The sequence below is a fragment of the Streptomyces sp. NPDC056480 genome (genome assembly GCF_042795405.1).
Lineage (GTDB): Bacteria > Actinomycetota > Actinomycetes > Streptomycetales > Streptomycetaceae > Streptomyces.
On sequence record NZ_JBHTSA010000059.1, the window covers coordinates 1 to 50460 of the forward strand.

At 73.7% G+C, this 50460-nt stretch carries 43 protein-coding genes and 3 tRNA genes; 15 read left to right on the forward strand and 31 right to left on the reverse strand.

Annotation, left to right across the window (positions count from 1 at the left end):
* Nucleotides 1-111: 111 nt before the first annotated feature.
* From ACFQ79_RS24150 to ACFQ79_RS24160, 3 genes are all read right to left on the reverse strand, one after another.
* Complete coding sequence (locus tag ACFQ79_RS24150) at nucleotides 112-1638, reverse strand: cellulose binding domain-containing protein (protein WP_383586771.1); 1527 nt, start codon at nucleotides 1636-1638, stop codon at nucleotides 112-114.
* A 373-nt stretch (nucleotides 1639-2011) separates the two neighbouring features.
* Nucleotides 2012-3421, reverse strand: a complete 1410-nt coding sequence (locus ACFQ79_RS24155) for a sensor histidine kinase (protein ID WP_383586773.1) — start codon at nucleotides 3419-3421, stop codon at nucleotides 2012-2014.
* On the reverse strand, nucleotides 3418-4119 hold the full coding sequence (locus ACFQ79_RS24160) for a response regulator transcription factor (protein WP_383586776.1): 702 nt from the start codon (nucleotides 4117-4119) through the stop codon (nucleotides 3418-3420). The genes ACFQ79_RS24155 and ACFQ79_RS24160 overlap by 4 nt, the downstream gene beginning before the upstream one ends.
* Nucleotides 4120-4197: 78 nt before the next feature.
* On the opposite strand from ACFQ79_RS24160, the gene ACFQ79_RS24165 reads away from it, so the two are divergent.
* Entirely contained in the window at nucleotides 4198-4785 is a 588-nt protein-coding gene (locus ACFQ79_RS24165) for a hypothetical protein (RefSeq protein WP_383586778.1), read from the forward strand.
* Nucleotides 4786-4811: 26 nt separating this feature from the next.
* On the opposite strand, the gene ACFQ79_RS24170 is transcribed toward ACFQ79_RS24165, so the two are convergent.
* Both ACFQ79_RS24170 and ACFQ79_RS24175 read right to left on the reverse strand, forming a co-directional pair.
* The gene (locus ACFQ79_RS24170; protein ID WP_383586780.1) at nucleotides 4812-5678 is read right to left on the reverse strand and encodes a spermidine synthase; all 867 of its coding nucleotides are present in this window, start codon (nucleotides 5676-5678) and stop codon (nucleotides 4812-4814) included.
* 78 nt (nucleotides 5679-5756) lie between these two features.
* Nucleotides 5757-6242 carry a hypothetical protein gene (locus ACFQ79_RS24175; protein ID WP_383586782.1) on the reverse strand — a complete coding sequence of 162 codons (486 nt, stop codon included), beginning with the start codon at nucleotides 6240-6242 and terminating at the stop codon, nucleotides 5757-5759.
* 223 nt (nucleotides 6243-6465) lie between these two features.
* Between ACFQ79_RS24175 and ACFQ79_RS24180 the strand changes: the two genes are divergently transcribed.
* Nucleotides 6466-7752 (forward strand): tetratricopeptide repeat protein, encoded by a 1287-nt coding sequence (locus ACFQ79_RS24180; protein ID WP_383586784.1) that lies wholly within the window; start codon nucleotides 6466-6468, stop codon nucleotides 7750-7752.
* Nucleotides 7753-7818: 66 nt separating this feature from the next.
* Here the strand turns inward: ACFQ79_RS24180 and ACFQ79_RS24185 are convergent, their stop codons facing one another.
* Nucleotides 7819-8412 carry a histidine phosphatase family protein gene (locus ACFQ79_RS24185; protein WP_383586786.1) on the reverse strand — a complete coding sequence of 198 codons (594 nt, stop codon included), beginning with the start codon at nucleotides 8410-8412 and terminating at the stop codon, nucleotides 7819-7821.
* Nucleotides 8413-8557: 145 nt separating this feature from the next.
* Between ACFQ79_RS24185 and ACFQ79_RS24190 the strand changes: the two genes are divergently transcribed.
* From ACFQ79_RS24190 to ACFQ79_RS24220, 7 genes are all read left to right on the forward strand, one after another.
* Nucleotides 8558-9397 carry a phosphatase PAP2 family protein gene (locus tag ACFQ79_RS24190; RefSeq protein WP_383586788.1) on the forward strand — a complete coding sequence of 280 codons (840 nt, stop codon included), beginning with the start codon at nucleotides 8558-8560 and terminating at the stop codon, nucleotides 9395-9397.
* Nucleotides 9330-10460 (forward strand): hypothetical protein, encoded by a 1131-nt coding sequence (locus tag ACFQ79_RS24195; protein ID WP_383586790.1) that lies wholly within the window; start codon nucleotides 9330-9332, stop codon nucleotides 10458-10460. The genes ACFQ79_RS24190 and ACFQ79_RS24195 overlap by 68 nt, the downstream gene beginning before the upstream one ends.
* Nucleotides 10451-12040 (forward strand): hypothetical protein, encoded by a 1590-nt coding sequence (locus tag ACFQ79_RS24200; RefSeq protein WP_383586792.1) that lies wholly within the window; start codon nucleotides 10451-10453, stop codon nucleotides 12038-12040. The genes ACFQ79_RS24195 and ACFQ79_RS24200 overlap by 10 nt, the downstream gene beginning before the upstream one ends.
* Nucleotides 12037-13407, forward strand: a complete 1371-nt coding sequence (locus ACFQ79_RS24205) for an AAA domain-containing protein (protein ID WP_383586794.1) — start codon at nucleotides 12037-12039, stop codon at nucleotides 13405-13407. Before ACFQ79_RS24200 ends, ACFQ79_RS24205 begins: the two co-directional genes overlap by 4 nt.
* A 172-nt stretch (nucleotides 13408-13579) precedes the next feature.
* The gene (locus ACFQ79_RS24210) at nucleotides 13580-13936 is read left to right on the forward strand and encodes a hypothetical protein (protein WP_361853045.1); all 357 of its coding nucleotides are present in this window, start codon (nucleotides 13580-13582) and stop codon (nucleotides 13934-13936) included.
* Between the two features lie 133 nt (nucleotides 13937-14069).
* Nucleotides 14070-14696, forward strand: a complete 627-nt coding sequence (locus ACFQ79_RS24215) for a bifunctional DNA primase/polymerase (protein ID WP_383586797.1) — start codon at nucleotides 14070-14072, stop codon at nucleotides 14694-14696.
* Nucleotides 14687-14760, forward strand: a tRNA-Lys gene (locus ACFQ79_RS24220). The genes ACFQ79_RS24215 and ACFQ79_RS24220 overlap by 10 nt, the downstream gene beginning before the upstream one ends.
* A gap of 69 nt (nucleotides 14761-14829) precedes the next feature.
* On the opposite strand, the gene ACFQ79_RS24225 is transcribed toward ACFQ79_RS24220, so the two are convergent.
* Nucleotides 14830-16110 carry a M6 family metalloprotease domain-containing protein gene (locus tag ACFQ79_RS24225; RefSeq protein ID WP_383586799.1) on the reverse strand — a complete coding sequence of 427 codons (1281 nt, stop codon included), beginning with the start codon at nucleotides 16108-16110 and terminating at the stop codon, nucleotides 14830-14832.
* Between the two features lie 326 nt (nucleotides 16111-16436).
* Between ACFQ79_RS24225 and ACFQ79_RS24230 the strand changes: the two genes are divergently transcribed.
* A complete protein-coding gene (locus tag ACFQ79_RS24230; RefSeq protein WP_383586801.1) occupies nucleotides 16437-18392 on the forward strand; it encodes a putative bifunctional diguanylate cyclase/phosphodiesterase in 1956 nt (651 codons plus the stop codon).
* A gap of 118 nt (nucleotides 18393-18510) precedes the next feature.
* Here the strand turns inward: ACFQ79_RS24230 and ACFQ79_RS24235 are convergent, their stop codons facing one another.
* A complete protein-coding gene (locus ACFQ79_RS24235; RefSeq protein WP_383586803.1) occupies nucleotides 18511-20217 on the reverse strand; it encodes a glycosyl hydrolase family 18 protein in 1707 nt (568 codons plus the stop codon).
* A gap of 297 nt (nucleotides 20218-20514) precedes the next feature.
* Nucleotides 20515-21588, reverse strand: coding sequence for an LLM class flavin-dependent oxidoreductase (locus tag ACFQ79_RS24240; RefSeq protein ID WP_383586805.1), 1074 nt, complete (start codon nucleotides 21586-21588; stop codon nucleotides 20515-20517).
* Between the two features lie 446 nt (nucleotides 21589-22034).
* On the opposite strand from ACFQ79_RS24240, the gene ACFQ79_RS24245 reads away from it, so the two are divergent.
* Both ACFQ79_RS24245 and ACFQ79_RS24250 read left to right on the forward strand, forming a co-directional pair.
* Nucleotides 22035-22793: an IclR family transcriptional regulator gene (locus ACFQ79_RS24245; protein WP_383586807.1), complete on the forward strand. Its 759-nt coding sequence runs from the start codon at nucleotides 22035-22037 to the stop codon at nucleotides 22791-22793.
* 126 nt (nucleotides 22794-22919) lie between these two features.
* Nucleotides 22920-22993: transfer RNA gene (locus tag ACFQ79_RS24250), tRNA-Lys, on the forward strand.
* A gap of 108 nt (nucleotides 22994-23101) precedes the next feature.
* Here ACFQ79_RS24250 and ACFQ79_RS24255 read toward each other — a convergent pair.
* From ACFQ79_RS24255 to ACFQ79_RS24290, 8 genes are all read right to left on the reverse strand, one after another.
* Nucleotides 23102-23764, reverse strand: a complete 663-nt coding sequence (locus tag ACFQ79_RS24255; RefSeq protein ID WP_383586809.1) for a response regulator — start codon at nucleotides 23762-23764, stop codon at nucleotides 23102-23104.
* Entirely contained in the window at nucleotides 23695-24999 is a 1305-nt protein-coding gene (locus tag ACFQ79_RS24260; protein ID WP_383586811.1) for a sensor domain-containing protein, read from the reverse strand. Before ACFQ79_RS24260 ends, ACFQ79_RS24255 begins: the two co-directional genes overlap by 70 nt.
* A gap of 473 nt (nucleotides 25000-25472) precedes the next feature.
* Nucleotides 25473-25985 carry a hypothetical protein gene (locus ACFQ79_RS24265; protein ID WP_383586813.1) on the reverse strand — a complete coding sequence of 171 codons (513 nt, stop codon included), beginning with the start codon at nucleotides 25983-25985 and terminating at the stop codon, nucleotides 25473-25475.
* 20 nt (nucleotides 25986-26005) lie between these two features.
* Nucleotides 26006-27679: an AMP-binding protein gene (locus tag ACFQ79_RS24270; RefSeq protein ID WP_383586815.1), complete on the reverse strand. Its 1674-nt coding sequence runs from the start codon at nucleotides 27677-27679 to the stop codon at nucleotides 26006-26008.
* Between the two features lie 92 nt (nucleotides 27680-27771).
* Nucleotides 27772-28365: a lytic polysaccharide monooxygenase gene (locus tag ACFQ79_RS24275; protein WP_319309538.1), complete on the reverse strand. Its 594-nt coding sequence runs from the start codon at nucleotides 28363-28365 to the stop codon at nucleotides 27772-27774.
* Between the two features lie 128 nt (nucleotides 28366-28493).
* Nucleotides 28494-30125, reverse strand: a complete 1632-nt coding sequence (locus ACFQ79_RS24280) for an SPFH domain-containing protein (RefSeq protein WP_383586817.1) — start codon at nucleotides 30123-30125, stop codon at nucleotides 28494-28496.
* Between the two features lie 220 nt (nucleotides 30126-30345).
* On the reverse strand, nucleotides 30346-30582 hold the full coding sequence (locus ACFQ79_RS24285) for a hypothetical protein (protein WP_383586819.1): 237 nt from the start codon (nucleotides 30580-30582) through the stop codon (nucleotides 30346-30348).
* Nucleotides 30583-31095: 513 nt separating this feature from the next.
* Nucleotides 31096-32520 carry a peptidoglycan-binding protein gene (locus ACFQ79_RS24290; RefSeq protein ID WP_383586821.1) on the reverse strand — a complete coding sequence of 475 codons (1425 nt, stop codon included), beginning with the start codon at nucleotides 32518-32520 and terminating at the stop codon, nucleotides 31096-31098.
* A 184-nt stretch (nucleotides 32521-32704) separates the two neighbouring features.
* On the opposite strand from ACFQ79_RS24290, the gene ACFQ79_RS24295 reads away from it, so the two are divergent.
* Nucleotides 32705-32778 (forward strand) — tRNA-Lys (locus ACFQ79_RS24295).
* Nucleotides 32779-34146: 1368 nt separating this feature from the next.
* Here the strand turns inward: ACFQ79_RS24295 and ACFQ79_RS24300 are convergent.
* From ACFQ79_RS24300 to ACFQ79_RS24360, 13 genes are all read right to left on the reverse strand, one after another.
* The gene (locus ACFQ79_RS24300) at nucleotides 34147-34818 is read right to left on the reverse strand and encodes a class F sortase (RefSeq protein ID WP_383586823.1); all 672 of its coding nucleotides are present in this window, start codon (nucleotides 34816-34818) and stop codon (nucleotides 34147-34149) included.
* A complete protein-coding gene (locus ACFQ79_RS24305) occupies nucleotides 34815-35477 on the reverse strand; it encodes a PT domain-containing protein (protein ID WP_383586825.1) in 663 nt (220 codons plus the stop codon). Before ACFQ79_RS24305 ends, ACFQ79_RS24300 begins: the two co-directional genes overlap by 4 nt.
* A 74-nt stretch (nucleotides 35478-35551) precedes the next feature.
* Complete coding sequence (locus ACFQ79_RS24310) at nucleotides 35552-36331, reverse strand: HAD-IIA family hydrolase (RefSeq protein ID WP_318209977.1); 780 nt, start codon at nucleotides 36329-36331, stop codon at nucleotides 35552-35554.
* Between the two features lie 80 nt (nucleotides 36332-36411).
* A complete protein-coding gene (locus tag ACFQ79_RS24315; protein ID WP_383586851.1) occupies nucleotides 36412-37950 on the reverse strand; it encodes an alkaline phosphatase family protein in 1539 nt (512 codons plus the stop codon).
* A gap of 134 nt (nucleotides 37951-38084) precedes the next feature.
* A complete protein-coding gene (locus ACFQ79_RS24320; RefSeq protein WP_383586827.1) occupies nucleotides 38085-39143 on the reverse strand; it encodes a 2-aminoethylphosphonate ABC transporter substrate-binding protein in 1059 nt (352 codons plus the stop codon).
* A gap of 68 nt (nucleotides 39144-39211) precedes the next feature.
* On the reverse strand, nucleotides 39212-40009 hold the full coding sequence (locus ACFQ79_RS24325; protein ID WP_383586829.1) for an ABC transporter permease: 798 nt from the start codon (nucleotides 40007-40009) through the stop codon (nucleotides 39212-39214).
* Nucleotides 39996-40892 carry a 2-aminoethylphosphonate ABC transporter permease subunit gene (locus ACFQ79_RS24330; RefSeq protein ID WP_383586831.1) on the reverse strand — a complete coding sequence of 299 codons (897 nt, stop codon included), beginning with the start codon at nucleotides 40890-40892 and terminating at the stop codon, nucleotides 39996-39998. Before ACFQ79_RS24330 ends, ACFQ79_RS24325 begins: the two co-directional genes overlap by 14 nt.
* Entirely contained in the window at nucleotides 40882-41937 is a 1056-nt protein-coding gene (locus ACFQ79_RS24335; RefSeq protein WP_383586833.1) for an ABC transporter ATP-binding protein, read from the reverse strand. The genes ACFQ79_RS24330 and ACFQ79_RS24335 overlap by 11 nt, the downstream gene beginning before the upstream one ends.
* A complete protein-coding gene (locus ACFQ79_RS24340; RefSeq protein WP_383586835.1) occupies nucleotides 41934-42680 on the reverse strand; it encodes a phosphonatase-like hydrolase in 747 nt (248 codons plus the stop codon). The genes ACFQ79_RS24335 and ACFQ79_RS24340 overlap by 4 nt, the downstream gene beginning before the upstream one ends.
* A 5-nt stretch (nucleotides 42681-42685) precedes the next feature.
* A complete protein-coding gene (locus ACFQ79_RS24345; protein WP_383586837.1) occupies nucleotides 42686-43807 on the reverse strand; it encodes a TIGR03364 family FAD-dependent oxidoreductase in 1122 nt (373 codons plus the stop codon).
* Nucleotides 43808-43968: 161 nt separating this feature from the next.
* Nucleotides 43969-44736 carry a GntR family transcriptional regulator gene (locus ACFQ79_RS24350; RefSeq protein ID WP_383586839.1) on the reverse strand — a complete coding sequence of 256 codons (768 nt, stop codon included), beginning with the start codon at nucleotides 44734-44736 and terminating at the stop codon, nucleotides 43969-43971.
* A 50-nt stretch (nucleotides 44737-44786) separates the two neighbouring features.
* Nucleotides 44787-45794 (reverse strand): hypothetical protein, encoded by a 1008-nt coding sequence (locus ACFQ79_RS24355; protein ID WP_383586841.1) that lies wholly within the window; start codon nucleotides 45792-45794, stop codon nucleotides 44787-44789.
* 285 nt (nucleotides 45795-46079) lie between these two features.
* Nucleotides 46080-47219 (reverse strand): ROK family protein, encoded by a 1140-nt coding sequence (locus ACFQ79_RS24360; protein ID WP_383586843.1) that lies wholly within the window; start codon nucleotides 47217-47219, stop codon nucleotides 46080-46082.
* 91 nt (nucleotides 47220-47310) lie between these two features.
* On the opposite strand from ACFQ79_RS24360, the gene ACFQ79_RS24365 reads away from it, so the two are divergent.
* Both ACFQ79_RS24365 and ACFQ79_RS24370 read left to right on the forward strand, forming a co-directional pair.
* Complete coding sequence (locus ACFQ79_RS24365; protein WP_383586845.1) at nucleotides 47311-48399, forward strand: Gfo/Idh/MocA family oxidoreductase; 1089 nt, start codon at nucleotides 47311-47313, stop codon at nucleotides 48397-48399.
* A gap of 11 nt (nucleotides 48400-48410) precedes the next feature.
* On the forward strand, nucleotides 48411-48902 hold the full coding sequence (locus ACFQ79_RS24370) for a heme-degrading domain-containing protein (protein ID WP_383586847.1): 492 nt from the start codon (nucleotides 48411-48413) through the stop codon (nucleotides 48900-48902).
* Here ACFQ79_RS24370 and ACFQ79_RS24375 read toward each other — a convergent pair.
* A complete protein-coding gene (locus ACFQ79_RS24375) occupies nucleotides 48874-50403 on the reverse strand; it encodes a choice-of-anchor A family protein (protein ID WP_383586849.1) in 1530 nt (509 codons plus the stop codon). The genes ACFQ79_RS24370 and ACFQ79_RS24375 overlap by 29 nt on opposite strands.
* Between the last annotated feature and the right edge of the window lie 57 nt (nucleotides 50404-50460).

Below are 50460 nucleotides of genomic sequence, written 5' to 3' on the forward strand. Positions count from 1 at the left end.
GGGTGGCTCCGGCCGGGGCGCGCGGTGTGGGGGGCGCGATGGCTCCTGGGGGCGGACCGACGGGTCCGGGGGGGACCGACGGGCCGGGGGGGGGACCGACGGGTCCGGGGGCTACTTGTAGGCGGCGAAGGCCTTCGTGAAGGCCAGCGGCTGCTGGAGGATCGAGGAGCAGGTGGCGTCGGCGCGGTTCACGGCGCCGTCCGCGCACTGCTTGTCCCGGGTCGAGGACCACATCGAGAGCCAGCCGATGCCCTTGGACTTCGCGAAGTCGACGAGCTGGGTGGCGTCGTCGACCTTGAAGACCTCGCTCACGACGTCGTTGACGCCGATCATCGGCGTGACGGCGACGGCCTTCCAGGCGGCCGCGTCGGAGAGCCCGAGGACACCCTTGATCTGCGCCTGGGTCGCGGTCGCGGCCTGGATGGCGTACGTGCCCATGTCGGCGCTGTAGGCCGGTCCGTAGTCCATCGCCATGATGTTGACGGCGTCGATGCGGACCCCGTTGCGCTTGGCGTCGGCGAGCAGGTCGACGCCCGGCTGGGTCAGACCCTCGGGCATGACCGGCAGGGTGAAGGAGACGTTCAGGCCGGGGTGGGACTTCTGGAGCTGGGCGATCGCCTGCGAGCGGCGGGTGTTGGCGGCCGTGTCGGGCAGGGCCGCGCCCTCGACGTCGAAGTCGACCTTGGTCAGCTTGTACTGGTCGATGACCTTCCCGTACGCGGCGGCCAGCGCCGAGGACGAGGAGCAGTTCAGGGCCAGCTCGTGGCCGGCGGCGCCGCCGAAGGAGACCCGGACGTCGCCGCCCTTGGCGCGCAGGGCGCCTATCTGGGCGGCGACCCTGTCGTTCGCCAGGTCGGTGACCCCGCCCCACAGCGGCGCGCAGGAGCCGCCGGAGGTGATGAAGGCGAGGTTGAACTCCTTCACGCCGGTGGCGTCGGCGGTCGCGAGGAGGTCGTACGCCGGGTAGAGCGAGGTGTCGACGTAGGGGGCGTACCTGGCGGCGGTGACGGGCCCGCCGGTCGCGGTCGCCGTGGGGGTGGGGGTGGGGGTGGGGGTGGGGGTGGCCGTGGGCTTCGGGGGCGCCGTGGTGGTGGGGGTGGCGGTCGGCCTGGGGCTGGTGGTGGCCGTGGCGGTCGGCTTCGGGGTCGCGGTGGGGGTGGGGGCGGTCGTGGTGGGGCGGCCGCTGGGGGTGGGGGCGGTGCCTCCGGCGGAGCAGGCCGCCTTGTTGATCAGGCAGTTGGCGGGGTCGCCGGCCTGTCCGGCGGCGGAGGTGACGAAGCCGACGGTGACGGACCGGCCGGGCGCGAGCTGCCTGTTCCAACTGGCGGGCTTCACGGTGACGTGGCTGCCGGAGACGGTGTGCTCGCCGTTCCAGAGGGAGCCGATGGTCGTGCCGGCCGGCAGGTCGAACTCCAGGGTCCAGTCGGACTGGGCGGCGGAGGTCTCGTTGGTGACGACGTACTGCCCGGTGTAGCCACCGGTCCACGAGCTGGTCCTGGTGTACGCGGCGCCGACCGCGGCCGCCTGGGCCGTACCGGTGAGCGCGAACGCGGCACCGCCGACGACCGCGGCGGCGACGACCGCTCCGACGGCCTTGGTCCTGGTGCTCGCCCTGCGCCGGTGCGAACTGGTGCCCATCGCGCGCCTGCCTCTGCGTACTGGGGGGGTGGGGAGGGGGTGCGGCACAGCACGCTAGCGACCGGGAAACGGACAAACCGGCGTCCGGGGACGCGGGCAGGGATCCTTAGGCTCCGCTTAAGGAAGGCATCGGAGCCAGGAAAGGTTGGGGCGCGGCGGACGTGGTCCGGGGGGCGGTCGACGCCAGTCGGGAGCAGCCGACGCCGGTCCGGGGAGAGCCGACGCCAGCCGGGAGCGGCCGACGGCGGTCCGAGGAGGGCCGACGGCGGTCGATGCCGGTCGGGGGTGCGACCGACCGACCCCGACCCCGACCCCGATGCCGGCGCGCATGCGGATGCGGCCGGGCAGCCCGTCCGGGGTGCGGTCGGTGCCGTCAGCCCTCGGCGGCCCTGCGAGTGCCGGTCCCCCCGCGTCGGCGGCGGGCCGGGCGGTGGCCGCGGCGGCCGGTCGCGCCGCCGGTGCGGCGTCCGTCGAGGCCGATCCAGATCCGGACCTCCGTACCCCCGAGCACCGAGTGCCCGATGCGGACGTCGCCGCCGGTGGTCTCCGCCATCCGCCGCACGATGTCCAGGCCGAGGCCCGTGGAGCCGTCCCGGGCCCCGCTGTTGCCGCGGGCGAGCGCGGCCGCCGGGTCGGCGATGCCGGGGCCCGCGTCGGAGACGAGGACGATGACGGCGTCCTCGCCGTTGTGGACGTCGATCGAGAAGGCCGTGCCCTCGGAGGTGTGCCGGAAGACGTTGCCGAGCAACGCGTCGAGCGCGGCGACGAGTTCGGGGCGCGCGACCGGGATGCGGACCGGGCGCTCGACGCCCGCGACGCGGACCCGGCGGCCCTCGTCCTCGGCGAGCGCCGACCAGAACTCCATGCGCTCGCGCACCACTTCGGCCGCGTCGCAGCCCGCGCCGGGCCCGGTCGCCTGGGTCTGCGGCTTCGCGTCCCGGGCGGTCCGGATGATGATGTCGACCTCGCGCTCCAGCTGCTCGACGGCCGCCCGCGTCTGCTCGGCGGCCGGACCCGAGCCCAGCGAGGCCGCATTGAGCCGGAGCACGGTGAGCGGGGTACGGAGCCGGTGGGAGAGGTCGGCGGCCAGCTCCCGCTCGTTGGCGAGGAGTTGGACGACCTGGTCGGCCATCGAGTTGAACGCGACGGCGGCCGACTTGAGTTCGGGCGGCCCCTCCTCGGGGACACGCGCGCCGAGCCGGCCCTCGCCGAGGTCGTGGGCGGCGCCCGCGAGCCGCTGCGCGGGCTGGACCATCCGCACGCCGAGCCGGTCGGCGACGGCGACGGAGCCGACGATCAGGGCGATGCCGACCCCGGCGAGGACCAGCCAGGCGGTGGCGACGCCGTTGGACACCTCGCCCTCGGGGACGAAGAGTTCGACGACGGCGACCTTGCCGCTGCTGAGCGCCGTGGGCTGGAGCAGCGCGAAGCCGCCCGGCACCTCGGCGATGGACGCCCGGCCGAGCCGGCGGGTGGCGGCCAGCTCCTCCTCGCCGGCCCGCCGGGTGCCGATCTCCAGGCCCGGATCGCCGGCCTCGGCGGCCGGCACATGGACGGCGAGCCGCCCGGCGGCCCCGTCCTCGGTGGTGGCGACGGCCTTGTCGAGCTCCTCGCGGTCGGTGGTGATGGCGAGCACGGGGGCCAGACCGGCGGCCCGGCGTTCGGCGTTGGAGAAGGCCCGGTCGCGGGCCATCTCCTTGACGACGAGCCCGAGCGGTACGGCGAAGGCGACGACGACCATGGCGGTGACGGCGAGCGACACCTTGACGAGCGCCCATCTCACGGCTGCGGCTCCTGGGGCGGCTCCAGCTTCACGCCGACTCCGCGCAGGGTGTGCAGATAGCGGGGCCGGGCGGCGGTCTCGCCCAGTTTCCGCCGCAGCCACGACAGATGGACGTCGATGGTCTGGTCGTCCCCGTACGACTGCTGCCACACCTCGGCGAGCAGCTCCTTGCGCGGGACGACGACACCGGGCCGCCCGGCGAGGAAGGCGAGCAGGTCGAACTCGCGCCGGGTCAGATCCAGGGGCGCCCCGTCGAGTTCCGCCTGCCGGCGCAGCGGGTCGACGGTGAGCCCGCCGACCCGGATCACCCGCGGCGGCGGTGCCTCGCCCGCGGCGGACCTGGCCCGGCGCAGGACGGCGGCCATCCGGGCCGAGAGGTGGTCGACCGAGAACGGCTTCACGAGGTAGTCGTCGGCGCCCGCGTGGAGGAGCCGTACGATCTCCGTCTCGTCGTCCCGGGCGGTCGCGATGATCACCGGTACGTCGGTGATCCCGCGCAGCATCTTGAGCGCCTCCGACCCGTCCAGATCGGGCAGTCCGAGGTCCAGGATGACCACGTCGAACCGGAAATGGGCGACCTCGCGCAGCGCCTCCAGAGCCGTACCGACGCTCCGTACCGTGTGGGAGGCCTCGGAGAGCCGGCGGATGAGGGCGGAGCGCACGAACTGGTCGTCCTCGACCACGAGCACACTTGCCATGGGCCGCACCGTACGCCATTCGGGGGAATGTGAGGCAAGGAGCACCCTGCGGTGAGGGCGGGGACGGTGTGGTGCAGTATGGCCCGGATGCGAAGAGGACTCGTTCACGCTCTGGCCTGGTCGCTCGCCACCGGCGCGGCGGTCACGCTCTCCTGGTGGGGAGTGCACACGGTCATGTCCGGGACGGTGTACGACCCCCCGCGCGCGCTGCCCCTCCCGGCCGGCGGCGCCGGTGACCCGGACACGGCCGGCAGCGATCCGCTGTCCTCCTCGACCCGTCGGCCCGAGACCGTCGAGCCCACCGCCGCCGTCACGAGGAGGCCGACGCCGAGCGACGGCCCTTCGGCCCCGGCCACCCCGTCCACCCCGGCCACGACGCCCTCGCGGACGGCGAGTCCGACGACGCAGGCACCGCCGGTCACGACGCCGCCCGCCGACTCGAACGTGAAGACCTACACGGTGGACGGCGGCCGGGTCACCTTCGACCTGGGCGAGAACTCGGCCGAGCTGGTCTCGGCGATCCCCGCCTCCGGCTGGCAGATGCAGGTGTGGAAGCAGACGACCTGGATCCGGGTCACGTTCACGGCGAACGGCCGTGAACTGTCCGTGTTCTGCGTCTGGCACGACACCGCGCCCCGTGTGGAGATCGACGACCGCGCGGTCTGACGAGACACCGCCGGGCGATCGGCCGGTCAGCGGAAGACGGACGCGGGCGGTACGGGTGAGGGCTTGGCGCTCGCGTCGGTGACCGGCACCGCTCCGCCGGCGAAGTCGGCGAGGGCCCGCCCGTGTTCGACCCGGCCCGGGTGCGGGTCGGTGGCGACCCGGCGGGTCAGCTCCGCCACCGGCAGCTCCCGGTCGGAGGCGAGCAGCACCGCGTTGCCGAAGCGGCGGCCGCGCAGCACCGTCGGGTCGGCGGCGAGCGCCAGCTCGGGGAAGACGGCCGCGGCGGTGGCGATCTGGCCGCGGAGGTGCGTCAGCGGCGGGCCGTCGGCCAGGTTCGCGGCGTACCAGCCGTCGGGACGCAGCACCCGCCGTACCTCGCCGAGGAACTCGGTGCTGGTGAGATGCGCCGGGGTGCGGGCCCCGCTGAACACGTCGGCGATGACGAGATCGGCCCAGCCGTCCTGGACCTTGGCGAGTCCGGCGCGGGCGTCGGTGGAGCGGACCCGGATCCGGGCGCCGGCGTCGAGCGGCAGCTCCCGGCGGACGAGCTGCACGAGGAGCCCGTCGAGTTCCACGATCTGCTGCGTGGAGCGGGGCCGGGTCGCGGCGACGTACCGGGCGAGGGTGAAGGCGCCGCCACCGAGGTGGACGACCTGGAGCGGCCGGTTCGGCGGGGCGACGAGGTCGGCGATGTGGCCGAGGCGCCGCTGGTACTCGAAGGCGAGGTGGGCCGGGTCGTCGAGGTCCACGTGGGACTGCGGGGCGCCGTCGATGAGCAGGGTCCAGGCGCGGGGGCGCTCCCGGTCGGGTATGAGTTCGGCGAGCCCGCCGTCGACGGTCTCGACGACGGACGCGGCGGACGCCGCCCGGTCGCGCTGCTTGTTCCTGGCCACGGGCCCATTATCGGGGCATTCGCCCGGGCCCCGCCCGACGGCCCCGGGAGCGCGGCGCCGGGATCTCCGCGGCCGCTCTCAATGGCAGCCGTCCGCCGCCTCGATGAGCCGGGCCGCCTCGCCGAGCGCCTCGCGCAGGACGACGGGATCGGTGACGGGGTCGGTGTCGCCGGGGGGCAGCAGCCAGCCGGCGGGGCGGGGCGCGTCCCCGGCGGGTTCGGGCAGCTCCGGCAGCTCGGGGAGGCGCAGGCCGCGGCCCGAGGTCCGGGTGCACGCGCTCCCGGGCATGTCCCAGGCGGCGGCCGTGCCGGGCGGGACGAGGAAGCCGAGGGTGTCGCAGGTGCCGTCGTGGACGACGGGGCCGACGGCGGGGCCCGCGCCGCGCCGCAGGATGTCGACGGCCTCGAGACCCTGGCGGACCGGCACGGTCACCAGGTCCCAGGGTTCGGCGGGCTGCTGGGCCGCGGCCTGAACCGGACCGCGGTCCTGGGGGGTGGTCAGGGACGCGTGGGCGTCCGGGGCGGGCACGTGGCGCGTGGCCGACTGGGAACCGATCTCCGACATGGGACCCCTCCTCGCTCCTGAGGAGACACGTTCCGTCTCTCCCTTACGGTTCAACGCCCGTGCGCGTCAACGGCTACGGCGCCATGCCGCCGCAAAGGATGGCAGTTCATGGCAGATCACAGGCGAGATATCCGATTTGTAGCCAAACGCTGTGTAGGCATCCGGTCACAGCAGGTACGTTCTTGCCGCCGGACCACCCGGCAGCACAGGAGAGGGCTCGGCCATGGCGATGTCACGGGCAGTTCCCAATCTCGCCTTCCGCCGGCTCCGCGGACAGCACTCGCCGGCGGAGTTCGCCGCGGCGGTCCGCCGGGCGGCGCGGGAGATCGGCGAACAGGTCGCGTGTGACGCCCGCTACATCGGGCGCGTGGAGGCGGGCGAGATCCGTTGCCCCAACTACGCGTACGAGCGGGTCTTCCTGCACATGTTCCCCGGTCTGGGTCTCTCCGACCTGGGCTTCTCCGCGCGGGAGACGGTGCGCGGCCGGCGTCAGCCGGTCGCGGCCGGGGCTCCGGCTCCCGCGGCACTCCCGACCCGGAACGATGAGGAGAGCGACGTGCTGCGTCGCGCATTCATGACGAGCGGCTCCGCCACCCTGGCGGCCGCCTCGCTGGGACTCGGCGGCCCCGCCGTCGCGATCCCCGCCCCCCGCGGCACCCACCGGATCGGCGACGCCGAGGTGCGGGCCGTCGAGGACGCCGTACGGCAGATCCGTCTGCTCGACGACCGGCACGGCGCCGACGGGCTCTACAAGGTCGCCGCCCACCCGCTCCGGGCCGCGTACGCGCTGCTCGACACGGGCACCATGACCCGCCGCTCCACCGAGGACCGGCTGCACGCGGGCGCGGGCGAGCTCTCCCTCTCGGTGGGCTGGCTGGCCCACGACTCGGGCCGGCACGACGACGCCCGCTCGCACTACGCCGAGGCCCTCGCCACCGCGCGCGTGTCGGGGAACGCGGCCCTGGAGGCGCACGCCTTCTGCAACACGTCCTTCCTCGCCCGGGACACCGGCCGGTTCCGCGAGGCGGTGCGGGCGGCGCAGGCGGGCCTGCGGGCGGCGCAGCAGCTGGACTCGGCCCGGCTGCTGTCGCTGCTCTCGCTGCGGGAGGCGGCCGCCTGGGCCGGACTCGGCGACAGGCCGGCCTGCGAGCAGGCCCTCGGCCGTGCCCACGGCTTCTTCGACCGGGGCCCGGCGGACGACGACCCCGAGTGGATGTCGTTCTTCGGGGAGCCGGAGCGGGAGGCCCTGGAGGCCCAGTGCTGGTCGGCCCTGGGCGACTGGGGCCGGGCGGCCCGGCACTCCCACCGGGCCACGGTCCTGCAGAACCCGCACTTCGCGCGGAACCTGGCGCTCTACCGCGCCCATCTCGCCAAGAACCTGGCGCACGCGGGCCGCCCGGACGAGGCCGCGGCCGAGGCGAAGCGGGTGGTGGACTCCCTGGAGGGCATCGCCTCGGCCCGGATCCGCGGAATGCTCGTCGACACCCGCCAGGCCCTCGCCGCGTACTGACCGGCCCCTGACCGGCCGCCTGACCGGCCTCCGCCGGGTGACTCCCGCTCCGGGTGCCGGTGTCGCCTACTCCAGGTGCCCGGTGTCGTTCCAGCGCTCGATCGCGGGGGCGCCGTACGCCCAGCCCAGGACGGACAGGCTCGTCGGGTCGAGGCGGACGCGGGAGGCGAAGGAGACGTCCTCGCCGAGCCAGCGGGCGCCGATCGACCGCAGGATGTGGCCGTGGGCGAAGACCAGGGCGTCACGGTCGGCCGAGCGGGCCCAGTTCACGATCTCGTCGGCGCGGTCCGACAGCTGCTCCAGCGTCTCGCCGTCCGGCACCCCGTCGCGCCAGATGAACCAGCCCGGCCGGATGTCCTGGATCTGCGGCGGGGTCAGCCCCTCGTACGCCCCGTAGTCCCACTCCATCAGCGCGTCCCAGGGCTCCGCCCGCTCGCCGAAACCGGCGATCTCGCAGGTCTCGCTCGCGCGGACCAGGGGACTCGTGCGCACCTCCACGCCGGGCAGTCCCTGCCAGGGGCCGCGGTGGAGACGCTCGCCCAGGAGCTTCGCGCCGCGCCGCCCCTCGTCGAGCAGGGGGATGTCGGTCCTGCCGGTGTGCCGGCCGAGAAGTGACCACTCGGTCTGGCCGTGCCGGGCGAGCAGGATGCGCGGTGCCATGGGAAGGATCTCCAGGGGTTCACGGTGCGGACGTGCCTCCGTCCATCATCGCCCACGTGGATTCGGGGTGACCTCCGGGCAACCCCCGGGCGGCCTCCGGCGTCCCCTCCCCCGGGGCGATCACTGGTTGGGGGGACCTTTTCGTATGCGCAAGCCACGCTGGTGGGCCGAATCGGCGCTGATGGCGGTCGTGTACGCGGCCTATTCGGGAGGGCGGCTGCTCGCCCGGGGCGACGAGGCCTCGGCCGTCGAGCACGGCCTCGCGATCCTGCGCCTGGAACGGCTCTTCGGGATCGACGCCGAGCACCCGCTGAACCGGCTGTTCACGGACGTGCCCGCGCTCGGGATCCCGGCGGACTTCGCGTACGCCTCGCTGCACTACCTCGTCACCCCGGCGGTCCTGATCTGGCTCTTCCGCCGCCGGCCCGCCCACTACCGGGCCGCCCGCACCTGGCTGATGCTCTCCACCCTGCTGGGTCTGGCCGGCTTCACCCTGCTGCCCACCTGCCCGCCCCGGCTGCTCGACCCGGCGTACGGCTTCACCGACACGATGGCGCACTTCAGCGCGTACGGCTGGTGGGGCGGCGAGGCCAGCGCGCCGCGCGGGCTCGGCGGTCTCACGAACCAGTACGCGGCCATGCCGAGCCTCCACGTGGGCTGGGCGCTGTGGTGCGGGGTGATGCTCTGGCGGTACGGGAGGACACCCGTCACGAAGGCGCTCGGGGCCGCGTATCCCCTGGTCACGACGGTGGTCGTGATGGGGACCGCCAACCACTATCTGCTCGACGCGGTCGCCGGCGCGGCCGTGATGGGCGCGGGTCTGCTCCTCACCCCGCACGCGCTGCGGCTCGCCCGGCGACTGCGCGGGACGGCGGAAGCGCCCCCGGTTGTCAGTGCCGGATGCGAGACTTCCACGGGTGAGCGCATCCCTGGACAGCGGTCTGTCCCGACCTCCGCAGACGACGCGACGCGAGCTGCTCGCTGAGCTCCGTGGACCGGCCACCCCGCCGCGTCCGCTGGACGCGCGGGCCCTCGCGGCGCTGGCCGCCAACCCCGGCTGCCGGCGCCGGGCCCTCCTCGACGGCGCGGGGGTCGACAAGTCCGCGCTGGCCGCGAAGCTCGGCTCGCCGGCCCCGTTCGGGCAGTCCCAGTTCGCGATCGTCCGGGGCAACTCCTTCGAGGCGAAGGTCAAGGCGGACGGCGGGCGCGAGCTGCTGCGTCTGATCGGCGTCGAGGATCCGGGCGCGGTGTCCGTGCCCGAGCTCGCGGCCGCGGGACCCGAGGGGCGGGTGGCGCGCACGGCCCTCGCCCTGCGGGAGGCGACCGCGGCGGGGGCGTGGACGCTGCTCGACCATCCGCTGCTCGCCCTGGAGGTGGCCGGTTCTCCGGTGTACCTGGAGCCGGACGCGGTGGTGGTCGGGCCCGACGGCGGGTGGACGGTCGTGGAGATCAAGTCCTTCCCGATGGTCGACGGCGCGGCGGACGCCTCGAAGGTCGGCGCGGCGGCCCGGCAGGCCGCCGTGTACGTCCTCGCGCTCGAACGGGTGGCGGCGGTGACCGAGGGCGCCCGGGTCGCCCAGTCGGTGCTCCTCGTCTGCCCGAAGGACTTCTCCAACCTGCCGACGGCCTCGGTCGTCGACGTGCGCAAGCAGCGGTCGGTCACCCGGCGCCAGCTCGACCGGCTGACCCGGATCGACGAGATCGCGGCGGCCCTGCCGGAGGGCGTCAGCTTCGACGTGGCGGAGCGTTCGGCCGAGGAGCTGACGGCGGCCGTGGAGTGCGTGCCCCACCAGTACGCGCCGGAGTGCCTGGCCGCCTGCGAGCTGGCCTTCCACTGCCGGTCGCGGGCCCGGCAGGCGGACGCGGTGGAGACCCTGGGCCGTTCGGTGCGGGGTGAGCTGGGCGGCCTGACGACGGTCGGCGCGGTCCTCGCGGCGGCGCGGGGCGAGGAGGGCGACCCGGAGGACCCGGCGGTGGCGGCCCTGCGCAGGGCACGGGCCCTGCGCGAGGAGGCCCTGTCGGGAGCGGAGGCCCGCGCATGTCGCTGATCTCCACCCTCGCCCGCATGGAGGCCGTCGAGTCCGGCCGGGCGCAGCCCCTCGCGACCGTCCGGCACCGGCGGGTCTCCGAGCGGCCGCTCGTCCTCGTGCCGCTGACCACGGCCGGCGAGGCGGGCGCCCCGCTGGGCGCGCTCGTCGGCACCGACCCGGCGGAGCCGCGGCTCCTGGTGGTGGCCCAGCCCCGGGACCGGGACCTGCGGTTCGCGTTCCTCGCCGACCTGGCGGAGGAGGTCCTGCCGTACGTCGACTCCTTCACGGAGGCCGTCGAGGCGGCGGAGAAGAGCGAGGTCGATCCCGAGACCGGCAAGAAGGTGAAGGTCGAGGTCGAGCTGTGCGCGGACGCGCCGCAGCTGATCGTGCCGAGCCGGGCGGGCATCGAGTACGTACGGCTGCTCGGGCGGTCGACGCGGTTCCGGCGGACGGCCGAGCAGGACCCCGAGACGCCGTTCCCCGCGCCGCCTCGCGTCCCGCTCCTCGGGCGCTGGCTGACGCACTTCGGCGACCGGGCCCGGGTGCCCGGCTCCTCGCTGCTGCTGTCGGCGACCGATCTCCTCAACCGGCACTGGGCGACCGGACAGTCCTCCCTGGAGGACCAGCACCTGGGTGCGCTGCTCGCGTGGATCGATCCCGCCGACGGTGAGCCGGGCGCCGAGGCGGCGCTGCGGGCCGAGACCGGGCGGGACGCCGAGGGGCGGTTGCTGTGCCCGCCGGCCGGTCCCGCCACCGACCCCGCCTTCGACAACGGACTCCTCGCGCCGGCGATCGAGCGGTACGACCGGGCCCGGCAGGCCGTCGGCGCCGCCGAGGACGGCGAGGCGGCCGAGCGCGGACTCGGCGAACTGCACCGGGCCGAGCGGGAGCTGCGCCGCCTGGTCGCCTCACAGATGAGGCCGACGTGGGACGCGGTCTGGCAGGCGGTCGGCCTGCTGCGGGAGCTGCCGGAGGGGGCCAGGGTCGAGGACCGCTGGACCCGCGACCGCTGGTCCTTCACCGCCCACCGGGACCGGGTCACCGCCGGAGAGCCGCCGCAGCCGCGCCGGGACGACGCCGTGACGGCGGCCCGCAAGCTCGCCGCGCGCGAGCAGGCCCAGGGCCAGCTGGAGGCGCAGGAGGCCCTCGACGATCCGCTGGTGCTCGCCGGGCGGCGGCTGTCGGGCGAGGCGTTCACGGCCGAGGTGGCCGAGGTGACGATGGCCTGGACGGAGTCCAGGCGGCCCGCGCCGCGCCCGCTGCTCACGGTCCGCACCGAGGACCGGCCGCACCTGGGCGAGAAGGTGAAGGTGTACCGCTCGCTCGACGGGAAGCCGCAGTCGGCGGAGTTCGTGCGGTACGAGGAGGACGGGGCGCTGCTGCTGCGCCTCCTCGACCGGATGGGCCGCTCGAAGGAGCCCGCGGAGGGCTCGGTGCCGGAGAAGGGCGAGCGGATCGCCTGGACGCTGTTCGAGCACGACCAGCGGGTCGGGCCGCAGCTGCCGGAGGCGGAGGAGACGCCCTGGACGCACGGCGGTCCGCCTGGGGCCGACGCCGTGGAACCGCCCGACGCCGTGACCTCGGAGGATGTGCTGTGACCGTGTTCGACCTCTCGACGCCGCCCGTCGACGACGCGGCGTCCTTCGATCCCTCGGCCGCCGCGGGCCGGGCGACGGCCGACATCCTCGCGGCCACCCTCCACGGCACCGCGCGCGGTGTCGTCGTGGACTCCCCGCCGGGCGCGGGGAAGTCGACGCTCGTGGTGCGGGCCGCGCTCGAACTGGCCGCGGCCGGACGCCCCCTGATGGTGGTGGCCCAGACGAACGCGCAGGTGGACGACCTGGTGCTGCGGCTCGCCGAGAAGGAGCCGGACCTGGAGGTCGGGCGGCTGCACTCGAACGACAGCGACCCGTACGACAAGGCGCTCGACGACCTGGAGAACGTACGGAAGTCGGCGAAGGCCGGTGAGCTGACCGGGCTGCCGGTGGTCCTCTCCACGGCCGCCAAGTGGGCGCACGTGAAGAACGTCGAGCCGTGGGCGCACGCGATCGTCGACGAGGCGTACCAGATGCGCTCGGACGCGCTGCTCGCCGTGGCGGGGCTCTTCGAGCGGGCGCTGTTCGTGGGCGACCCCGGTCAGCTGGACCCGTTCTCGGTGGTGGGCGCCGAGCAGTGGGCGGGGCTCTCCTACGACCCGTCGGCGAGCGCGGTCTCCACCCTGCTCGCGCACAATCCCGAACTGCCGCAGCACCGGCTGCCGGTGTCCTGGCGGCTGCCCGCCTCGGCGGCGCCGCTGGTCTCGGACGCGTTCTACCCGTTCACGCCGTTCCGCAGCGGCACCGGGCACGGGGACCGGAGGCTGTCCTTCTCGGCCGTGTCGGACGGTTCGGGCCCCGACCGGGTCCTCGACGAGGCGGCGGAGTCGGGCTGGGGCCTGCTCGAACTGCCCGCCCGGCACACCCCCCGCACCGACCCGGAGGCGGTCGGCGCGGTCGCCGTGGTGGTGCGCCGGCTCCTCGACCGGGGCGGCGCCGCGGTCTCGGAGCGCTCGGAGACCGCGGTCCCCCTGACCCCCGACCGGGTCGCGGTCGGCACCGCCCACCGCGACCAGGCGGCGGCGATCCGGGCGGCTCTCGCCGAACTGGGCGTCACGGGCGTGACGGTGGACACCGCGAACCGGCTCCAGGGGCGTGAGTACGACGTGACCGTCGTCCTCCATCCGCTGTCCGGGCGCCCCGACGCGACCGCCTTCCACCTGGAGACGGGCCGGCTGTGCGTCCTCGCGTCCCGGCACCGGCACGCGTGCATCGTGGTCTGCCGGGCGGGTGTCACGGATCTGCTCGACGCGCACCCGTCGACCGAGCCGGTCCAGCTGGGCGTCGCCGTGTCGTTCCCGGACGGCTGGGAGGCGAACCACGCGGTCCTCTCCCACCTGGCGGAACACCGGGTCGCCTGGACGCCCTGAGTTTCCCCGGGCCGGGTGCGGCGCCCGGGTGCGGCCCGGCCCCCGACGCCCTCTTGCGGGGCGCGGGACAATGGAAGACGGCCCGGGGTTCCGGGCCGCCCGTGTGCGGAGAGCCGGTGCGCGACGCGCCGGTGCGTACAGCGTGACCATGAGCGTGAAGAGGAGAGCGACGATGGCGGAACCCGCGGAGCGGAGCGGACAGCGGCGGCTCAGGCCGGCACCGCTGGTCTTCGAGCCTGCCGAGGCGACCGCCGACCCGGAGCATTTCTTCGACCTGGAGTCGATAGACGATCCGCGGGAACTGCTGTCCCGTGCGACGGAGCTGACGCTGGCGTTCCGCGCGGCGACGGACCGGGCGACCGAGTTCCAGGCGATCGCGGCGGCGCAGCTGGCGGATCCGCGCCGGTTCGACCGTCTGACGCCGGCGGACGTCGCCGAGCGGGCGCAGTGGACCGAGGACTACGCCCGGAAGATGATCGAGTTCGGCCGCGACCTGATCAGGACGAACGGCCGGCCTGCGGAGGACTGAGGCTCCGTCGTTCGTGGCCGAAAAGCACGCCTGGCATATGCCGGGGGTGCACGATACTCCTCGCCCTCCCCCTCTGTCCGGATTTCCGTGAACTCTCGGCGACCGGTCTGTGACAGCCGGTAGACCTGGACGCATGACGACGTGGACGCGCGACGAGACCGAGCACGACATCTTCCGGTTCCTCCGGGAGGGCGACGAGGGGCGTCACCAGACCGCCCGGGTGACCGCCGACGGTGCCTCCTGGCTCGCCTCCGCCACCGGGAACCGTGAGGCCGCGCTCACCCGCTGGGAGTCCCGGCCGACCTCCCCGGCCGCGCTGCCCTGCGGGGCCGTCTTCGACGTCGTCAACGTGGACCCGGTCTTCGGGCGCCGCATGCTGGACCGGCTGTGGGAGGAGGGCCCGGGTTCGGGGCCCGTCGCGGTGCACCGGGGCCGGATGATGCTGTTCACCGCGCCGGGCACGGCCCAGCGGCTGCCGGCCCTGCTGGACTGGGAGGAATGGTGCGACGCCGTCCCCCGGCCGCTCTGTCATGGGATCGGGGACGCGGTGACCGTGCCTCCGCTCGTGCCGTCCGGGCCCGCCGGGCCCCGCTGGCTGGTGGCGCCCGACACCCGGAACCCGTGGCTGCCCGGCCCCGAGGTCGTGCTCTGGGCCTGCGTGCGGGCCGTCCGGGCGGCTTCCGCCGTCGACGTGCGGGTATCGATTTTTCCTCCCGCCGATCCGGATGCTAATGTCTACGACGTCAGCAGGCGCCGCTAGCTCAGTTGGTTAGAGCAGCTGACTCTTAATCAGCGGGTCCGGGGTTCGAGTCCCTGGCGGCGCACCGACAGGAGAAGCCCCTCGCGGAAGCGAGGGGCTTCTTCGTGTTCCCGGGCGTTCCGGTTCCGGCCGCTCAGTCGACGGCGGGCGGGGTGATCCTGACCGTCCAGGCGCCCGACCCGGTGCGATCCGTGACCTCCACCCGTACCCCCGTGCCGGGCACGGTGAGCGTCTCGCCCTCCTCCAGCGGGGCGTCCGCGAGCGGCGGGTAGACGGAGCGGTCCCAGCAGGCCTCGGTGCGCGGGTGCGCGTCGACGACCTCGACGGGGCCGTCGCCGGAGGCCGCGGTACCCCGGACCCGGTAGACGAGGACGCCCTCGGTGCAGGTCTCGGCGTTGCTCCCGGCCCTGCCCCGGGCCTCGACCGCGAGGACGCTGTCGGGGCCGGTGCGGACCACGGCGAGCCGGGTGCCGAGGCTGGCGCCGGGTGCGGGCTGGGCGTCGGTCGGTTCCAGGCTCACCATCCGGGGACCGGTCCCCTGCACGCAGGCGATCTGGGCGGTGGAGAGCCAGCCGAGCTTCCACTTGTGCCAGCCGAAGAGGTCCGGGGAGAGCCCGAACTGGCTGCCCATGACGTCCCAGTCACCCACATGGGTGTCCCAGTCGCCCTTGCCGTCCGCCGGACGGTGGTAGAGGTCGGGCAGGTCGAAGACGTGTCCGGTCTCGTGGGCCAGGACGTTCCGGTCGGGCGGATGGCGCTCGAAGACGGTGACGACCCGCTTGATCTCTGTGCCGTCGACCTCCATCGGCTTCTCGAGGTTGACGACCTTGGTCGCGTCGGAGTCCACACCGGGCGCGTCCGGGTCGGCGACCAGGTAGACGATGTCGTACCGGGAGAAGTCGACGCTCGCGTCGGCGGCGCCGATCGCGTCCCGGAGGTAGGCGGCGCGCTGCCCGGCGTCCCAGTCACGCCGTATGTCGTACGCGCTCGACTCCTTCGGCATCGGGGTCCAGACCCGCTGGGGGTGCGGACGCAGGTGGAAGCGCCCGTAGGAGGCGCGGGCGAAGTACTCGCTGGTGGCGGGGAAGTGGTCGGCTGCGAGTTCGGCCGGATCGGTGAGCGGCTCGGCGTCCGGGAACGACAGGAAGATCATGACCGCGTCGAGGGTGCGGTCGGGGCGCGGATACGACCTGTTCCAGGTGTCGAGGCCGAGCGAGTGATGGGCCGCCGTACGGGGCAGGGCGCAGGGACTCGCCGAGGGGGCGCCGACGGCGGGGCCGGCGACGAGCCCGGTGGCGGCCAGGGCGGCGAACGAGGTGAGGGCCGCCGCGCCGGCGCGGAGCCGCGAGCGGTCCACTCCCCCGGGTGGCTGCTGACCCCTCACGTGGACCTCCGGATCGGGAATGCGGGACACTCCACCCACCTTGTGACGGTTTGCGACGTTTCGCACGTTTCCGCTGCCCCGGTCGGGTGAGGGCGCGCCACGCGGTCGACGCGACACGAGCGCGCTTCAGCTCACGGAAAGTCACATTCGGTCACATCGCCATCGACCCGTGTCAGACCCGCGCAGAAACGATCGGGCGGGGTGCGGCGGTGGGCGGTCTCACAGCGGCGGGCACCCCCCGGAGGTGCCCCGAAGCTGGAAGGCTCCCCCGTACGGGCTCTATGATCGGCACACTCTTCCTTGGCCGACCGTCCCGATCACATGTGACCGGCCTGACTGCACTACGGGAGCGAGCGGTGAGCGGAACCCCCGAAGGACCGGTGCACCCAGAGCCGCCGGAGACGCGCGCGGCGGAATCCGCACTCACGGAGCGTCACCCCCGGTACGGCGCCGAGCCGCGCGTCGGCTGCTCCCCCTCCGAACTCCGTGACTACCGCGCCGCGTTCCGCGTCGCCCAGCTCGCGATGGCCGTCATCGACCAGGACGGCGTCGTCGTCGTGGCCAACGACTCCTTCGGCACCCTCATCGGGGCCGAGCCGGAGGCGCTCCGGGAGCAGGCCGCCGCCGACCTCGTCGACCTCGCGTCCGACGGGCGCACCTGGCACGCGTACCGCGAGGTGCTGCGCGGCCGGCGCTCCCGCTTCCGCTGCACCCGCCGGCTCAAGCACGCCGACGGGCGCTCGCTGTGGGCCGAGGTCACCGTCGCCCCCGTGCCCGACAGCCGGCGCGTCCTGCTGTCGATCGCGGACATCAGCGACCGGCGCGAGCTCCAGGCGCGGCTGCGGCACCTCCAGATGCACGACCCGGTGACCCGACTGCCCAACCGCGCCCTGTTCTTCGAGCGCCTCTCGGCGGCCCTGGAGGCCTCGGCGCAGGACGCGGCGGACCTCGCAAGCGCCGCGGCCATCGCGGGCACCGCGAGCGCCACCGCCCTCGTGGGCGCGCTGGGCACGGTGGGCCCGGGCGAAACGATCAGCTCGTCGTACGAGTCCTACGGGTATGGCAGAACAGGGCGGATCGGCCTCTGCTACCTCGATCTCGACGGCTTCAAGGCCGTCAACGACACCCTCGGCCACCGCGTCGGCGACCGGCTCCTCGCCGCCGTCGCCTCCCGTCTCACGGAGTGCGCGGACAGCGACGGCTACACCCGCAGCGGCGGCCATCTCGTGGCGCGCCTCGGCGGGGACGAGTTCGCGATCGTGGTCGAGGACTCCACCGGCACGGAGCAACTCGCCGATCTGGCCCGCTCGGTGCTGTGCGCGCTCCAGCAGCCCTTCGACCTGGGCGGCCAGCGGCTCTCGGTCTCCGCCTCGATCGGCGTGGTGGAGCGCTCCGGGTCCGGCACGACGGCGACGGCCCTGATGCAGGACGCCGACACCACGCTGTACTGGGCGAAGGCGGACGGCAAGGCCCGCTGGACCCTCTTCGACCCGGAGCGCAACGCGCACCGGATGACCCGGCAGGCGCTCTCCTCCACCCTGCGCCCGGCCGTGGAGCGCGGGGAGTTCGCCCTGGAGTACCAGCCGCTGGTGGACCTGGCGGACGGCGCGGTGCGCGGGGTGGAGGCGCTGGTGCGCTGGAACCACCCGCAGTTCGGCGTCCTTCCGCCGAATCGGTTCGTCGGGATCGCCGAGGAGGACGGCTCCATCGTCGAACTCGGCCGCTGGGTGCTGAACACGGCCTGCCGGCAGGCCCGGCAGTGGCAGAAGGACCACCCGCGCGAACGCCCGATCTTCGTCAGCGTCAACGTGGCGGTGCGTCAGGTCTGGGACTCCGACCTGGTCGCCGACGTGGCCGGCATCCTCGCGGAGACGGGGCTCGCCCCGCATCTGCTCCAGCTGGAGCTCACCGAGTCGGCCGTGATGGGCTCCGCCGGCCGGCCGCTCCAGGCACTCCAGGCGCTGAGCGACATGGGGGTGCGGATCGCGATCGACGACTTCGGCACCGGCTACTCGAACCTGGCCTATCTGAGCCGGCTGCCGGTCTCCGTGCTCAAGCTGGACGGCTCCTTCGTCCGCGGCTTCCAGGACGAGGAGCACGCCAACCCGGCCGACGAGCTGATCGTCGAGGCGCTGGTGCAGCTGGCGCACCGGCTGGGGCTGACGGTCACCGCCGAGTGCGTGGAGACCTCGGGGCAGGCGAGCCGGCTGCGCAGGATCGGCTGCGACACGGGGCAGGGCTGGCTGTACTCGCGGGCCGTGACCCCGGACCGTATCGATGAGCTGATCGGCGCGGAACCGCTCCCGGTCTGAACCGTCTCCGGCCGGAGGCATGGAACTGCCCCCGGCCGGAGGGACATTCCGGGCGGGGGCAGCGGTTCATGCGGGGTTCAGCGGGTCACGTGAGCCCTCCGGAACCCGGGTCAGGGCCTCAGCAGGCGCCCTGGTCCTTCCAGACACCCCACTCGCCGGTGGTGCCGGGGGTCTCGTTCTGGGTCCACCACTGGGCGAGCCACTTGCGGCCGTTGTGGGAGACGACCGTGCCGCCGTTGTAGACCGTGCCGGCCACGTACGCCGGGACCGAGCCGCAGCCCGTGGGCGGGGTGGTCGGCGGGGTCGTCGGAGGCGTGGTGGGAGGCGTGGTGGGCGGGGTGGTCGGGGGCGTCGTCGGCGGGGTCGTCGGCGGGGTGGTGGTGGAGCCGAGCGCCGTGTTGATCTGCTTCAGCAGGGTGGCGTTCTCGTCCAGGCCGAGGAGCGAGTACATCATCGCGCCGCCCAGGCCGCGCTGCTTGGCGTAGTCCACACGGGCCTGGATGGAGCGCTGGTTGAGGCCGGTGAAGAACTCGCCGTCCTTGTAGAAGTACGAGGCCTTCGCCTGGTCGTCCCAGAAGGTCGTCGCCGCGTTGTCGACGATGCCGCCGAGCTCCTTGTAGTGCGCGATGCCGGCCTGCTGGCTGAGCGGGCGGACGTTGGAGCCGCCGGTCGCGGTGCCCGCGAGGCCGTTGGCGGAACCGGCCGGGACGCCCTTCCAGCCGCGGTAGTAGAACTCGTAGCCCAGGGTCAGCTTGTTGGCGGGGAAGCCACCGGCGATGCCGTAGGCGGGCTTGCCGTCGATCCAGGAGTCGATGGCGTTGTCGATCGAGTACTTCTCGGTGCCCGGCGCGATGACGTCCGTCGGGTCGTTCGAGCCGGAGTACAGCGGGGACTGGTGGTACGTCGGCCCGTCGCCGTCCCAGGCGCCGTGCATGTCGTACGTCATGATGTTGGCGTAGTCCAAGTACTGGCCGATCTTGTCGGTCTCGATGTACTTGATCTTGTCCTGGCCGGCCGGCATGGCGGCGGTCAGCATGTACTTCTTGCCGCCGTTGGCGGCGCCGTACTCGTCGAGCTGCTTGCGGAACTCGGCGAGGAGCAGCGTGAAGTTCTGCTTGTCCTCGGGGGCGTAGTGGTTGCCCAGGTGGCCGCCGGAGGAGCCGGGGTACTCCCAGTCGATGTCGATGCCGTCGAAGATGCCGGCCGCCGTGCCCGCGCCACCGAAGCCGCCCTCGACGGGCAGGTTGCCCTTGATGTACTGGTCGATGCAGGAGGAGACGAGCTTCTTGCGGCTCGCGTCCGTCTTCGCCGCGTCGCTGAAGTACTTGGAGTACGTCCAGCCGCCGAGGGAGATGTTGATCTTCAGGTGGGGGTATTTCGCCTTCAGTTCCTTGAACTGGTTGAAGACGCCCACGATCGGCTGGTCCCACTTGTCGGCGACGCCGTCGACGCTGTCCGCCGCGCCGAAGGACTTCTGGTAGTCGGCGTACGAGTCGCCCGCACCGTCACCCGCGTTGGGGTTGTTGTCGTCACCCGCGGCCTTGTTGGCCATGAAACAGGTGAGGTTGGTGGGGTGGATGTTGCCGAACGAGTAGTTGATGACGTCCAGCTGGCCCGCGATGCCCCGGGTGTCGAGGTGCTTGGGGTAGAACGCGTTGCCGTAGACGCTCCACTGGTCGTAGTACGCGATGCGCACACCGCCCGCAGCGGCAGTGGTCGTCGTGTCGGCCGCCTGGGCGGAGCCGAGGCCGACGGTCGCCGCGAGGGCGCCGGCGGCGAGGGCCGTGCTGAGGAGCGCGGCGATCAAGGGCTTACGGGGGTGCACGTGCGGCCTCCATCGGGGGGAGTGCGGGGGTGGTGCCGTACAGGAGCTGGAGCAGTGATAACCGGCACGTGAACAGTGCGTCAATGGTCTGAACCAGATTGAGGACTAGACCAATTCGAAGAAGAAAGGCCTCGTCAGAGGCGCGCAGCACAAAACGGAACCGCCCGCCACCATCGGTGACGAGCGGTTTAAGGTTCACTTAGGGGTGGAGCGGGACCGGATCCGTGCAGGAACCAACCGGCCCCGGGAACCAGGGTTTTTACCCGGCCGTCCCCGGACCGGAACAGGTGCCGCGCCCTACTCCGCCGGGAGCTCGGGGAGTTCGTACGCGTCCGCGATGAGCTCGTAGCTCCGCAGCCGCGCCTCCCCGCCGTGCGCGTTGGCCGTGATCATCAGCTCGTCCGCGCCCGTCCGCTTCCTGAGGTCGTCCAGGCCGGTACGGACCTCGTCGGGGGTGCCGTAGACGATGTTCGCCAGCCAGTCGTTCACGAACTCCCGCTCGGCGGGGCTGAACCCGTACGCCTCCGCCTCCTCGGGCGTCGGCACCAGGCCGGGCCGGCCGGTGCGCAGCCGCAGCATCGCGAGGGCACCGGAGAGGACCTGGCGGCGGGCCTGCGCCGCCTCGTCGGCGGCGAGCGCGGAGACGCCGATCATCGCGTACGGCGCGTCGAGCACCTCGGAGGGCCGGAAGGACTCCCGGTAGAGGTCGAGTGCCGGGATCGTGTTCCTGGCCGAGAAGTGATGGGCGAACGCGAAGGGCAGCCCGAGCAGGCCGGCCAGGCGCGCGCTGAAGCCGGACGAGCCGAGCAACCAGATCGGCGGCCGCCCCTTCGGGCCCTGCACCGGGCCGGGCACGGCGTGGATCCGGGCGTACCGGTGGCCGTCCGGGAAGTCGTCGTCCAGGAACCGGGTCAGCTCGGCCAGCTGCTCCGGGAAGTCTTCCGCGCCCTCGTTCAGGGTGGCGGTGCGGCGCAGGGCGGCCGCGGTGGCCCCGTCGGTGCCGGGCGCGCGCCCGAGACCGAGGTCGATCCGGCCCGGGGCGAAGGCCTCCAGGGTGCCGAACTGCTCGGCGATGACCAGCGGCGCGTGGTTGGGCAGCATGACGCCGCCCGAGCCGAGGCGGATGCGCGTGGTGTGCGCGGCGAGGTGGGCGAGGATCACCGCGGGGGACGAGGAGGCGACGCCGGGCATGGAGTGGTGTTCGGCCACCCAGTGCCGGTGGAAGCCGCGCCGCTCGGCGAGCCTGCTCAGCTCGACGCTGGTGGCGAGCGCCTGGGTCGCGGTCCTGCCGCTGCCGACGGTCACCAGGTCCAGCACGGACAGCGGCACGGGCGCGGAGCCCCGCGCCTCTCCTCGAATAGCGTCGGTCACCTTCGGGACCCTCCTCGGCACACGTACGGACTCATGAACGACCCACGGATCGGCAGAACGACCCGTGGATCGGCGTGGACTCGATGACAACAGGAGGGTGTCTCCGTTTATTCCGCGGCCAGGGACGGGGGCCCCGCGGGGGCCTTCCGATGGTTCTCGGCCACCGCGCGGGGCCGGAAGGCGACCGGAACGACCGCCACCGCGTCCGTTTCTCCCATAAAAATCTCGCGTTCTCCCAGGGCCGAACGCATGGGCGAACCCCCTCGCGCACGGCCCTGACCTGAGACTCTCCGGGCCACTCATGACGAGGGCATATGCCAGAGTGGCGCGCCCCAGACCAGGGCGCGGATGCTCCGCATCATTCTCGCCAACAGCCGCCCCGCAAACGGTGCTTGGCGGCTATCGTGGTACGAAAGCTTGCGGTCACAACCTGGTAGGGGGAAACCGTGGCGCTGAAGCCCGAGCCCACCGCGCCGTTCCACTCGGTGCAATACGCCTTGCGCGTCCTCGAGACGATCTCACGGCACGGTGGCGGAGTGACGGACGTCCAGATCGCGCGCGAAGCCGGCCTGCCCGTGGCCCACCTCACCTCGCTGCTCCTCATGCTCCGGCGTGAGGGGTACGTCGAGCAGGTCGCCGACGGCGCATACGTGATCGGGGACTCCCTCGTCCTCCTCGGCTCCGGCATGACCCGCCGCGAAGCCCTGCAGGCGAAGCTCCAGGAGACCCTGACCGAGCTGCGCGACTCCGTCGGCGCGGCGGTCTACATCAGCCGGTACATCGACGGCGAGGTGAAGATCACGCAGTTCGCCGACGGTCCGCGCACGCCCAAGGTCAACGAGTGGGTCGACTTCCGCTCGGCCGCGCACGCCAGCGCGGTCGGCAAGTGCCTGCTCACCCAGCTCGACCAGAACGGACGCCGGGACCACCTGTCCCGGCACAAGATCGCCCGGCTGACCTCCCGGACGATCACCAGCGAGCGGATCCTCTTCTCCAAGCTGGACAGCCAGCCGCCCACCGTCCCCGTGCTCGACCTCCAGGAGTACGCGGTGGGCACGGTCTGCGCGGCCGTTCCGCTGACGGCCGGCTCCGCCGTGGGCTGCCTGGCCCTCTCCCTGCCGATCGAGCACGCCCACCGGCTGCGCTCGGCCGCGGACACGCTGAACCGCCGGGCGGCGCCGGTGGTCATGGCACTGGCGATCTGAGACACCCGGGCCCCGGGGAGCCGAGGAATCCGCGGCATCCGGGGCATTCGGGGGTCCCCGCGGCGCGGTCGCGCGGGGTGGTCACGAGCACCCCGCGGGACCAGGTAGTATTTTCTCTGTCAGCAGGCGCCGCTAGCTCAGTTGGTTAGAGCAGCTGACTCTTAATCAGCGGGTCCGGGGTTCGAGTCCCTGGCGGCGCACAGACGGAAGAAGCCCCTCGCGGAAGCGGGGGGCTTCTTCGTGCTCCCAGCGCGTTCCCGCTCCGGCCTCCCCTGCCCTGCCCTCCCCTGCCTTGCCCGGCCCCTCTCTCAAGCCCTGAGGTAGGTCAGGACGGCGAGGACCCGGCGGTGGGTGTCCTCGGCCGGCGGCAGATCCAGCTTCGCCAGGATGTTGCCGATGTGCTTGCCGACGGCGGCCTCGGTCACGACCAGGCGGCGGGCGATCGCACCGTTCGAATGCCCCTCCGCGACCAGACCCAGGACCTCGCGCTCGCGCGGGGTCAGCGCCTCCAGCGGATCGCGGTGCCGGCGGAGCAGCTGCCGTACGACCTCGGGGTCGACGACCGTCCCGCCGTCCGCGACCCGGGTGAGCGCGTCCAGGAACTCCTCCACCTGACCGACCCGGTCCTTGAGCAGATAGCCGACGCCGGTGCCGTCGCCCGCGTCCAGGAGATCGGCGGCGTAGCTGCGCTGCACGTACTGGCTGAGGACCAGGACCGGCAGGGCGGGGCGCTCGGCGCGGAGCGCGACGGCGGCGCGCAGCCCCTCGTCCTGGAAACCGGGCGGCATCCGGACGTCGGTCACGACGATGTCCGGATCGTGCGCGGTGACCGCCCCGCGCAGCGCGTCGGCGTCCCCGACGGCGGCGACGACGTCGTGGCCGAAGCGGGCCAGGAGCCCGATCAGTCCCTCCCGGAGGAGGACGCTGTCCTCGGCGAGGACGACGCGGAGCGTTCGCTCAGTGCGGGGCATGGGATCTCCACTCGGAGGAGGGTCGGCCCGCCCGGCGGGCTCATGATCGTCAGTGTGCCATCGAGGACGGAGATCCGGTCGGCCAGGCCGGTGAGCCCGGTGCCCCCGGCCGGATCCGCGGCGCCCCTCCCGTCGTCCTCGACGTCGATCCGGAGGACACCGCCGGTGTGCCGGGCGGTGATCGAGGCCCGGTTCGCCCCGCTGTGCTTGCCGATGTTGGCGAGGGCCTCGCAGCCGGCGAAGTAACCGGCGCTCTCCACGGACTCCGGCAGCCGGGGCAGGTCGACGTCCGTGGCGACGGGCACGGCGGACCGGTCGGCGGCGTCGGCGAGGGCCGGGCCGAGGCCGTAGTCGGCGAGGACCTGCGGGTGGATGCCGTGGATCAGCTCGCGCAGCTCGGTCAGGACCTGCCCGGCCTCCGCGTGCGCCTTCGCCAGCTGGTCGGCGAGCGGGCCGCCCGGCGGGGCGTCGAGCCGGGCGAGCCCGAGGGTCATCGTGAGGGCGACCAGGCGCTGCTGGGCGCCGTCGTGCAGATCGCGCTCGATCCGGCGCCGCTCGGCCTCGAAGGCGTCGACGAGCCGGGCGCGGGAGGCGATGACCTCGCCGATCGCGCCCTGGCGCGCGGACTCGCGGGGGGTGAGCAGGGCGCGGACGAGAGCGGCGCGGGCGCCGGCGACGGCGGCGAGCGGGTAGGCGAGGGCGACGAGGAGCAGGGCGCCGATGAGGGCGGCGGCGAAGGCCTCCGGGTAGGAGGTCACCAGGTACGCCTTGACGACCTTGGCCTCCTGGCCGTCCACGGCCAGCTGGACCGGCGCGCCGAGCAGCAGCACGGGAAGGCCGACGCCGACGGCGACGGCGAGGAGGTCGAGCGGCCACAGGACGGTGGCGAGGAGCAGGGCGTACGCGAACTCCCGCCAGGACGCCTGCTCCCCCGCCCGGAGCCGGAGCCAGGCGGCGAGGCCGGGGGCGGTGGGGACGCGGTGCGGGTCGGGGGCGGGGTCGAGGTCGACGAGGCGGAGACGGCGGCGCTCGACGCCGCCGAGGGCGAGTCCGGAGAGGAGGAGCGGGGGCAGCCCGACGAGCAGGACGGAGAACAGCCCGAGCAGCGCGAACACGACGCAGACGACGCCCCCGAGGAGGGCGCCGGTCGCCAGGTAGGCGACGGCTCGCCAGGGCCAGGGTCCGAGGAGGAACCGGGGCCGGGTGAGCGCCTGCCAGGGAGTACGGGGGTCCATGCGGCCCCACGTTAGGCCCGCCAGCCGGGGCGGGGCGATGGGGCTGAGGGGTGGGGTGGGGGTGGGGCTGGGCCTACCTCCGCCGGCGGGGCGAGGCTGGGGCTACCCCTCCGGCACGGGTGGGGCGGCTGGGCCAACGCCCGTCGGCGCGGGTCGGGCTGGGGCCTTCCCCCGCCGGCACGGGTGGGGCCGGGCCTACCTCCGCCAGCAGGGGCGAGGCTGGGCCTACCCCTTCCGGCACGGGTGAGGTGCCAGGGCCAACCCCCGTCGGCACGGGTGAGGCTGGGACCTCCCCCGCCGGTGCGTCGTCCCGGAGTCACGACGGCGGCCCTCCTCGGTGGTCACCGCCTGGGGAGACACCTCGGGCGGTCACCGCCCGGGGAGGCGCCTCGGGTGGTCACCCCGCCCGGGGAGACGCCGTCGGGGCCTGTCCGGCGGATCCGCGGCTCCGGTCGTGATCCGCCGGACCGGTCCTAGGGCTGGTCGAGGGCGTGTTCCTTGAGGAAGGCTCCCGCGTGGGCCGCCGCCTCCTCCCTCGTCGCGTACCTCTCGTCGCCGTCCGCCGGTCCCTCCGTCCCGTCGGCGCCCTCGCCGGTCCAGCCCCACCCTCCGGACGACGGCGTCAGTTCGGCCGTTCCGCCCCACAGGGCGAGCGCGAGGCCCGTCGGGCGGCTGACGGCGTCGGGCCACTTCTTGCGGGCGCCCTGCCGGGTGATGCCCCAGACGGCGCCCAGCTGTTCGTAGCTCGCGCCGTAGGACCCGGCGGTGCCCGCCGCGATGGCCGTCAGCCGCTTGACCTCCGCGTCCACCGCCTTCCATGCGGCCAGGACGGACAGTGACACGTCGACCGGGTCCGCCGCCCACACGCGGTCCGCCGGCAGTTCCGACGCGCGCTGCCGCAGGGCCGACGCGAGCGGGTTGAGGGCGTCGTAGAGGGCCTTGTCGAGCTCGGCCTGTTCTTCGGGGGTGATCCCCGAGAAGGTCATGCGACAACTTTAGTTACCCATCAGCGGTCTGTAAACTTTGGTTCCCGACCATGCCGGGTGTACTCCGCCCTGAGCGCGGCCACGGCCTCGGGCGTCAGGGGCTCGTACGGGGCCCCCGGCGTCGGGCGCCACCAGAGCGAATCCGCGCAGAGGAAGGACTCGCGGCGCAGCGCCACCCGGTGGATCTTGTTGGTGGCCGTGAGGGGCAGTTCGGGCATCACCTGGACGAAGCGGGGCGGCATCTTCGTCCCCAGGTCCCCCTGCGTCGCGAGGAAGCTCGCGAACTCCGCCGGATCGAAGACCGCCCCCTCCCGCAGCGCCAGCGCCGCCATCACCTGGTCCCCCGCCACCGGGTCCGGTACCGCGTAGACCGCGACCCCCGCGGCCCGGTCCCAGCGGGCCAGGATGTGCTCGATCATCGCCGCCGCCAGGTTCTCGCTGTCGACCCGCAGCCGGTCGTCCGTACGGCCCGCGAAGTAGAGGTAGCCGTCCGCGTCCCGGTAGAAGAGGTCGCCCGTCCAGTACCAGCCCTCGCGCAGCCGCGCGGCCTCCGCCTCGGGGTTGCCCCAGTAGCCCTCGAAGGCGCTGCGGCCCCGGTTGACGAGTTCCCCGACGGCCTCGGCGGCGTTGAGGAGCCGGCCCTCGGCGGAGAAGCGGGCCGCCGCGCACTCCCGGCCCGTCTCCGCGTCCACCACCACCAGGTCGTCGGTCGGCGCCGCGCGGCCCACCGCGCCCGTCGGCGTGTCCGGCGTCCGCTGGATCGACGCACCCCCCTCCGAGGAGCCGTACCCCTCCACGAGCGGCACCCCGAAGCGCTCCCGGAAGCGCGCCGCGTCCACCGCCCCCGCCTCGGTGCCGAAGCCGAGACGGAGCCGGTGCGCGTGGTCCTCCGGGGTGGGCGGGGTCGCCAGGAGGTACTGCACCGCCCGGCCGACGTAGGTGAAGTAGGTGGCGTCGAAGCCTCGTACGTCCGAGAGGAAGCGGGAGGCCGAGAACCGGGCCCGCAGCGCCACGCCGGCCCCGGCGGCCAGCGCCGGCGCCCAGTCCGCGATCACCGCGTTCCCGTGGAACATCGGCATGCAGATGTAGTGGACGTCGTCCCGCCCGACGGAGAAGTGGGCCGCGAGCGAGGCACCGGCCGCCGCCAGCCGGCCCTGGCTGCAGAGCGCCGCCTTCGGCGCACCCGTGGAACCGGACGTGAAGGAGAGCAGGAAGCGGCTGTCGGGGCGTACGGGGCCGAGGCGCGCGTCGCCCGGGCGGGCGGACCCGTACGGCGCGAGGAGTTCCCGGTACGCGTCGGTGTCCGTGACCAGGATCCGCACCCCGGGCAGCGGAAGGCCGTCGAGGAGCGGCAGATGGGCGCGCTGGGTGACCAGGACCCGGCAGGCGGTGTGCCCGATGTCCCGGGCGAGTTCGGCGCCGCGCCGGGTGGGGTTGATCCCGGCGACGGCGGCCCCCGCGAGGGCCGCCGCGCTGAGCCAGAGCGGGTACTCCGGCGTGTTGTCGAGCAGGACGCCGAGGTGCGGCTCGCCCCCCGGCAGGGGTGGCATCAGGTCCACGAGCAGTGCGGCCCGCGCGGCGGCGCCGGCGGCGACCTGGTGGTGGGTGAGGGCGTGGTGCTCGTCCCTCAGCCCGATCCGGTGGTCGCCCCACTGGCGCCGTACGAGTTCCGCGACGGTGTCCGCACCCCTCATGGGCCGGACTGTAACTGACGATCCATCAGAAATGAACGGACGGGAAGGACCGCTCGGCGACCGTCAGGAGCGGCCACCGAGCGGCCCCGGCGTCAGAACCTGACGTCCGAGCACGCGTAGAACGCGTTCGAGGTGTCCGCGATCGTCCACACCGCCAGGATCAGGTGACGGCCCGTCTTGCCCGCCGGGATCGTCCCGGAGTGCGAGAGGGTCGCCGGCGGCTGCTGGTTGTTGTAGGGGACGGTCAGGAACGGCTGGGGGTCCAGCATGGCCCGGGTGAGTTTCTGGGTCCCGTTCCAGCCGTTCTTGGTGATGTAGTACTTGAAGTCGGTGGTGGCGTGCCGGGCCGTGAACTGCCAGCGGAAGCTGTAGCTCTGCCCCGACGTGAGCTGCGTCGTGGGCCACGCACCGCCCCGGGGGTCGTCCAGCTGGGCGAACTGCGTGAGCCCGGCGGAACAGATCTTGCCGTCGGCGGGACCGGCGGCGGGGAAGCCCTTGGGGCCCTCGACCGACTGGGGCTCCCACTGTATGGAGCCGCAGTTGGTCACGGTGCCGTTGGCGCAGAGCTTCTGGCGGCTGATCGGCGAGTCGGTGTAGCCGTGGCTTCCGGCGCTACCGGTGGCGAAGAGGGTGACGCCGGCGACGCCGAGCGCCACCACCGCCGCCCCGACTGACTTTTTGCGCATGCTTCGCTCCAGGAGAACGTGGGGGAGTTCCGTTGGGCCGTGCGCGCACGCGTGCGGTGGTACGTCGTACCGATTTTGGTCTGGACCAAGTACCAAGGTATGGACGGAAGTTGAACATGTCCATCCCTTCACGCCCCCTCTACAGGACCCGTCCGCCCCGTGTAGAACGCCACCGTCAGGTCCTTGACCAGCGCCTTGCGCTCGTAGTCGTCGAGCTCCACCAGACCACGACTGGTCAGCCGGTGGACCACGTCGTCCACCGCGTCCACCACCGAGGTGAGCACGCTGTCCCGGTGCTTCGCGTCGATCGCCGCGATCCGTCGCCGGCGCATCGCCGCCGCCACGTCCGGCGCGTACTCGATCCGCGTCGGCTGCGCCGAGAACACGTCCACACCGACCGGGGCGCACTCCGCCGACAGCATCCGCGTCAGCGCCTCGCCGACGGCCTCCGCGTCCCGGAGGGTGGGGGCGTCCTCGTGGAACGCGTCCGCCGGAAGCTGCGACAGCACCCGGGCCATGGCCGCCTCCACCTGCTCCCGCAGATAGTCCTCGTGCCCGTCGACGCCGAGCGCAGCCCGGACGGTGTCCCGCACCCGCCAGACCACGAGCACGGTGACATCGAGCGCGGTGCCCTTGGCGTCCACCGCCGACAGCGGCTCGCTCCGCCAGTGCCGGAGCCGCACGTCGACGCGGCGCCGCAGCAGGAGCGGGCTGACCCAGACCAGACCGGTACGGCGGACCGTACCGCGGTAGTCGCCGAACAGGGTCAGCACCCAGGCGTAGCCGACCCGGCCCCGGCCGAGCCCGCCGAGCGCGAAGAGGGTGAGGACGACGCCGAGCGCGAGGAGCGCCCACTGGCCGAGATGGACGCCGTTGTACGGGCGTTCCGGCAGCCGCAGCATCCGGGCCGCCTCCTCGGGCACGGCCCCGGCCCACCACACGACCGCCGCGCACGCGGCGAGCGCGAGCGCCCCGCCGACGACCCCGACCCACCCGGGCAGCACCGGCCCGGGGCGCTCGACGAGAGCCGGGTCGGCGGTGGGGGCGGGCCGGGAGACGGAGGACTGGGGGGTGGCCTGGACGGCCTGGGCGGCGGTGGTCTTGGCGGCCCGCGCCTCGGGGTGGGCCGCGGGGCGCGCCTTGAGCGGCGCGTCGAGGCGGGCGTCGAGCCGGGCGTCGAGCCGGGTGTTGACTTCCGCCTTCGGCGGGGACTTCGGCCTCCGCCCGGACGTGTCCCGGCCCGCGGCCCGGGTCCCGGCGGCATCCGCCCGGGGCCGCTCCCGATCCTGGGCCTGGATCTTCGACGGGCCCGGGACGGCGGAGCCCACGCCCGTCCTGGACAGGGTGGGCACGGCCATGGCGACGGTGTCGGGACCGCCGTCGTCCTCGCCGGCCGCGAACGGCACGGCGTTCCCCGGCTGGTCGCGGAAGAGAAGGTGCACCGGGATCGAGCCGGTGGTCTCGGCCCCGATCACGTTCTTCCGCCGCGCGACCCGCACCACGGCGGCGACGGGTACGGCGACGGCACCGACACCGGCCCCGGCGATCCGCCCGAAGTCGGGGGTGTCGACCGCGGTGGGGACGGCGGCGGGAACCGCGGTGGGGACGGCGGCAGGAACCGGCGAGGGGCCACCGGACCGCACCGTGACGGCGGCCTTCGGGGTGGAAGGGGAGGGGGAGGCGGGGCGTGCGTGCTGGCCCGACCCGGAGGGCGTGGTGCCGGGGTAGGCAGGCGGGACGGGTTGGACACGGGTGACCACTGGGGCACCCCCCGGCGCGGACGCCGCCCCCGTCGTCGTACCGGAAGCGTTCACACCCGGGAGCCCGGAGCCGATCGGGGGCGTGTCCCCGACGGGGGACGTGGACCCGGCGGGGGCCGTGGAACCGACGGAGGGCGTGGACCCGGAGGGAGCCGTGGACCCGACGGGGGACGTGGACCCGGCCGGGCGGACCGGCAACGCGCCGGAAGGCCTGCCGCCGTCACCCTGCCGCGTACCGGCCGGGCCGGTCGGGGCGGCCGGGGTGGACGGCGTGGCCGGGCCGGTCGGGGTGGACGGGCCGGCCGGGGTGGAGGTGGTAGCCGGGCCGGGCGGGGTGGCCGGGGCAGTCGGAGTAGACGGGGCAGTCAGGGTGGCCGGGCCGGGCGGGCTCTTCGGGGCGTCCGGCCTCGTCGCCGCCTCCGCGGCGGCGCCTCCTCTCGCGCCCGGCTCGGGCCACACCGGGACCCTGCCCCGCGAGGTCACGTGCTCCCCGCCGGCGGGGACCGACGGCACGGGCTCGCCCGCCGCAGGAGCTTCGGGCCCGGGAGCCGACCCGCCGGGCGCTCCGTCCGGCGTGACGCCCGGCGTGACGTCCGGCGTGACGTCCGCGCGCGCAGGCGCAGCGTCCGGGGCGGCGGACGCCGGCGCGTCACTCACGGCCGGTGTCGGCGCGGCACCGGTCGCCACTGCCGCACCCGCCACCACACCCTCCGGTGACGGCGTCGGCGTCGGCGCACCGCCCTCCGCCGATACGCCCTCCCGCGACTCCCGCGACTCCCCCGGCTCCGCCGGGGTCTCCCGTCGGGTCGGCGGGGTGCCCGGGGGCGCGCCCTGGGGAGGGGACGTCCGCGGGAGGGTGCCGTCCGTCAGGCGGCGCGCCGTGCGGGCCGCGTCACGTGAGGCCGCCGCGCCGGAATCCGCGGGGTTCGGGGTCGATGCCGTCATTCGGGTCCACCTCATGCTCTCGGGGTCATCGGAACAAGCGCCGCCAGGTCTCCGGGCCCGGGTAGCCGTCGGCCGCCGCGCCGCGCCAGCCCTGTGCCCGCTGGAACGCCTCGACGTTGCGGCGGTCCGCCTCCGTCCAGCGCGGACCGGGTCCCGACAGGTAGTGCTTGCCGAAGCCCCGCTTCACCAGTTGTTTGCCCAGCTTCTCCACATATGCGTTGGATTGGCCCGGACGGAAGGAGCCACGCCCGGGAAATGCCGTCGCATTCGAACTCGACCCGCTCGAACCACTCGAACCGCCGATGTCCTTGCCCCCGCCGGTCACGAGGAGCTTCCAGGTCTCCGGGCCGGGCAGGCCGTCCGCCTGCTTGCCCTTCCAGCCCTGCGCCAGCTGGAACGCCTGGGTCGCGCGCCGGTCCGCCTCGCCCCACTTCGGGCCGGGCCCCTTGCTGTAGTACCTCTTGCCGCCGCGGTCGACGAGGAGCCGCCCGAGCCGGGTGACGTACGCGTTGTCGGCGCCGGTGCCGAACATCGCCGCGCCGGGATACGGCGTCGCCGTCGGGGTCGCCCCGCCCGTGGTGCCGCCGGTGCCGTCGCCGCTGACCACGCCCTTGTAGCGATAGGCCACGTACCGGTTGGAGTTCTCCCAGTACGCCATCGGCGTCGGCTGCTTGCGGGTACGCGGCTTGGTCTGCTCGTAGGCGACGTACGAGGTGTGGGTGTAGTCGGTCCAGCCGCCGAAGATCGTGACGTGCGAGCCGCGCGTCGGGTTGGCCGGGTTGTGGAAGAGCAGGATGTCGCCGGGCTGGAGCTCGGTGCGGTCGACGCGGTCGGCGAAGCGGTCGAGACTGCCGGTCCACTCGTTGCTGCGGAGGTTCCAGGCCATCGAGATGTAGCCGGAGCAGTCCTGGCGGTAGCCGTCGGTCCAGTACTTCTCCATGGAGTACGGGACCTGGGCGGTCACCCACAGCTTGGCGCGGTTGATGATCTCGGTCCGGCTCGTCTTCCGCAGGGTGCCGGTCGAGACCTGACTGGGCGTCGGATTCGCGTTCGGGGAGGGCTGCCCGCCGGGCCCCGGCGCCCCGTGCAGCGGCCCCCGGCCGCCCTGCGGCGTGTCGGGCTCGGGAAGGGCGGGGCCGGCGGAGCGCGCGGCGTCGTCGACGGTGTCGGTGGTGCCGGTGGTGTCGGTGGTGTCGGCGGGCCCCGTGAGGTCCGCCGGGGTGAACGGGACGGAGGACTGCGGGAGGGCCGTCGCCACGGCGGCCCCGCCGCCACCGAGGACCACGCCCGCGGCCGTCACCAGGACCAGGGCGCGGCGCGCACCGTGCGCCGCCGGATGCCCGCCCGCCCGGACCGGCAGGCCAAGCGCGAGGTCACGCCGCTGCCGGGCACACCCCGGGCAGCCGCAGTCGGCCGCGGGTTCGAACTCCTCGAAGACCGGCACGCTCATGCGATTCCCCTCCACACTCGTCAAGATCTTTTGACCCTTGGTTTCGGGCGTCAGTGTCTCAACTGTCTGGACAAATCGCATTTTGACGGATCGAAGGCCTGATAAGACCATCCGACAGGCCGGAGGTGACTGATATTGGTCGGGAGCACGCCCGGACGTCGGGTAGAGTTCTCTCTGTCAGCAGGCGCCGCTAGCTCAGTTGGTTAGAGCAGCTGACTCTTAATCAGCGGGTCCGGGGTTCGAGTCCCTGGCGGCGCACGCAGAGTCAAGACCCCCTCACCGATGGTGAGGGGGTCTTGGTCGTTCTCGGCCATGTTCCGGTCCACGAACTACCGGGTGCGGGGGGCCAGTTCCCGGGCGCGTCGCGGTCGGCTCGCCACGTGGTCGGGCCCGGGGCCGCGGGCGGGGGCGGTCGGTCGTGAGCAGCGTGACACGACGGCCCTCTGGGCCGGGCGGGGCAGGGCCTCTACAGTGTGCGGAACCTCGACCTCCCGCGGTGGCACCGGGCCCCTCCCGCGTCCGTGAGCCCCGCGGTGGAGGACCGGCCCGGTCGGCGGCGGCCGCGGGACGATCGCCGCCGGCCGGAGCCAGGTCCGCGCACGCGCGCGTGGGCCGCGCCCGAGCTGCCGCGGCCCTCCGTGCGGACCACGCCCGCTTCGCCGCGTCCTCCGTGCGGGCCACGCCCCACACCGCCACCACCGGCCGGTGGGCCGCGCGCCCACGCCCCCGCCGCCCTTCCGTGCGGACCGCGCCCGCACGCATGGGCCGCGCCTGAGCCGCCCATACGTGCCGCAGCGGGTGGGCTGCACCTGAGCCCACCACCCCTACGGGCCGGCCGGGCGGGCCACCCCCAGCACGTGGGCCGCGCCCGACCTCCCGCCACGCGCGTGCGGGCCGCGCCCGATCCCCCCCTACGTGCGGGCCACGCCCGCGCCGCCTCCACCCACCCGCCGTGTGGGCAATCGTCCCTCCCCCAGACTCCGTCCGGGGGGACCCCAGGGCGGGACGGGTGGGCACACGGGACCGCGCGCTCGGCGGCGCCTCCGCCCCCGCGCCCTGGCCCGCACCCCCGCGCGGGCCGCGCCCTCGCCGCCTCCACCCACCCGCCGTGTGGGCAATCGTCCCGCAGGGCGGGACGGGTGGGCACACGGGACGGCGCCCTCTAGCGGCGCCTCCGCCCCTTGCGCCCTGGCCCGCACCTGTGGTGCGGGTTCAGGCGCGGAAGCCTAGGCCCGGCAAGGGGCGCCGTTCCGTTGTGCCCACCCGTTCCGCCCCAGCGGAACGAATGCCCACAACGGGGGAGGGTGGGCATCGCCCCAGCGGAACGGATGCCCACAACGTGGGGGCGGCGGCGGGGGTGGGGGCCGCCCCAGCGGAACAGATGCCGACAACGGCGGGTGGCGGGGCACCGCCTCCGCCCGGTCGGGGCCCGTAACTGAGGGGCGGGGCGGGCAGCCCTGGGGCGCGGGCGGAGTGCGGAGAGCCACGGGGCGTGCCGGGGCGACGCGGGGCGGGGCCGGGGCGGCGTGGGTCCCGGCGGGGCCCTCGGTGGCGTCTCCGGGGGCGGCGGGGCCCTCGGTGGTGTCTTGGGGGCGGCAGGACCCGCCGGTGGGGCGGGAGGCCGCGTCAGGGGGTGGTCGCCGTCAGGTAGGCCGAGACCACCACGTTCGCCGTGTACGCGTTCGCACCGCGGTCGAACGTGCCGCCGCACGTGATCAGGCGCAGTTCCGCCCGGTGCGGGTCCCTCGCCCCGTAGACCTTGGTCGCGTCGAAGGACTCCCGCGGGTAGACCTGGACGTCGTCCACCGTGAACTCGGCGACCGATCCGTCCGTACGGGTGACGCGGACCTTCGCGCCGGGGCGCGCCGCGCTCAGGCCGTAGAAGACCGCGGGCCGGGTCTCGGTGTCGACGTGGCCGACGAGGAGGGCCGGGCCCGCGGCGCCCGGCCGGGTGCCGGCGCCGAACCAGCCGACCGTGTGCGGCATCTCGTACGGCGGCGGGTCGATCGCCCCCGTGCTGTCCAGGCCGCGCGCCACGACGGGCGCGGAGATGCCGAGGGAGGGGATCTCCACCCGCCGGGGCGCGACGGGTGCGAGCGGGTCCCGCGCCGGGGGCAGGGCGACGCCGAGCGGCCGGCCGACGGCGGCGATGTCTCCGGTGGTCGGCGCGGAGCTGCCCCCGGGGCCCTCGGTGACCTCGCGGCCCCAGAGCCAGAGCCCGAGCAGGAGCAGCGCCCAGGCCACGCCGGTGACGAGTCGCCCGGTGCCCGCCGGGCGGGAGCCGGGCGGCGCGGTCACTCCGTACCCGACCCCGAGCCCGTACCCGTACCGCGTCGGCGGGAGCTGCGGAAGGCGACCGCCACCGCGGCGACGGCCGCAAGGCCGAGGCCGAGCAGGGTGTACGGAGTGCCGAGGCCGCTCTCGCTGGTGGTCTGGGCGACACCGGGGGCGGCCGGGGCGGCGAAGGCGGCGGTGCCGCCACCGCCCGCGCGGACCGGGGCGACCGGGCTCGCGTGGTGGGTCGGCTCGCGGGTCGGCTCGTGCGTCGGCCTGTGGGTCGGCTCGTGCGTGGGCTTGCGGGTCGGCTCGTGCGTGGGCTTCTGGCGCTCGACGCGCACGGTGCCGACATCCGGGTGATCGTGGCCGTCGCAGGTCACGCTGACCTTGTACGTGCCGTTCTCGAGCCGGGTCTTGATCGTGGTGTCGCCGAACAGCGGGGCGCCGCCGCCGTCCCGGCCGGTGAGTTCGGCGTCGGCGACGAACGCCGGGGACTTCGCGGCACCCGTCGTGCCCTTGCAGCCCTGGACGCGGACGTCGACGTCGGCGCCGGGCGAGGCGGTGGACGGGGTGACGGTGACCTTCACCCCGTCGTGGGCGTACGCACTACCGGCCGTGGGTGCCAGTACGAGGACGAGGGCCGCCCCTGCGGCACGGAGAGCAATGGGACCTGAACGCATCGTGACCTCCTGATACTGGCAGGGTCACCCGGATCGGGGCTTCTCGCATCCGCAGGGGCGCCGGCGACCGGCCGCTACACCCGGTCGACGATGTCCGCGATCGACTTCACGATCTTGGACGGGCGGAACGGGAAGCGGTCGATCTCCGCCTCCGACGTCAGGCCGGTCAGCACCAGGAAGGTCTGCATGCCCGCCTCGAGGCCCGCCAGGATGTCGGTGTCCATCCGGTCGCCGATCATGGCGCTCGTCTCGGAGTGGGCGCCGATGGCGTTCAGGCCGGTGCGCATCATCAGCGGGTTCGGCTTGCCGGCGAAGTACGGCTCCTTGCCGGTGGCCTTCGTGATGAGGGCGGCGACGGAGCCGGTGGCCGGCAGCGGGCCTTCGAGGGAGGGGCCGGTCTCGTCGGGGTTGGTGCAGATGAAGCGGGCACCGGCGTTGATGAGCCGGACGGCCTTGGTCATCGCCTCGAAGGAGTACGTACGGGTCTCGCCGAGCACCACGTAGTCCGGGTCGTGGTCGGTGAGGACGTAGCCGATGTCGTGCAGCGCGGTGGTCAGACCGGCCTCGCCGATGACGTACGCGGTGCCGCCGGGGCGCTGGTCGTCGAGGAACTTGGCGGTGGCGAGGGCCGAGGTCCAGATGTTCTCGACGGGGACCTCGAGGCCCATCCGGGCGAGGCGGGCGTGCAGGTCACGAGCCGTGTAGATCGAGTTGTTGGTGAGGACCAGGAAGGGCTTCCCGGTCTCCCGCAGCTTCCTGATGAACGCGTCGGCGCCGGGGATCGGCACGCCCTCGTGGATGAGGACGCCGTCCATGTCGGTCAGCCAGGATTCGATCGGCTTGCGCTCTGCCATGGGTGCGGGACTCCTGCCGTACAAACGTGCGGTGTGCTGGGGGCGCCGCGACAGCGCTGTGGCGACGCCCCCAAGACTAATCAGGAAGCGGTGACCTTGACCCCGTCGATCACCCAGTACCAGTTGTTGGAACCGGTGTAGCGGAAGCGGAAGCTCACGCTGGACGCGCCCGCCGGGACGGCGACCGCGAGGGACTGGGGCTGGGAGATCACGTCGGCGGTGTAGCTCTTCACGACGGTCGGGGTGCCGCCGTTGAAGACGGCCTGGACCTGCGCGGTCTGGCTGCCCTCCTGGCGGTAGAAGGTCGTGAAGTCCAGGGTGACCCGGCTCGCGCCCGCCACGGTGTACGCCGGGGTGACGAGCGTCGAGTCGTACGTCCCCGAGAACGCCTTGTCGGACCACTCGTCGGAGTCGGCGACGGCGAAGACGCCCCGGGCGCGCACGTTCAGCTCGCGGGACTGGTCGCGCTGGGAGCGGGACCAGAACTCGTCGGTGGCGAAGGACCAGCCGCGCCACTCGGTCATGCCGCCGGTGCCCATGGCGTTGTTGATGACGGACCAGCCGCTGGGCGCGGTGTGGGTGAAGCCGAGGATCCCGGCGGGGATGCCCGTCTCGTCGACGCGGCCGGTCAGCGACCCGTAGAGGCTGTCGAAGGGGTCGGTGGAGCGCTCCTGGACCGGCTTGCCGTCGAGGCCCCAGGACGCGGCGGGGGTGATGCCGAGCTGGCGGAAGACGGTGGCGGCGACGTCGACGAGCCGGGTGTCGATGGGGCGGGCGCCGGCGGCGATGCCGGGGCCCTGGGCGAGGACGAAGGTGCGCCGCTCCTCGATGGAGGAGCCGCCGTGGCCGCCGCCGTCGGTGTGGCCGTGGTCGGTCGTGACGATGACCGTCCAGCGCTCGGTGGCGTACGCGGGGCGGGCCTTGATCGCGGTGAGCAGCCGGCCGAGGTAGCCGTCCTGGACGTCGATGGCGTCGGTGTACTTGGGGCTGGCGGCGCCGTGGTTGTGGCCGATCTCGTCGGTCTCGCCGAAGTAGACGAAGAGGACGTCGGGGTTCTGGTTGCGCAGGACGTCCTCGGTGATGTCGGTGATCACGAGGTCGTTGACGACGTAGTTGTTGTTGTAGACGAGCTTGGCGTCGGCGCCGGGGGTGACGGTGCCGTGGGTGTCGAGCTCGGGCCAGTCGACGGCGGCGAAGAGCGAGAGCTCGGGGCGGACCTGGTGCAGACGGGCCAGGAAGCCGGGGTACTGGCCGTAGTTCTTGCCGGTGAAGGTGTTGTCCTTCACGCCGTGCTTGTCGGGCCAGACGCCGGTGGAGATCGTGGACCAGCCGGGGCCGGAGGAGGTCGCGGCCATCGGGTTGGCGTAGAGCAGGGAGCGGCCGAAGGTGCCGTTCGCCATCAGGGACTTGAGGTGCGGGGCCTTGGCGGCGTCGATCCGGTCGTGGCGCAGGCCGTCCATGCCGACGACGAGCACCTTGTCCTTGCTGGTGCCGTCGGGGAGCGTGGGCGCGGCGGCGGCCTGGGCCGCGGGGGCGGTGGCGAGGCCGGTGGCGGCGACGGCCGCGGTGGCACCGGCGGCGGCGAGCACGGTGCGTCGGGAGATGCCGGTGATCGGCATGTCGGAGTCCTCCGTGAGCGGGGTCGATGGGGGTACGGACACGCGCCAACGCCCCTGATTCCTCAGGGGCGTTGGTCCGTACCCGTTATCTTTCCGCGATCAACGGGGGCTTTCCAGGGTCGTACGGTGAACTCTTAGCTTCCGGTCGCGGACTTCCACGCGTCGACGTACGTCTTGAGGTTCTTGTCGATGTCGGCCCAGTCCGGCTCGAAGACCTCGACGCCCTCCATCAGCTTGGCCAGTTCGATGGCGTTGGCGTCGGTCGCCTTGACGTCCTTGCGGGCCGGGAAGCCGCCGCCGACCGCGCTGACCTCGCGCTGGGCGCCCTCGGTCAGCATGAAGTCGAGGAGCTTCTTGCCGTTCTCGGTGTGCGGGGCCTTGTCGACCAGGCCGGCCGCGTACGGCAGGGCGAAGGTGGTGGGCCTGCCCGCACCCTTGGCCGGGAACCATATGCCGAGGTTCGGCATGGACTTGGACTGGGCGAAGTTCATCTGCACGTCGCCGTTGGCGACGAGGAGTTCGCCCTTGTCCACCTTGGGGGCGAGCTTGGAGGTGGAGGAGGACGGGCCGACGTTGTTGGCCTGGAGCTTCTTCAGGTACTCCATGGCCGGCTCCTGGCCGCCGAAGTCGTGCATCGCCTTGATGAGGACGGCGGTGCCGTCGCCCGCGACGCCCGGGGTGGAGTACTGGAGCTTGTTCTTGAACCTGCCGTCGAGCAGCTCCTCCCACGACTTGGGGGCCGCGGGGAGCTCCTTCTTGTTGTGGATGAAGCCGAAGTAGTTGTTGACGACCGAGGTCCAGGTGCCGTCGCTCGCCTTGTCCCCGCCGCCGACCTGGTCGGCGCCCTGCGGGGTGTACTTCTGGAGCAGGCCCTTGGAGCCGGCCTGCTGGATGAAGGGCGGCAGGGTCACGATGACGTCGGCCTGGGTGTTGCTCTTCTCGCGGAGGGCGCGCTGCACCATCTCCCCGGAGCCGCCCTCGACGTACTTGACCTTGATGCCGGTCTTCTTCTCGAAGTCGGCGAAGACCTTGTCGTACCATCCGTCGCCCGCCTCGCCCTTGAGGCCGTCGGCGCTGTAGACGGTGACGATCTTCTCGTCGGAGGCGGCGGTGGAGCCACCGCAGGCGGTGAGGCCCGCGGCGAGGACGAGGGAGCCGGTGACGGCGGCGATCGGCTTGGCGTACGTACGCATAACGTCGTTTTCTCCTGAGGATCTCTGGCTGAAGGAAGCGCGGGGGAAGGAACTCGGGGAAGGGGCCCCTAGCGGAAGGAGGCCTTGGTGCGGACGCGGGAGACGGCGAGCAGGGCCAGCAGGGTCGTGGCCATGAGGACCACGGCCAGTGCCGATCCGGTGAAGAGGGAACCGCGGTCGGTGGCGGTGAAGATGAGCACCGGGAGCGGCATCCAGTCCGGCGGGTAGAGCATCATCGTGGCGCTCAACTCGCCCATGGACAGAGCGAAGCAGAGTCCGGCGGCCGCGTTCAGGGACGGCAGCAGGAGCGGCAGCCTCACTCGGAGCAGGACGTACGAGGGGCGGGCGCCGAGACTGGCCGCCGCCTGCTCGTACATGGGGTCGAGCCGCTGGATCGCGGCCGACACCGACTGGTGGGCGAACGCCGTGACGAGCACGGTGTGCGCGAGGATCACGATCCAGCGCGTGCCGTTGAGGAGCACCGGCGGCTGCGAGAACGCGACGAGGACGGCCAGGCCGACGACCACGGACGGCACGGCGACCGGCAGCATGAACAGCGCGTCGAGGACCCGCTTGCCCTTCCTGCCGAGCGCCGCCCCGGCGAGCGCGGCCCAGGTGCCGACGGTCAGCGCGACCAGGCTCGCGGTGAGGGCGGTGACCAGGCTGGTGGTGAGGGCCTGGAGGGACTCCCCGCGGACGGCCGCCGCGTAGTGCTCGGTGGTCGGCCCGGAGGGGAAGGCGCCGGACCAGTTCGTGGAGAACGAGGCGGCGACGATGACCAGGAGGGGGAGGGCGAAGAGCGGGACGAACAGGACGGCGAACGTGACCCAGGCCGTCCACCTGCCCGTACGGCTATGCACCAGCACGGCGGCTCACCCCCCGGTAGAGGACGTAGAGGCCCACGGAGAGGGCGACGTTGACGACGGCGACGACGCAGGCGGCCGCGTAGTCGGATTCGAGGATCGCCTTGCTGTAGACGAGCATCGGGAGGGTCGTGACGCCCTTCGCCCCGGTGAAGAGCACGATCCCGAACTCGTTCAGGCACATGACGAGGACGAGGCTGCCGCCGGCGGCGAGCGCGGGCAGCGCCTCCGGCAGGATCACCTGCCGGACGATCCGCAGCGGCCGGGCGCCGAGCGAGGACGCGACCTCCAGCTGGGCCGTCTCCATCTGCGAGAAGGCGGCGAGCAGCGGCCGCATCACGAACGGGGTGAAGTACGTGATCTCGGCGAGGAGGACGCCCCACGGGGTGGTCAGGAACTGGAAGGGGCCCGAGGAGTCCCCGGTGACGTCCGTCCAGACGCCGTTGGCCATGCCGACCGTGCCGTAGAGGAACAGCAGGGCGAGCGTGATCAGGAAGGACGGGAAGGAGAGGAAGACGTCGATGAACTTCGACACCGCCTTCCCGCCGGGGAACGGCACGAACGCGATCACGACCGCGAGCACGAAGCCGAGGACGAGACATCCGACGGTGGAGGCGACGGCGAGCCACACCGTGGTGACGAGGGCCTCGCGGAAGGACGTGGAGGCGAAGACGTCACCGTACGCACCGGGGGCCAGGGACTCCTGGACGACGAGCGCGAGCGGATAGAGGAAGACGACGGCGAGCACGGCGACGGGCGGGAGGGCCCAGACCCAGGCGGGGGTGGAGCGCCTCGTCGTGGGCGGGCGTTCCGCCGGGGCGGAAGGGGCGGGGGCGACGCCCGTCGCGGGGTGCTCTTCGACGAGACCTGGAGCCCTACCGGCCATCGTTCACCCCCGCAGCCAGCAGCACCGCGTCCTCGGGCGCGAAGTGCAGCGTGACCTCGCTCCCGAGCAGCGGCGTCTCCCGCAGCTCCCGCACGTCCGCCTTCACCCGGTGCCCGCCCACCTCCACGTACAGCCGGTGGGTGGACCCCCGCCACTGGACCTCGCCGATCCGGCCCCGCAGCGCGTTCGGCCCGTCTCCGAGGCCGACCAGATGGGGCCGGACGCAGAGCGTGGCCGCCGACCCGGGGGCCGCTCCGGAGACCGCGACCTTCAGCTCGGTCCCGTCGAAGACGACCCCGTCCCCGACGACCGTCACCGGCAGCAGGTTGGCGTTGCCGACGAACGAGGCCGTGAACTCCGTGCGCGGCCTGCGGTACAGGTCCTGCGGGGTGCCGCAGTCCTGGAGCCGGGCCTTGTCCATGACGGCGATCCGGTCCGCGAGGGTCAGCGCCTCGACCTGGTCGTGGGTGACGTACAGGATCGACACATCGGGCAACTCGCGGTGGAGTCGCGCCAGTTCGGCCAGCATGCCGGAGCGCAGCTGCGCGTCGAGCGCGGAGAGCGGCTCGTCGAGGAGGAGGACCTTGGGCCGGATGGCGAGCGCGCGGGCGATGGCGACGCGCTGCTGCTGGCCGCCGGAGAGCTCCCGGGGGTACCGGTGGGCGTAGGCCGCCATGCCGGTCATCTCCAGGGCCTCGGCGACCCGGCCGGGGATCTCGCCCTTGGGGACCTTCTGCGCCTTCAGGCCGAAGGCGACGTTGGCCTCCACCCGCAGGTGGGGGAAGAGGGCGTACTGCTGGACGACCATGCCGATCCCCCGCTTGTACGGCGGGAGGCCGGTGACGTCACGGTCGCCGATGAGCACCCGCCCGGAGACCGGCCGCACGAACCCGGCGACGGCCCGCAGCGCGGTGGTCTTGCCGGAGCCCGAGGGCCCGAGGAGGGCCATGACCTCACCGGGCTCGACGGTCAGGTCGAGCCGGTCGAGAACGGTGGTGCCGCCGTACGCGACGGACACGGCGTCGAAGCGGATGCCGCTGGTCATGCGTCCGACTCCCCGATCAGCGCGGGAAGTTCGGCGATCGATGCGAGCACGTGCGTCGCGCCGTGCTCCTTGAGCGCCGCCTCGTCGTGCGCGCCGGTCAGGACGCCCGCGACGATCCCGGCGCCGGAGCGGACCCCGCTGCGCATGTCGTACGAGGTGTCGCCCGCGACCACGACCTGTCGGACGTCGTCCACGGCTCCGGTGCGGAGGAAGGCCGCGAGGACCATGTCCGGGTACGGGCGGCCGCGACCGCCGGCGTCCGCCGGGCAGAGGGTCAGTTCGACCAGGTCCTGCCAGCCGAGCGCGTCGAGGATCGCGTCCTGGGTGACCCGGGCGAAGCCGGTGGTGAGGACCACCCTCCGGCCCTGGGACCTCAGCTCGGCGATCGCCTCGGCCGCGCCGGGTATCGGGGCGATCAGGCCGCCGGAGACGAGTTCGCCGTAGGCCGCCTCGAAGGCGAGGTTGGCTTCCTGGGCGCGGGTCTCGTCGCCGCCGAGGAGGTGGCGGAAGACGGAGATCTTGGACTCGCCCATGGTGGCGCGGACGTAGTCGATCATCGTGGCCGGGTCTTCGCCGAGGCGCTCGGCGGCGGCGGTGAAGGCCTGCTCGACGAGGCCGCCGTCGGCGACGGTGGTGCCGGCCATGTCGAGGACGACGAGGTCGTACCTGCGCTTGTCCGGGGCGTTCCGGTGGTTCAGGGTGTTCGTGTTGCCCAGGGTGTTCGTGTTGTTCAGGGTGTTCATGTGGTTCACCAGCCCAGTTCGTCAGCGGTCTTCTCGGCGATGGCGGGCGAGCAGGTCATGCCGCGGCCGCCGGGCCCGGTCACCAGCCACACGCCGTCGCGGACCCGCTGGCGGTGGACGACCCGGCTGGTGTCGACGCACTGCGCGTACACCCCGGCCCAGCGCCGCTTGATCTTCGGCAGCGGGCGGCCGAGGAAGGACTCGACGACGCGGGTGAGGTGCTCGTAGGGGTCTTCGAGGGTGTCGAAGGCGAAGGGGTGCTCGTACTCGTGGGTGTCGCCGATGGTCAGTCCGCCGTCGAGGCGCTGCACCATGAGGAGCTGCATCTTGTGGGCGGCGGCGGTCGGGTCCTGCGGCTGCCCGGCCTGGAGGGAGTCCAGGGCCTCGGAGGCGTAGGCCGGGTAGTAGCGGAAGGAGTCGGCGTCGGCGACGGAGGTGGTGAGCGCCTCGCCGAGGGGCTCGGTCTGCATCATCTGCAGCCGCACGCGGCGGACGGGTATCTCGCCGGCGACCTCGCGGACGAGGCCGGAGAGCCAGGCGCCGGTGCACAGGACGACGGCGTCGCCGGTGTGGACCTCGCCGCGGTCGTCGCGGACGGCGCTCTCGCCGACGACATCGCGGACCTCACGGTTCGGCAGGAAGGTGTACTTCCCGGTGGCGAGGAGGGCCTCGCGGAGCGCGAGCTGCGCGAGGCGGGGCTCGACGGCCGCGTCCCGCTCGCACCAGAGCGCCGCCTCGAACGCGCCGCGCAGGGCCGGGTTGACCGCGCGGGCCTCGTCGGCCGTGAGCAGCTTGTAGCCGCGGGCGGCGGCGTCGGGGCGGGCCACGGCGGCCTCGGCGACGGCGAGCTCAAGATCGTTCCGTACGGGGGTGAGCGAGCCGATGGCCCGGAAGCCGAGGCCGGGGACCCGGGCGCCGATGCCCTCCCAGAGTTCCCGGGCGCGCAGGGCGGTGTCCAGCTCCTCTCCGCCCGCCCGTCCGCTCACCCAGATCTGGCCGAAGTTGCGGAGGGATGCTCCGCGCGCCTCGGCCTCGCGCTCGATGTGTACGACCTCATGGCCGCGTTCCACTGCGTGCCAGGCGTGCATGGTTCCCACCACGCCGGCTCCTACGACGATCACCTTCATGCCGTCGACGGTCCTGGCAGCGGGTGACCCGGACGGGGCCGGTGGGCGACGGGACGGTGAACGGACCGACAAGCTTGGACCAGACCCGTTACCTTCCCGTGATCTGAGTGGATGCGGGTTGTGATGGTTCTCCGGGTTTGACCCGCCACCCGGCCCCTCGGTCAGCCCTGCTGCCCCAGGTGGGCGGTGAAGCTGAAGCGGTCACCCCGGTAGAGGGTGCGGACCCGCTCCAGGGGCCGCCCGGCGGTGTCCCGGGAGACACGGTGGAGCAGCAGCATCGGCAGCGCCGGCGGGGTGCCGATGAGGAGGGCCTCGCGGGGGGTCGCGAGCACCGTCTCGATGCGCTCGTCGGCGTCGCCGAAGGAGATGCCGAGGTGGTCGTGGAGGTAGGAGTAGAAGGAGGAGTCCGGGTCGAACTCGCTGTCCAGGTGCGGGGCGCGGGCCTCGGAGACGTACGTGCTCTCCAGGCCGACCCGCTCGTCGTCGGCGAGGAGCACGCGCTCCATGTGCCAGACGGGCTCCCCTCGTTCGGCGCCCACCTCGGGGGCGAGCGCCTCCGGGCAGGGGAACCGGTCGAGCGAGATGAGGCTGCGGCCGGGGCGGAGCCCCTGCCGGCGGACGCCTTCCGTGTAGCTCGCGAGCGAGAGGGGCTGTTCGAGCTTGGGGCCCGCGACGACCGTGCCCCGGCCCTGGCGCCGCAGCCGCCCCTCCAGGAGGAGTTCGCGCAGCGCCTGCCGGACGGTCTCGCGGGACACCTCGTACCGGACGGCGAGGTCGCGCTCGGTGGGCAGCAGCCCGCCCTCCCCCAAGTCGTCGACCATCAGGGCGAGTTTGGCCTTGACGGCGTAGTACTTGGGCACGCGGCCGTGCTCCGGGATGCCGGAGTTCACGGGGGCGCCCGGGGTGCCGGGGGTGTTCTGGGAGTTCACCGGGGGATGGTCGCAGACGGGGATGAACGGGAAGGTGTACGCAGCATGACTCACCGGTGCCGGCGGTGGCGGGCGGTACGGAAGAGGACGGCGCCGAGGAGGACGAGGGCGGCCGCGAGGGGTGCCAGGAGCTTGGCATGCTCCTCCGACTCCCTTCCGGTACTGGCGAGTTCGCGGTCCGGACCGGCGAGTACGAGGCCTTCCGGGTCCTCGGCGGTGGAGCCCGGCGGGCGGGGCGTGGCCCCGGGGGGTCGCGAGGGGGCGACCGGTTCGGACGTGCCGGATGTGTCAGGTGCGGGCTCGTCGGCTCCCGTGGAGCGGTCCGGGGCGGCGGGCACCACGCTCAGGCGGTAGTCGCCGGACTCGCCGACCCAGTCGCCGTCGACACCCCGGCGCTGGACGACCGCGGCGTTCACGACGACCTCGTCGGGGGCGGTCTCCGCGCGGAAGCCGAGCCGTACGCGGACGGTGAGGGTCCGGCCCGCGGGCACCATGAAGCCGTCGAAGTCCTCCGGGCCGTCCGAGCCGCCGGATGCACCGGAGCCGTCGGAAGCTCCGGAGCCGTCGGGGTCGGGACCTGTGAACACGCCGATGTTCTCGGCCTGTTCGGTCGCCTCGAAGGTCGCGGGCCGCCAGCGTGCGGCCCCGGCGTCGTAGAACTCGAACCGGATCTGCGCGGGCTTCAGCACCCGCCGCTCGTCGGTGAGGACAAGCACGGGGTGGATGCCCGAGCAGGTGGCGTCGGTGGTGTTGGTGAGATCGAGCTTCCACTCCTGGAGGGGGCCGCCGGCGGGGTACTCCACCGGGCCGCCGTGGATCCGGGTGTCGAGGGGGAACGCGGAACCGGCGGGGGTGCCACAGGTGGGGGCGGGGGGATCGGGGGCAGGGATGTCGGGGGCGGCCTGCGCCGGAGCGGGGGCCGTCGTGGCGGGCACCGAGGGGGCCGGTGCGGTCAGGGCGGGGGACGCCAGGGCCAGGTGGGCCGTCGCGGTGACCGCCAGCGCGGTCGCCGCGGTCAGGGCGCGGGGGCTGCGCGGTCGCAGGGGGGCGGATGCCATGGGGCCGGGCCTTTGCTGCTCGCGGACGTACGGGTCGGCCGCGACGCTGCCATGCCGTGGGGGCGGGGGCCGGGCAGCGACACCGCGTCCACCCCCGGACGGCCCGGCCGATCCGCCCGATCGGCCTACTTTCGTACGTACGTCTTTACGGCTTTACCGCTTTACGTCTCTACGTCTCTACGTCTCTACGGCTCTGCGGCTCTACGGCTCTACGGCTTCATGGCCCTGCGGCTCTGCGGCTCTGCGGCTTCGCGGCTCTACGGCTTCACGCCTTCGCAGCTCTGCCTACTTGCCGAAGATCGGGGCGAGGACCAGCCACGCGGCCCCCTCCGCCACGGCGTCCCGCTCCCCCGCCACGCGCACCGGAGCCGTCAGCCCGAGTCCGGCGAGGACCTCCCGCACCCCGCCCGCGAACACCTCCGGCGCGGCGAGGACCAGCCGGCCGCCGAGCAGCACCTCGTCGATGTCGAGAAGCCGTACGACATTGGCCGCGCCCGCACCGAGGATCCGCGCGGCCCCGGCGTCGTCGCCGCCCGCGACCGCCGCGAGGCACAGGACCTCCAGACAACCGCGCCCGCCGCAGCCGCACGGGGGCCCGTCGAGCTGGACCGTCTGGTGGCCGAGTTCACCGGCGCCCGTCCTGTCCCCCCGGAGCGGCGCCCCGCCGAGGACCAGGCCGGCGCCGAGCCCCGTACCGAGGTGGACGTACGCGAAGGAGCCGGGGGCGACGGGACGGACGGCCAGGCCGAGGGCGGCGGCGTTGGTGTCCTTGTCGAGGACGACGGGCAGCCCGAGGCGCCGGGCCAGCTCCTCGCGGACGGGGTGGCCCTCCCACTCGGGGAAACCGGTCACGCGGCCCGGGACTCCGGCGCGATGGTCGAGCGGCCCGGGCATGGCGACCCCGACGCCGAGGACGGGAGCGGCAGGGGCGGGGGCGAGGACGGCGGCAGGGACGGGGGCGACGGCAGGGACGGGGACGGCGGCGGGGGCGGGGACGGCGGCGGGGGCGGGGACGGCGGCGGGCGCGGGGGCGCCTGACGTCAGCCCCCGCACCTCCTCCGTCACCGCGTCCAGGACGGGTCCGGCGCCCGCCCCCAGGTCCAGGGCGCGCGTGCGCCGGGCGACGACCGCGCCCGCGAGGTCGGTGAGGAGCGTGGTCAGCTCGTCGCGGTCGAGGTGGACGCCGACGGCGTAACCGGCGGTGGGGACGAGCCGGAGGACCGTACGGGGTTTGCCGCCGGTCGAGGCGCGGTGGCCGGCCTCCGTGGCCAGGCCCTCGGACCGGAGCCGCGCGGTGATCTTGCTGACGGCCTGCGGGGTGAGGCCGGTCCGCTCGGCCAGCTCGAGGCGGCTGATGCCGGTCTCGCCCGCGGTGCGCAGCAGGTCGAGCACGAGCGCCGCGTTGGGGCTGCGCAGGGCCGGCATGTTCACTCCATCACTCCGATCAGGTCCGTCCTCACCTGCCCATTGTCGCTGTCGCTTGCACTTTGGCAACACCGTTGCTTAAGTGAGGGGCATGACTGGCACCCCCCGCACCCCCCTCCGCGTGGGCCTCGTCGGCTACGGCCTCGCGGGCTCCGTCTTCCACGCCCCGCTGATCGCCGCGTCCGAGGACCTCGTCCTCGCCGCCGTCACCACCGGCAACCCCGAGCGGGCCGCCGAGGCCCGCGCCGCCCACCCGGGCGTCCGGGTCGTGGCCACCCCGGAGGAGCTCTGGGCGGACGGGGCGGCGGACGGGCTCGACCTGGTCGTCGTCGCCTCCCCCAACAAGACGCACGTCGCGATCGCCACGGCCGCCCTGGAGGCGGGTCTGCCGGTCGTCGTCGACAAGCCGCTGGCCGGGACCGCCGCCGAGGCCCGCGCCCTCGCGGCCCTCGCCGAGGAGCGGGGCCTGCTGCTCTCCGTCTTCCAGAACCGCCGCTGGGACAACGACTTCCTGACCCTCCGCCGGCTCATCGACGACAAGGCGCTCGGCGAGGTCCAGCGCTTCGAGTCCCGCTTCGAGCGCTGGCGCCCGCTGCCCAAGGGCGGCTGGCGCGAGTCCGGCGCGCCGTCGGAGATCGGCGGCCTGCTCTACGACCTGGGCAGCCATGTCGTCGACCAGGCGCTGGTCCTCTTCGGCCCGGTGGTCTCCGTGTACGCCGAGTCGGACGTCCGCCGGCCGGGCGCCGAGGCCGACGACGACACCTTCCTCGCCCTCACCCACGCGAACGGCGTCCGCTCGCACCTGTACGTGAGCGCCACCACCGCCCAGCTGGGCCCCCGCTTCCGGGTGCTCGGGCAGCGCGCGGGCTTCGTGAAGTACGGCCTCGACCCGCAGGAGGCGGCCCTCCGCGAGGGGCTGCGCCCGGTGCCGGGCGCGGCGTGGGGCGTGGAGCCGGAGGAGTTGTGGGGCCGGCTCGGTTCCGGCGAGTCGCCGCTGACCGGCGGCGGGACCCCGGTGGCGTCGCTGCCGGGCGACTACCCGGCGTACTACGCGGCCGTCGCCGCCGCCCTGCGCGGCACCGGCGAGAACCCGGTGACGGCCCACGAGGCCGCGGCCGCGCTCGACGTCCTGGAGGCGGCGAAGCGGTCCGCCCGCGAGGGAATCGCGGTGACGCCGTGAGCACCCGGGAGGTGAGTGACGCGAGCGCCGGGGAAGTGAGTGAGCTGGAGGCGCAGGAGGCCCGGCTGGTCCTCCCCCGCTTCACGTACGAGGACGCCTGGACGCTCGGGGGCCTGCTCGTCGGCATGGCGCGCGAGCGCCGGGCGCCGGTGGCGATCGACATCCGGCGCGGGCCGCAGCAGCTCTTCCACTGCGCCCTGCCGGGGTCGAGCGCGGACAACGACGCCTGGATCGACCGCAAGCGACGGGTCGTCGAGCGGTACGGCGTGAGCTCGTTCCTCGTCGGCGCGCGGTTCCGCGCCAAGGGGACGACCTTCGAGGCGTCCTCGCGCCTCGACCCCGACCGGTACGCGGCGCACGGCGGCGCGTTCCCGGTCGCGGTCGAGGGCGCGGGCGTGATCGGCTCGGTCACGGTCTCGGGTCTGCCGCAGGCCGAGGACCACGCCATGGTCGTCGAGGCGCTGGAACGCCTGCTCAGCTCGTACGCCTCCGCCTCCGGCTAACGAGGACGAGAGCGCCGCCGCCGAGGGCGAGACCGACGGCGGTGGCGCCCATGACGATGTTCCCGGTGCCGGCGCCGGTCTCGGAGAGCTCCCCGTCGGGGCCGTGGTGGCCGCCGCCGGAGTCTCCGTACCCGCCGTCGCCCCCGCTGTCGCCGTAGCCGCCGTCACCGCCGCCGTTCGCCGAACCGCCGGTCGTGGGGTGGGTGTGGGTGTGCGTGGGTGTGGGTGTCGGGGCGGTCGGGGTCGGTGTCGGGTCCGTGGGCGTCGGGGTGGGTTCGGTCGGGGTGGGTGTGGGGTCGGTCGGGGTCGGTGTCGGGTCCGTGGGCGTCGGGGTGGGTTCGGTCGGGGTGGGTGTGGGGTCGGTCGGGGTCGGGTCCGTGGGCGTCGGGGTCGGATCCGTCGGCGTGGGGGTGGGCGTGGGTGTGCCGCCCCCGCAGGACGGCAGGTCGCCGTTGAACGGATAGGCGTGGATCTCCTGGCCACCGCCGCCGGTCCGCTCCGAGGTGTGCGTCAGGTTTCCGGTGGTGAAGAAGCGGCCGTTCAGACCCGGCATCGTGATCGTCGTCGTGCTGGCCTGGTCGCCGATCAGGACGCTGCCCGCGAACTGGGCCGTGCCCTCGAACGTGACGGTGGTGGCGTCGGGGAAGTTCCAGAGCACCCGCTCGCGCAGCCCGTCCGGCAGCTGGTTGATGTACGTGTCGACGGTGCGGTCGGCGCCCAGGAGGTTGACGAGGACGGTCGCGCCGGCCGGGATCCCGTCGAAGCGGATGCCCTGCTGGCGGCCGCCCATGGACTCCAGGTCGAACGCGACGTTGAAGACCTGGAGCTTCGACGTCCCGTCACCCGTGAAGACGGTCTCGGTGTTGTTGTTGACGGCGGTTCCGGTGGCGGGGCGGGAGGCGCCGTTCACGTACGCGTAGCACTGGCTGGCGTCGGTGAGCCGGTCGCGGAGCGCGGTGTACGGGGCGGCGGCGCCGGCGGTGTGCACGGCGGGCGGGGCGACCGTGCCGGAGAGCGTGCCCCCGTACCGCACGAGGCCGCTGACCCGGCCCTCCTCGGCGAGCAGGCGCTGGCCGGTGGCGACCGTCAGGTCCTTTCCGACGGTGAGGAAGTCGGTGCCGTCGTCCGGCGGGACGCGCGAGCCGACGCCCGCGACGCCGACGTTGTAGACGCCGGAGACACCGGCGCGCTTCCTCATGTCGAAGGCGCCCAGGACGACGATCTTGCCCTCGGCCTCGGCGGCGGCCTCGCGGACGAGCATGTCGCCGCCGACGTAGACGTTGATGTTGTTGTCGCGGTACTTGACGGTGCCGCTGCCGATGTCGGGGTACGTGCCGGTCGGACAGGTGCCGGGGAGGCAGGGGCCGAGCCCGCCCGGCAGCGGGTCGGCCCAGCCGTTGACGGCGAGCGCGCCGACGAGGGCGGTGGCCGCGACGGTGGAGGCCGCGATGGCGGCGAGACGGCGCCGGTCACGTCGGCGCTCGGGCGTGATGGGTTCCATATCCGGCAATATGCAAAGAAGGATATGAAAACGGCGACGCCCCACGCGGGGCGTCGC

What these genes read in the sequence shown, in the direction of transcription:
- ACFQ79_RS24150 (WP_383586771.1), bottom strand. Translation starts at nt 1,638, where the DNA reads ATGGGCACCAGTTCGCACCGGCGCAGGGCGAGCACCAGGACCAAGGCC.
- ACFQ79_RS24160 (WP_383586776.1), bottom strand. Translation starts at nt 4,119, where the DNA reads ATGGCAAGTGTGCTCGTGGTCGAGGACGACCAGTTCGTGCGCTCCGCC.
- ACFQ79_RS24165 (WP_383586778.1), top strand. Translation starts at nt 4,198, where the DNA reads ATGGCCCGGATGCGAAGAGGACTCGTTCACGCTCTGGCCTGGTCGCTC.
- ACFQ79_RS24175 (WP_383586782.1), bottom strand. Translation starts at nt 6,242, where the DNA reads ATGTCGGAGATCGGTTCCCAGTCGGCCACGCGCCACGTGCCCGCCCCG.
- ACFQ79_RS24180 (WP_383586784.1), top strand. Translation starts at nt 6,466, where the DNA reads ATGGCGATGTCACGGGCAGTTCCCAATCTCGCCTTCCGCCGGCTCCGC.
- ACFQ79_RS24185 (WP_383586786.1), bottom strand. Translation starts at nt 8,412, where the DNA reads ATGGCACCGCGCATCCTGCTCGCCCGGCACGGCCAGACCGAGTGGTCA.
- ACFQ79_RS24190 (WP_383586788.1), top strand. Translation starts at nt 8,558, where the DNA reads ATGCGCAAGCCACGCTGGTGGGCCGAATCGGCGCTGATGGCGGTCGTG.
- ACFQ79_RS24200 (WP_383586792.1), top strand. Translation starts at nt 10,451, where the DNA reads ATGTCGCTGATCTCCACCCTCGCCCGCATGGAGGCCGTCGAGTCCGGC.
- ACFQ79_RS24210 (WP_361853045.1), top strand. Translation starts at nt 13,580, where the DNA reads ATGGCGGAACCCGCGGAGCGGAGCGGACAGCGGCGGCTCAGGCCGGCA.
- ACFQ79_RS24215 (WP_383586797.1), top strand. Translation starts at nt 14,070, where the DNA reads ATGACGACGTGGACGCGCGACGAGACCGAGCACGACATCTTCCGGTTC.
- ACFQ79_RS24255 (WP_383586809.1), bottom strand. Translation starts at nt 23,764, where the DNA reads ATGCCCCGCACTGAGCGAACGCTCCGCGTCGTCCTCGCCGAGGACAGC.
- ACFQ79_RS24260 (WP_383586811.1), bottom strand. Translation starts at nt 24,999, where the DNA reads ATGGACCCCCGTACTCCCTGGCAGGCGCTCACCCGGCCCCGGTTCCTC.
- ACFQ79_RS24265 (WP_383586813.1), bottom strand. Translation starts at nt 25,985, where the DNA reads ATGACCTTCTCGGGGATCACCCCCGAAGAACAGGCCGAGCTCGACAAG.
- ACFQ79_RS24270 (WP_383586815.1), bottom strand. Translation starts at nt 27,679, where the DNA reads ATGAGGGGTGCGGACACCGTCGCGGAACTCGTACGGCGCCAGTGGGGC.
- ACFQ79_RS24275 (WP_319309538.1), bottom strand. Translation starts at nt 28,365, where the DNA reads ATGCGCAAAAAGTCAGTCGGGGCGGCGGTGGTGGCGCTCGGCGTCGCC.
- ACFQ79_RS24290 (WP_383586821.1), bottom strand. Translation starts at nt 32,520, where the DNA reads ATGAGCGTGCCGGTCTTCGAGGAGTTCGAACCCGCGGCCGACTGCGGC.
- ACFQ79_RS24305 (WP_383586825.1), bottom strand. Translation starts at nt 35,477, where the DNA reads ATGCGTTCAGGTCCCATTGCTCTCCGTGCCGCAGGGGCGGCCCTCGTC.
- ACFQ79_RS24310 (WP_318209977.1), bottom strand. Translation starts at nt 36,331, where the DNA reads ATGGCAGAGCGCAAGCCGATCGAATCCTGGCTGACCGACATGGACGGC.
- ACFQ79_RS24315 (WP_383586851.1), bottom strand. Translation starts at nt 37,950, where the DNA reads ATGCCGATCACCGGCATCTCCCGACGCACCGTGCTCGCCGCCGCCGGT.
- ACFQ79_RS24320 (WP_383586827.1), bottom strand. Translation starts at nt 39,143, where the DNA reads ATGCGTACGTACGCCAAGCCGATCGCCGCCGTCACCGGCTCCCTCGTC.
- ACFQ79_RS24330 (WP_383586831.1), bottom strand. Translation starts at nt 40,892, where the DNA reads ATGGCCGGTAGGGCTCCAGGTCTCGTCGAAGAGCACCCCGCGACGGGC.
- ACFQ79_RS24335 (WP_383586833.1), bottom strand. Translation starts at nt 41,937, where the DNA reads ATGACCAGCGGCATCCGCTTCGACGCCGTGTCCGTCGCGTACGGCGGC.
- ACFQ79_RS24340 (WP_383586835.1), bottom strand. Translation starts at nt 42,680, where the DNA reads ATGAACACCCTGAACAACACGAACACCCTGGGCAACACGAACACCCTG.
- ACFQ79_RS24345 (WP_383586837.1), bottom strand. Translation starts at nt 43,807, where the DNA reads ATGAAGGTGATCGTCGTAGGAGCCGGCGTGGTGGGAACCATGCACGCC.
- ACFQ79_RS24355 (WP_383586841.1), bottom strand. Translation starts at nt 45,794, where the DNA reads ATGGCATCCGCCCCCCTGCGACCGCGCAGCCCCCGCGCCCTGACCGCG.
- ACFQ79_RS24360 (WP_383586843.1), bottom strand. Translation starts at nt 47,219, where the DNA reads ATGCCGGCCCTGCGCAGCCCCAACGCGGCGCTCGTGCTCGACCTGCTG.
- ACFQ79_RS24365 (WP_383586845.1), top strand. Translation starts at nt 47,311, where the DNA reads ATGACTGGCACCCCCCGCACCCCCCTCCGCGTGGGCCTCGTCGGCTAC.
- ACFQ79_RS24375 (WP_383586849.1), bottom strand. Translation starts at nt 50,403, where the DNA reads ATGGAACCCATCACGCCCGAGCGCCGACGTGACCGGCGCCGTCTCGCC.